The organism is Pseudomonas sp. MEJ108, assembly GCF_030208985.1.
Classification (GTDB): domain Bacteria; phylum Pseudomonadota; class Gammaproteobacteria; order Pseudomonadales; family Pseudomonadaceae; genus Aquipseudomonas; species Aquipseudomonas fragariae.
This window is the reverse complement of record NZ_JARVSW010000010.1, coordinates 1-57671: the sequence shown is the minus strand read 5'-3', so window position 1 is coordinate 57671 and position 57671 is coordinate 1. Positions and strand designations below refer to the sequence as shown.

Sequence of the window (57671 nt, the reverse complement as noted above, 5' to 3'; positions counted from 1 at the left end):
AGCCAGGCAGCTGCTCAAGGAAGCAGGTGTAGCGCCGGGTACCAAAATCGACCTGTGGGCCATGACTGTGCAGCGCGCGTCGAACCCCAATGCACGCATGTCGGCACAGATGATCCAGTCCGACTGGGAGAAAATCGGTATCAAGGCCAACATCGTCAGCTATGAATGGGGCGAATACATCAAGCGCGCCAAGGCCGGCGAGCATGACGCGATGATTTACGGCTGGACCGGTGATAACGGTGACCCCGACAACTGGCTCGGCGTGCTTTACAGCTGCGCAGCCGTCAAAGGCAGCAACTACGCCAAATGGTGCGACCCGGCCTATGACAAGCTGGTGCAGCAGGCCAAGCTGACCAGCAACCGCGATGAACGCATCAAGCTCTATCAACAGGCTCAACACATTCTCAAGCAGCAGGTGCCGATCACCCCGATTGCCAACTCCAAGGTGTTTCAGCCGATGCGCCAGGAAGTGCAGGACTTCAAGATCAGTCCCTTCGGTCTGACACCCTTTTATGGTGTCAGCCTGGGAACAGTGAAGTAACAACACAGCGCCAACCGGGTGCATTTTTCTCACCCGGTTGCGCCTTATTGGTGCGCGAAATAATCGAAAAAGCGTCGCGCAAACGATCAACTACCAAGAAAGTTACACTTTCGCGACATTCCTGTACGATCGTGCCACTCTTTGTCGCTTCTTTCGCCTCACTGTCTTGCTTTGGGTATGGCCCCTGCATAAGTATCGGACGGATCGGCTCACGAGGTCGTTCCCTCTAATCAAAAATGACAACAACTGAGGCAACCATGCTCAAACACGCGGTCATTCCGTTTCTGGTCGGCGCCAGCTTGCTCGCCAGCGCACCTTTCGCTCACGCGGCATCGAATCTGGTGTTCTGTTCCGAGGGCAGCCCAGCGGGCTTCGATCCGGGTCAATACACCACTGGTACTGACTTCGACGCCTCGGCAGAGACCATCTTCAACCGCCTGAGTCAGTTTGAGCGCGGCGGCACCGCCGTAGTGCCGGGCCTGGCGACCAAATGGGACATCTCCGAAGATGGTCTGACGTACACCTTCCACCTTCGCGAAGGCGTCAAATTCCACACCACGCCGTACTTCAAGCCGACCCGTGAATTCAATGCCGATGACGTGCTGTTCACGTTCAATCGCATGATCGACAAGGACATGCCTTACCGCAAAGCGTACCCGACCGAATTCCCGTACTTCACCGATATGGCGATGGACACCAACATCAAGAAGATCGAGAAGATCGACGATCACACCGTCAAGTTCGTGCTGGGCATGGTCGACGCCGCGTTCATCCAGAACATGGCGATGAGCTTCGCGTCCATCCAGTCCGCAGAGTACGCCGCCAAGCTGCTCAAGGAAGGCAAGCCGGAGCTGATCAATCAGCAGCCGATCGGCACTGGTCCGTTCGTGTTCAAGAGCTACCAGAAAGACTCCAACATCCGTTACACCGGCAACAAGGATTACTGGAAGCCTGAGGACGTCAAGGTCGACAATCTGATCTTCGCCATCACCACCGATGCTTCGGTGCGCATGCAGAAGCTCAAGAAAAACGAATGCCAGATCACGGCTTATCCGCGTCCTGCCGACGTCAAAATCCTCAAGGAAGACAAAAGCCTGAAGATGCCTGATCAGGCGGGCTTCAACCTGGGTTACATCGCCTACAACGTGATGCCTCAGATCAAGGGCGAAGACCATCCAAACCCGCTGGCTCAGTTGGAAGTGCGTAAGGCGCTGGACATGGCGGTCAACAAGCAGCAGATCATCGACTCGGTTTACCAGAGTGCAGGTCAATTGGCGGTCAACGCCATGCCGCCGACCCAGTGGTCCTATGACACCACCATCAAGGACGCCAAGTACGATCCCGAGAAAGCTCGCCAGTTGCTCAAGGAAGCCGGCATCAAGGAAGGCACCGAAATCACCCTGTGGGCGATGCCGGTTCAGCGTCCTTACAACCCCAACGCCAAACTGATGGCCGAAATGCTCCAGTCCGACTGGAAGAAGATCGGTATCAACGCCAAGATCGTCAGCTATGAATGGGGCGAGTACATCAAGCGCGCCAAGAATGGCGAGAACGGTGCCATGCTGATCGGCTGGAGCGGTGACAATGGTGACCCGGACAACTGGCTCGGCACCCTGTTCGGCTGCGACGCCCTGAATGGCAACAACTTTGCCAAATGGTGCGACAAGCCGTTCGACACGCTGATCCATCAGGCCAAGCAAACGTCCGATCAGACCGAGCGCACCAAACTGTACAAGCAGGCGCAACACCTCCTGAAAGACGCCGTGCCAATGACGCCTATTGCGCACTCGACGGTCTATCAACCCATGAGCTCCAAAGTACAGGACTTCAAGATCAGCCCGTTTGGCTTGAACTCCTTTTACGGTGTGAGCGTGAGCGGCAAGTAAAAGCGACTGTTTGCTGCGCCGCTCACCCGGCGCAGCAAACCGCTCTACTTGAATATAAGCCCCGAGTGATGGGTTGAAACGTGCCGATAACGGCATTCTTCTACTATCACTAAGATATTTCCTACGAGCTTTGCAGCCTTCGAGCCTATATACCGCGTGCCTCTGACGACTTACCGTCGAAGGGCAGCGGCAATGGCGGGAAGCACGCCGCTTCGTGTCCAGGTGTACCGGGCATGTCGTGCAAAATTGCGTGGGGCGAGGCCTTTAGGCCAGTTAGATATTAGAGCCTCGGCTCATCCTTCGAGGATAGGGATCATCATGCGTAAAACTCTTGCGATGACGTCGTGCCTGGGACTGTTGGCACTGGCCCCGTTTGCCCAGGCGGCAAGCAATCTGGTGTTTTGCTCCGAAGCGAGCCCGGCTGGCTTCGACGGTGCGCAATACACTTCCTCCACCGATAACGATGCATCCGAGCCGATCTACAATCGACTCACCGAATTCAAGCAAGGCGATACCACCGTGGTTCCAGCGCTGGCGACTTCCTGGGACACCTCGGAAGACGGCCTGGTCTACACGTTTCATCTGCGCGAGGGCGTGAAGTTCCACAGCAACAAGAACTTCAAGCCCAGCCGTGACTTCAACGCCGACGACGTGCTGTTCACCTTCAATCGCATGCTCAAGCCCGATCATCCGTTCCGTGTCGCTTACCCGACCGAGTTCCCCTACTTCACCGGCATGGGCCTGAACAAGAAGATCAAGTCCGTCGAGAAGACCGACCCGCTGACCGTCGTCTTCACCCTCAATACGGTCGATGCGGCATTCATCCAGAACATCGCGATGAACTTCGCCGGCATTCTCTCCGCCGAGTACGCCGAACAGCTGATGGCCAAGGGCGACGTGCGCGACATCAATCAGCAGCCTATCGGTACAGGGCCGTTCGTGTTTCAGCGCTATCAGAAGGATTCGCAGATTCGCTACAAGGGCAACAAGGAATTCTGGGACCCGAGCCGGGTGAAAATCGACCAGTTGATCTTCGCCATCGTGACCGACGCCTCCGCGCGCATGCAAAAGCTCAAGGCCAACGAATGCCAGGTCTCGGTCAACCCGCGTCCGGCGGACCTCGCCAGCCTCAAGGCAGACAAAAGCCTGCAGGTCATCGAGAAGCCAGGCTTCAACCTCGGCTACATCTCTTACAACGTGCGCCACGAACCGCTGGGCAAGCTGCAAGTCCGTCAGGCGCTGGACATGGCCGTCAACAAAAAGGCGATCATCAACGCGGTTTATCAGGGCGCGGGGCAACTGGCAGTCAACGCCATGCCACCGACCCAGTGGTCCTATGACGACAGCATCAAGGACGCCCCCTACGACCCGGAAAAAGCCAGGACCCTGTTGCGTGCCGCTGGCGTCAAGGAAGGCACGGAACTAACCCTGTGGGCCATGCCGGTTCAGCGTCCGTACAACCCCAACGCCAAACTGATGGCTGAAATGCTTCAGGCCGACTGGGCCAAGGTCGGTATCAAGGTCAAGATCGTCAGTTACGAATGGGGTGAATACCTCAAACGCACCAAAAACGGCGAGCACGATATCTCGCTGATCGGCTGGACCGGCGACAACGGTGACCCGGACAACTGGCTGGGCACGCTTTACAGCTGCGACGCGATTGGCGGCAACAACTATTCGATGTGGTGCGACAAGAAATACGACGACCTGATCAAGGACGCGGTTGCGACCACTGACCGCGTGAAGCGTACCGAACTGTACCAACGGGCGCAGCGCTACCTGAAGGAGCAGGTGCCGATCACACCGATTGCCCACTCGACCGTCAATCAGCCATTGCGCGCCGAGGTCAGGGACTTCCACGTCAGCCCGTTCGGTCGCAACAACTTTTCAGGCGTCAGCATCGTCGATTGATCGAAAACTCCGTACGCCCTCGCCGTCTTGTGTCACGGCGAGAGCGGGTACTTGCGCGTCGATACCTATAACAACGCAGGACCCAAAGTCCTGCACCACCAAAAGCCAGGCTCAAAGAACTGGCATATAAAAAAGTGATAAAGGGAGCTGCACATCGTGAAAACAACTAGCACTGCGTTATTGGCATTGTCTCTCTCGTCGTTTGGCGCACTGGTTCAGGCTGAACCGGCAAGCCAGACGTTCGTACCGACCGAGCTGAGTTCAAAGAATGCACAGGCCGACGCCAACGGTTTTATCGAAGATCAACACCTGACCGGCACGACCCGTAACTGGTACGCCAATGAACTCAAACGTCGCGGCGAAGTGTTCCGCTACAACGACAACGGCATTGCCGAGCAGACCTCGCGCCGTATCAACTGGCAGCAGGGCACGATCGTCAACTACACCTCCGGTTATACGCAGGGCGTTGTAGGTTTCTCCACCGAACTGGCGCTGTACAACGCCATTGCGCTGGACCGTGACACCGACGACTTTGCCGGCAACTCCAACCGTACCCTGGCACACAGCGACGGCGATGCAGTCGGTCAGTGGAGCAAGATGGGCCTGGGCAACGTCAAGGCGCGGGTTTCCAACACCGTACTGACCATGGGTCGCCAATCGGTGAACACCCCGGTCATCGCCTTCATCGGCAACCGCGCACTGCCCTCCAGCTTCCAGGGTGTTGCCGTACAGAGCGACGAGCTGAATAACCTGTCCTTTCAAGCCGGTAGTTTCGACCGCGTATCGCCACGTATGGAGCAGAGCCTGGACAAGTTCCGCTCCGAGTACGGTGATCGCAGCCAGACCGCCGACCGTCTGGACATGTTCGGCGCTGACTACAAGCCGACCGACAGCCTGACAACCAGCTTTTACGCATCGAATCTGGAAGATTTCTGGCACCAGTACTACTTCGGTTTCACCCACGAACTGGGTGACAGCAAGGCGCTGGCGCTCAGCACCAACCTGAACTACTACAAGACCAAGGACTCCGGTCAAAGCAAACAGGGCCCTATCGACAACGATACCTACAGCCTGTCCTTCACCGGTACACACAATGCTCACAGCATCAGCCTTGCCTATCAGCAAGTATCTGGCGATGAGTACTTCGACTATGCGCACGACACCAACGCGATCTTCCTGGCCAACTCCCTGCTCTCGGACTTCAACGGCCCGAACGAGAAATCCCTGCAGATCGCCTACGTACTGAACATGGCCGAATACGGCGTGCCGGGTCTGAAATTCAACATCTACCAGGCTCGTGGCTGGGACATCGACGGCACCAAATACAAAGGCAACGTCTACGGCGACGTCCAGACCATCAATGGCGTTCGTACACCGAGCGGCGTAAACGCAATGGACGGCGAGACTCACTACGAATACGGTATCGGTACGTCGTACTCCGTGCAGTCCGGCCCGCTCAAGGCCACCGCCATCCGCGCCACTTACACCACCCACCGCGCCAGCGAGAATCAGGCTGATGGCAACATCAACGAATTCCGTCTGGTGACCACCGTTCCGTTCAACATTCTTTAAGCGGTCCCGTAGCCGTGGCTGACACAGGGTCAGTCACGGCTTCTTCGATCAACAAGGAGGCTTCTATTGAAACTGCTATCGCTCCGCGCGTCGATTGCCATTGCGCTGCTTAGCGCCGCCGCAACCGTTTCGGCCAAACCGCTGGTGGTCTGCACCGAAGCGAGCCCTGAAGGTTTCGATATCGTGCAGTACACGACCGCCGTCACGGCAGATGCCTCGGCCGAAACCATTCTTGAACGTCTGGTAGCGTTCACCCCAGGCACCACTGATACCGTACCGGGCCTGGCTGAAAGCTGGGACATCAGCCCCGACGGTCTGACGTACACTTTCAAACTGCGAAAGGGCGTCAAATTCCAGACCACCGACTACTTCAAGCCCACCCGCGAAATGAATGCCGATGACGTGGTCTGGAGCTTCAAGCGCCAGTTGGACCCCAAGCATCCGTGGCACGCACTTTCGCTGGTCGGCTACCCCTATTTTGAAAGCATGGGCTTCCAGAACTTGCTCAAGGACGTCGAAAAAGTTGACGACTCCACCGTCAAGTTCACCCTTGCGCATCCCGAGTCGCCATTCCTGCGTGATCTGGCGATGCCGTTCACCTCGATCTATTCCGCCGAATACGCCGACCAGTTGCTCAAGAGCAACAAGACCGCCGAACTCAACAGCAAACCGATTGGCACCGGCCCGTTCATCCTGACTCGCTATGCCAAGGATGCCCAAGTCCGCTATAAAGCCAACCCAAATTACTGGAAAGGCAAAGTGCCGAGTGAAGCACTGATCTTTGCCATCACTCTGGACAACAACACACGCCTGCAAAAGCTCAAGGCGAATGAATGTCAGGTTGCGCTTTACCCAAAACCTGACGATATTGCCAACATCAAGGCTGACCCCAATCTCAAGATCGACGAGATGGAGTCCATGATGACCAGCTACCTGGCCATGAACACCTCGCACAAATACCTGAGCGATGTGCGCGTGCGGCAGGCGATCAATCTGGCCTTCGACAAGAAATCGTACATCAGGGCACTGTTTGGCGAAGGCAAGGCCACTGAGGGTGTAGGCCCGTATCCACCGACCATGATGGGTTACGACACCGCTAGCAAGAGCCCCGCATACGATCCTGACAAGGCCCGTGCGCTGCTCAAGGAAGCCGGCGTACCTGAGGGTCAGGTATTCACCCTGTTTGCTCGAAATGGCGGCGCGGTGACCAACCCGAACCCGATGGTAGGCGCACAGATGCTTCAGTCGGACATGGCCAAGGTCGGGATCAAGATAGACATTCGCATCATGGAATGGGGCGAAATGCTCAAGCGCGCCAAAAATGGCGAACACGACATGGTTTTTGCCGGATGGGCTGGCGACAATGGCGACCCGGATAACTTCCTCACGCCCAACCTGAGCTGTGACGCGGCCAAAAATGGCGAGAACTATGCCCGCTGGTGCAACAACGCGTTCGAGGACGCAATCACTCAAGCACGAAAAATAACCGAACCGGCGGAACGTGCCGCCCTCTATAAGCAGGCTCAACAAGTGTTCAATCAAGAACAGCCCTGGATCAGCCTGGCTTACCCGAAACTTTTCGTTGCAATGCGCAAAGATGTCGAAGGCTTTAAAATAAGCCCTTTGACCAATAACAACTTCGCCACTACCCAGGTGAAGTAGAAAAATAATCCGGCGAGCTCATAACCCGAGACTCGCCGGAGCACGCCTAACCGGCTGATGAGGTACACACCAAGATGTTTAGTTTTATCGCCCGCCGAGTGGGGTTGCTGATACCCACTTTCTTCGGCATCACCTTATTGACCTTCGCCCTGATTCGTCTGATTCCGGGCGATCCGGTCGAAGTCATGATGGGTGAGCGCCGTGTCGATCCGGAAATGCACGCTCAGGCCATGGAGCGTCTGGGTCTGAACAAACCCCTCTACGCCCAGTACATCGATTACATCGGCAAGCTCGCCCAGGGCGACCTCGGTGAATCGCTGCGTACGCGCACCAGTGTCTGGTCCGAATTCACTTCGCTGTTCCCGGCAACCCTGGAGTTGTCGCTGGCGGCGCTGATTTTCGCGGGTATTCTCGGCCTGCTGGCCGGGGTGATCGCCGCACTCAAGCGAGGGTCCCTGTTCGACCATGGGGTCATGGGGATTTCCCTCGCCGGTTATTCCATGCCGATCTTCTGGTGGGGCCTGATCCTCATCATGTTCTTCTCGGTAACGCTGGGCTGGACCCCGGTTTCCGGGCGCATCGACCTGCTGTACGACATTCCGCCGGTCACCGGCTTCATGCTGATCGACACGCTGCTCAGTGACGAACAGGGTTCGTTCCTCGATGCCCTGCACCACATGATTCTGCCGGCCATCGTACTGGGCACCATCCCGCTCGCGGTGATCGCCCGGATGACTCGCTCGTCGATGCTCGAAGTGCTGCGTGAAGACTACGTGCGTACCGCCAGAGCCAAAGGCCTGTCGCCTGCCCGTGTGGTATTCGTTCATGGCCTGCGCAATGCGCTGATTCCGGTACTGACCGTGTTCGGTCTGCAAATCGGTACCTTGCTGGCCGGTGCGGTACTGACCGAAACGATCTTCTCCTGGCCGGGTATCGGCAAGTGGTTGATCGAAGCCATTGGCGCCCGGGACTACCCGGTCGTGCAAAACGGCATTCTGCTGATCGCCTGTCTGGTGATCCTGGTCAATTTCGTGGTGGATATCCTCTACGGCTTTGCCAACCCACGCATTCGTCACCAGCGCTGAGATCATCGATATGAGCACCCCTACTCCTGCGGTAGCAGTCGATCAAAGCCTGCTTTACCCATCCCCGTACAAAGAATTCTGGCAAGCCTTCTCGAAAAACAAAGGCGCGGTTGCCGGCCTGCTGTTCATGATCCTGATCGTGTTCTGCGCCCTGTTCGCGCCCTGGGTTGCACCCCATGACCCGAGCGAGCAATACCGCGACTTCCTGCTGACGCCTCCGGTGTGGCTCGAAGGCGGCCAATGGCAATTCATCCTCGGTACCGACGAACTGGGCCGCGATCTGCTGTCACGTCTGATCCAGGGCTCGCGCCTGTCGCTGCTGATCGGTCTGGCATCGGTGGTCATGTCGCTGATCCCCGGCATTCTGCTGGGCTTGCTGGCGGGCTTCTTCCCTCGCGTGCTCGGCCCTTCGGTGATGCGCCTGATGGACATCATGCTCGCCCTGCCTTCGCTGCTGCTGGCTGTGGCCATCGTGGCGATCCTCGGCCCAGGCCTGATCAATACCGTAATCGCCATCGCCATCGTGTCGCTGCCTTCCTATGTTCGTCTGACCCGCGCTGCGGTGATGGGCGAGCTGAACCGCGACTACGTGACGGCTGCCCGTCTGGCTGGCGCCACACTGCCACGCCTGATGTTCATCACCGTGCTGCCCAACTGCATGGCACCGCTGATCGTTCAGGCGACCCTGAGCTTCTCGTCGGCGATTCTCGATGCCGCAGCGCTGGGCTTCCTGGGTCTGGGCGTACAGCCACCGACGCCTGAGTGGGGCACCATGCTCGCCTCGGCGCGCGACTACATCGAACGTGCCTGGTGGGTCGTGAGCCTGCCCGGTCTGACCATTTTGCTCAGCGTGCTGGCAATCAACCTGATGGGCGACGGTCTGCGCGATGCGCTGGACCCGAAACTCAAGAACGCCGCCTGAGGAGATTCGCATGTCACTTCTTGAAATCAAGAATCTCAACGTCCGCTTCGGCGACGCCAAGGCCGTACCTGTTGTGGACGGCCTGTCCCTGAGCGTCGAAAAGGGAGAAGTACTGGCCATCGTCGGCGAATCGGGTTCCGGTAAATCGGTGACCATGATGGCGCTGATGGGGCTGATCGACTCCCCCGGCATCATCACCGCCGACGCGCTCAATTTCGACGGCAACGACCTGCTCAAGCTCAACTCGCGGCAGCGTCGACGCATCATCGGCAAAGACCTGGCGATGGTCTTTCAGGACCCGATGACCGCTCTGAACCCCAGCTATACCGTGGGTTTCCAGATCGAGGAAGTGCTGCGCCAGCACCTGAACATGTCGGGCAAGGCCGCACGCCAGCGTGCACTGGAACTGCTGGAAAAGGTCGAGATCCCTGGCGCCGCTGCGCGCCTGAATGCCTACCCGCACCAACTGTCCGGTGGCATGAGCCAGCGTGTGGCGATTGCCATGGCGATTGCCGGCGAACCGAAACTGCTGATCGCCGACGAACCGACTACCGCGCTGGACGTGACCATCCAGGCGCAGATCATGGAGCTGCTGCTGAGCCTGCAAAAAGAGCAGGACATGGCACTGGTGCTGATCACTCACGACCTGGCTGTCGTGGCCGAAACCGCCCAGCGAGTCTGCGTGATGTACGCCGGTCAGGCCGTCGAAGTCGGTCAGGTGCCTGGGCTGTTCGATGTCCCTGCCCACCCGTACAGCGAAGCCTTGCTGGCCGCCATTCCCGAGCACAGCATGGGCGCCGAGCGCCTCGCCACGCTGCCGGGCATGGTCCCGGGCCGCTATGACCGTCCACAGGGTTGCCTGCTGTCTCCGCGCTGCCCGTACGTACGCGACAACTGCCGTACCGAACGCCCTGCCCTTGATCCCAAGGCGCACAGCCTGGCGCGCTGCTTCTATCCCTTGAATCAGGAGGTGGCGTAATGAGCGTCGTACTGACCGCCCGCGACCTTACCCGTCACTACGAAGTTTCCCGCGGCCTGTTCAAGGGCTCGGCGCTGGTGCGTGCGCTTAACGGGGTGTCCTTTGAACTGGAAGCCGGCAAGACTCTGGCTGTGGTCGGCGAGTCCGGCTGTGGCAAATCGACACTGGCGCGCGCGCTGACACTGATTGAAGAGCCTTCATCCGGCTCGCTCAAAATCGCCGGTCAGGAAGTTGCCGGGGCCAGCAAGGCCGAGCGCAAGCAGTTGCGCAAGGACGTGCAGATGGTCTTCCAGAGCCCTTATGCCTCGCTCAACCCAAGGCAGAAAGTCGGGGATCAGCTCGGCGAGCCGCTGCTGATCAACACCAATCTGTCGGCCGCCGAACGCCGCGAGAAAGTGCAGGCGATGATGGCCCAGGTCGGTTTGCGCCCTGAGCACTATCAGCGCTACCCGCACATGTTCTCCGGCGGTCAGCGTCAGCGTATCGCGCTGGCCAGGGCAATGATGCTGCAGCCCAAAGTGCTGGTAGCGGACGAGCCGACTTCAGCGCTGGACGTATCGATTCAGGCCCAGGTACTGAACCTGTTCATGGACCTGCAGCAGGAATTCAACACCGCCTATGTGTTCATCTCCCACAACCTGTCGGTGGTGCGTCATGTCGCCGATACGGTATTGGTGATGTACCTGGGCCGGCCTGCGGAAATGGGTCCCAAGGAAGAGATCTACAACCGTCCGCTGCACCCGTACACGCAGGCGCTGCTGTCGGCGACCCCGACCATCCACCCGGACCCGCTCAAGCCGAAGATCAAGATCGTCGGCGAGCTGCCCAATCCGCTCAACCCGCCAAGCGGCTGCGCCTTCCACAAGCGCTGCCCCTATGCGACCGAGCGTTGTGCCGCCGAAGTGCCGGAGCTGCGTCTGGTGGATAACCGCCAGGTGGCGTGCCATTACGCCGAGCAATTCGTAGCGGCGTAGCTGGAAGCTACAAGCTACAAGCTACAAGCTACAAGCTACAAGCTACAAGCTACAAGCTACAAGACTATCGTGCCCACGCTCCAGCGTGGGCACGCAGTTCTGGACGCTCTGCGTCCGATCTTCGCTAGTCAATACACGTCCCGCCGATAACGCCCTTCCTCGATCAGTTCCCTGACTGCCTGCTCGCCCAGCACCTCGTTCAGCACCTGATCCACGCCCGCCGCCATACCCAGCAAGCTTCCACAGATGTAAATCGCTGCACCGTTGTCGAGCCATAGACGCAGTTCATCGGCCGCCTCGCGCAAGCGATCCTGCACGTAGATCTTTTCTGCCTGATCCCGGGAAAAAGCCAGGTCCAGACGCGTCAGATGGCCAGCCTGCAACCAGCTCTGCAGTTCAGCACCGCAATGGAAGTCATGCGCGCGGTTACGTTCGCCGAACAACAACCAGTTGCGCACTCGCCCTTGAGCGATACGCGTCTTGAGCAGGCTACGCAAACCGGCCAGCCCCGTGCCATTGCCCAGCAGGATCAATGGCAGCGGCTCGGCAGGCAGATGAAAGCTGCTGTTGCGGCGTAAACGCAGGCTGACGGCACCGCCCAGGGCACAGTGTTCGGTAAGCCATCCCGAGCCCAGCCCCAGGCTGCCGTCGGCATGCACTTCCTGGCGCACGATGAGCTGCAGACAGCCGTCCTCTGGAATCGAGGCAATCGAGTATTCGCGTAAGGAGACCGGCACCAGCGCATCGATCAACGCCTGCGCATGCAGCCCCACCAGATGCGCACGGTTCTGCGGTAGCTGGCGGCTTGCCAGCGCCTGCGCGAGCGGCTCCTGCAAACCATCCACGCTGACCAATGCATCCGGATCGACACCCAGCCCGGCGAGAAACGGCTCGATGACCCGCAGCGTGTGACGCGGCATCACCTCGACCAGATCCCCCGCCTGCCAGTGCGCCGAGGTAGGTGGCGTCAAGTCCAGCAGATAGACCTTCGAACCACTGCTGCCAGCGTTCAATAGCGCGCGCCGAGTCAGCGTCCAGTTCTCGAAAACCGGTGCCTGCCAGTGCGCTGCAGGCGCGCAACCGGTCACCTGCCCCAATTGCTGCTGCCAGTGTTGCAGGGCTGCAGGATCGGCGCTGTCGACTTCAACGGGCGGGAACAGGCTGCGTCCGCCCAGCTCGGTCAACCAGCCGTGCAAACGATGGGCAAAGCCGCAAAAATGCGGGTACTGCCGGTCGCCCAGCGCCAGAACGGCATAATCGAGCTGGTTCAGTGAAAGCGGACTACCCAGCAGCTTGCGCTCGAAACGTCGGGCACTGTCCGGCGCCTCCCCGTCACCAAAGGTACTGACAACGAACAGGGCATTACGGCTTCGGCATAGTTCTTCTTCGCTCAGATCGCCCAGCCGCTTCACGCGTACCGACAATCCCGAAGCCTGCAACTGGCCGGCGGTCTGCCAGGCCAATTGCTCGGCGAAACCGCTTTGACTGGCGAAACAGACGAGCCAGGACGCTTCATCGTCGTGATCACCACCCTGAACATCGCCGCGTGCACGCTCGATACCGCGCTTCTTGCGACGTCGATCCAGGTACAGCAACCAGCCAGTAATAAAGAACAGCGGCATCAGCAACGATGCGCCGGTCATGATGATTCGACCGACGAGCCCGAAGTAACTGCCGACGTGCAGCGCGTAATTGCTGGCCAGTAATTGCGCACCGAAACTGCGTTCGGCATAGCGTACGACCGAGCTGACCTGACCATTGGCCGGATCAAGGGTGATGGTGTTCAGCGCACGCGGGTGCGGAGAATCCTTGAGCAGGTAAAACACGGTGGCAGGCTGACCGCCTGCAGCAGGCAGGCGCAGGTTATAAGCCCGCAAGTCCGGCCCTGCGGTCTTCCGGATACTGTCCCAGACCGCCACGTAATCGACCACCAGCGGCAATCTTCCGGCAGCCTTGGCTGGGGCAGCGATGCCCTCCTCGAGCGGCGGATCCCCGATCAGTTTATTCAGGCCGTTGCTCACCCAGTCATATGACCAGGTGAGCCCCGTGATGGCGAACAACAGGTAGAACAACAAGCACCAGGTGCCGAAGATCGAATGCAGATCCCAGTTGAAACTGCGCCCCTTCTTCGCCCAGTCAACCGTCAGCCAGACCCGCCAGTTCCGCACTGCGCGAGGCCAGCGCAGGTACAGTCCGGACAGGCAAAAAAACACCAGAATCAGCGTACACGCCGCAGTGACCTGCTTGCCCGCCTCGCCCATGGCCAGATAACGGTGCAGCTTCAGGACAAAGTCGAAAAACCCTTCCCCCACCGCATTGCCTTTCAGCTCGCCGGTGTAGGGATCGAAATTGCGCTTGGGGCCTCGACGCTCGCCCGCTTTGGGCGTGAAGAAGACCTGAGCGACACGATTGCCGGTGGTTTCGACACGCAGAATAGCGACCGTCAGGCCGGTCGCAGCTTCCAGCCTGCGCACCAGTTCGACGGGCGGCAGCGTGGTACCGCGCGACTCGACCAACAGCACATTCGGATTCAGCGCATCGAGAATTTCGTCCTCGAACGAATACAGCGCACCGGTCAGCCCCATGAGGGTCAACACCAGACCTGCCGTGATCCCGAAGAACCAGTGCAGTTGAAACAGGACTTTCTTCAACGCCGACGCTCCCCCCTCTGCGGGCTGCGGCGCGCATTATGCTCCAACCGCGACACATTCTCATCTTTAAATCGAGGCAACGCGGGTTTCCCTGTCCAGTCGCGCCGCTGACGAGTAAAAACATCCTTATAAAGAACATTAAATCTACCCCTATACCACCTCCATTTAAAAAGGCAGTTGCCCACGACAGCTGACTGCAAATAGTCAGGTGTCTTACATCTTTAAACCATGTTTCTGCTTTGACGCCCTCCGCCCTGAAACTCTAATCTTTTTCAGCACGAGAACATTAACTCGTGGAGGGGATCAATTTCTGTTCTCCCAGTGGAAATAAGGACATATCCATGCACCCAATGTTTTATGACGTCGTGAAGGCAGAACCTTTATCCGGTGACCTCAAGGCGGATGAGGCGATAAAAACGGCCGAACTGTTCGGTACGATGTCGTCTGCCACTAACAAGCAGGTCACCCGTGCACCTGGTCTGATTCTGACCAAAGAGCAGATTATCAACCTCAAGAAATATGAATTGGCGGGCCTCGCTCTGCCCATTGAACTGGACGATGTCATTGTTTATCTCGGCTATTCAAAAGGTGCCGGTGTCGGGCTTGAACCTGAAGACTTTCTGAAAAGTTTCAACCTTATCCACCGGCATGCACGTCGCTGGAGTCCTCTGCGCACCGACCTTCTGGGCATAGGCAGCAAACTGAAAGTCTTCGCAGGCAAGATGCTCGTGTACGGCCAAAGCATGGAGGAGATCAACGACGACATCCGGACCGGGAAAATCGTTGACCATTATCAGATCAAGACACTGGAGGATGTTAAACGCTTGACCCTTGAACTGGGCAAGGACTTCCCGGGCATCGCGCTGGATGAAAACGATAAGGAGATCACCAAGGAAATAGGCTACCACCTCACCGATATACTGGACCTGATCACCGCCAATCTGGCCGATGCCCAAACCATCAAGAAGGAGCTGGATCAGTTCGGCCTGGACCTGTCGCTGCATGTCGGGCCCGAGATACAACGCAAGATGGTTGCCATCGACAACAGCTCACTGCCAGCCGACGTGGCGAAGCTGACCCTGGATATCGAGCAGCGCGCAAAGGACATCGATGAAAAGAACAAGGAATACAAGGCGACGGTACAACAATCGTTGAATTCGGTCAGTAGCTTGAACATTGCGGGTCTGGCACTGGGCATTTACTTTGGCGTCGAGGCTGAGAATGCCAGGTACGCACGCAATGAATTAATCGCACAACAAGCCGCCGACATAGACACCTTGCAAGACAAGAACAATATTCTGGGCTCATTGAGCAGGGTAAAGTTTAATTTGCAGAACCTGGCGACGATTGTGGTCGATGCCGACGTGGCCACTAAAAACCTGATTACCGTATGGAACAAGCTTTTTCTGTTCATTGAGGCGTCTGTGGGATCGGCGTCCGAGATAAACGACGCCTTGTCCTTAAGGCAATTTATGAATCACTTCAGACAAGTCGTTCAACCCTGGAAGACCATCGAAGATGACTCGGACGCCTTGCTTAATGTGTTCAAGGAAGCCGATGAAGAATATAAACGGATTTATGGATAACTCGACAATGAAAAATACGCTCACGCTCAATGACACCGCCTTCTCGGCTCAAGCACCTGACCGCGCCGCCATGACTCGCAGCCTGCAACTCATGCGTAACAATCTGGTAAAGGCAGACCTGCTGTTTGCCAAGACCCAGTACCTGCCCAACCTTTATGAAAAGCTCACGCGCCTGAACATCCTGGCCGTCACTGAACAGCAGCGCCTCGGAGAACACGCTGAACGGCTGATCATTGATATCGAGTCGAAGACCACCCTGCTGAGGCAGTACGCTCAACCCTCCGCTATTCCCATAGATGCCGAGGATCTGGAAGATATTGACGCTCAGTGTCAGCGCCTTGTGAACAATGTCACTGCAACGGCCGATCAACTGGCCAATGCTGTGAGTGGACTGACGCAAGGTATCGATCGACAGCAGACCGCTGAGTTTGTACAGAGTCTGGAAGGTGACATGGCAAAAGTCGGCATCGAACTCGATGTTTCACACACCCGCCTGGCGAAGTTGAAAGACGAGCGTCAAGTGCTGAGCAGCGCTATCGACGCCCTGGAAAGCAAGGGGCTGGCGAGTATTGCCAAGGACACCTTGATCACTGCGGAGAAGGTGCTCGGCCTGGGAATGCAGCCCCCGCAACTCGCCGTGATCATGCTGGCGCTCGAGCAAATGAAGGCGACCCTGGAAAAGGGTGCAGCGGGAATCAACCTCATCGCGATGATCAAACGCCGTGATGGTTTTCGCGAGCGCATCAATGCCCTGTCCCAGCAATTGGCAAGCCTGGACAAGGACAAAATGGGGTTCGCACAGCGCATTGAACTGCTTGAATGCTTCAACGCTTTTGACGAGCAACGGGCCGCTTATGTCGAGCAATACCAGAAAATCAAAAACGCGCTGGACAGCTTTCTGGACGTCAACACCACGGGTACATCCGATGACAGCCAACGCAGCATGCGCCTGATCGAGTCGGGCCGACAGTTGATCGGCTACTTGAGCCGCATTCGCTGATAGCAGCGTAGCTCGGGTTGCAAGGGGAATGGCCTGTACGCCCGTTGCAACCCGCGTTTATACACCTGCCGTTCGACAGCAGCCAAAAAGTCATCAACTCTCGAGGGGCCAGCATGACAGAACAACTCTTGTACCAAAGCGACTTCAAGGACCTCACCACTTACCTGCAGGTCTTGCAGAGGCTTCCGGAATTGACCCGCTCTTTCAAGGTCCATCTTGATCAGGTGCCGCTGGCCGGACGCAGCGCCGACCCCATTCCCGAACTACGCAATGTGCTTGACAGGGCCTACAAGGACTTATCTGTCTGGTCAACGCTTATGCCCAAGTTGATGGCGATGCACAGACGACTTGACGCCCTGACGGCAGAACTCACGCAGTTTTCCGGAAATGCAACGCAGCACCAGAAGCTGGCCGTGCAACTGAGGGGCTCCGCAGGCGATCGGCTGATAGCGTTCGAGAACGAGTTCGATAACGAGGAACAGACCGTACAGAAACTGACCCAGGGTATCTGCACCATTCTGCCGCGACTTATTGACTTCCTGAACGACGCTATCTCTCGCTATAGCCGCAAGTTCGGACTGAAGCCGGGCAACCCTCTCCGGGAAAATCTGGCAAACGCCCTGCCGCTGTCATTCGGTGCACCGGATGCGATCGACGCGCAAGAACGACTGTTTCGTGCACAAGGTTATGCGTACCGAGCGTCAGGGTGGTACACCCGCGCTTACACGGCCGCCAGTAATCTGGGTGCCTACCTGTCGCGAATGTGGGAACTGCTCTGGGCCTGTGTGGGCAGCATTATCGGCGTACGTAAAGCCGACACACCTTCGCGTGACCGCCTGGCATCAGGGCTGCTACTGGTCAACGTGCGGGAAATCCAGCGTCTTTCCAAAGGGTTCGACACTGGGCAGGAGCTGACTGCCTGACCCCGGATGAAACGCAAAAAAAACCCGCGATCACTCGCGGGTTTTTATATCAGGACAGCGCTTACAGGTAGAACGACTTCAGCGGCGGGAAGCCATTGAATTCCACTGCGCTGTAACTGGTGGTGTAGGCACCGGTGGACAACCAGTACATGCGGTCACCGATGGCCAGGTTGAGGGGCAGACCGTACTTGTAGTTTTCGTACATGATGTCGGCGCTGTCGCAGGTAGGACCGGCGATGACCACTTCTTCCATTTCGCCTTTCTTTTCGGTCCAGATCGGAAACTTGATGGCTTCGTCCATGGTTTCGATCAGGCCGGAGAACTTGCCCACATCGGTGTATACCCAACGCTCGACCGCGGTACGCGACTTGCGGGCAACCAGTACCACTTCGCTGACCAGAATACCGGCGTTGGAGATCAACGAACGGCCTGGCTCGAGAATGATTTCCGGCAGGTCATCACCGAAGTCTTCCTTCAGGAAGCGAATGATCTCTTCAGCGTAGGTTTCCAGGCTGTTGGTGCGGGTGATGTAGTTGGCCGGGAAGCCGCCACCCATGTTGATCAGCTTGAGAACGATGCCGTCTTCTTCTTTCAGACGCTCGAAGATCACTTTGACCTTGGCGATGGCAGCATCCCAGACGCTGATGTCGCGCTGCTGCGAGCCGACGTGGAACGAGATGCCGTAAGGCACCAGACCCAGATCGCGGGCAAGAATCAGCAGGTCCATGGCCATGTCGGTCTGGCAGCCGAATTTGCGCGACAGAGGCCAGTCGGCGGTGGTCGACCCTTCGGTCAGGATGCGCACATAGACTTTCGCGCCCGGTGCAGCCTTGGCAATGTTGCGCAGGTCGGCTTCGGAGTCGGTGGCGAACAGACGCACGCCCTTCTCGTAGAAGTAACGAATGTCCTTGGATTTCTTGATGGTGTTGCCGTAGCTCATGCGCTCCGGACCAACGCCGCAGCTCAGGACCTTGTCCAGCTCGTAGATCGAGGCGATGTCGAAGCTCGAACCCTTTTCCTTGAGCAGATTGATGACTTCAACGGCAGGGTTGGCCTTGACCGCGTAGTAAACCTTGGCGAATTCGAAGCCCGCACGCAGGTCGTCATATGCCTTGCTGATGATGTCAGTATCAATGACCACGAACGGGGTTTCTTGCTTGTCAGCGAACGCCTTCATTTTCTTGAAGGTTTCGGCTGAGTAGTAGTCTTCGACATTGATCGGCATGCTGCTGGAACTCCTATTGGCAAACGGTATTGGTCAATGGGTACAAATGAACGCCCTCCGTATCCCCACTTTGGTTCGCCTACTTCCCAAGGCATGTCGCCGAAAGCAAAAAGGCCCTGAAGGGCTGCCTTCCTGGCCTTGCTGTCTCGTCGTCAGTACTTGAGCCGGATGGATCGTTTCCAGCATGGACGTTCGGCGCGAACTTTAGGACCTGAGGGGCCGGATATCAACAAAAAATGTCGCGTTTTTGCACAGGGCTCTCGAGTTGCCTTCCCAAGGACCTGTTTAACCGACCTGCATGACAGGCAGATGTTCCCTTGGGCCTGGAACGACGATGAAGCAAAGGGCTGCCCCGCCTGTCAGTTCTGACAGTGGACGGATTGGCTGTCCGCGCGCCCAATAACCCCCAAGCCACCTCATCTGGAAACGATCATGGACGATAGACACGATAAAACCGCAGGCTCGGAGCCTTCCAGCCTCACGCCACGTCAAACAAGTTTTACCGTCACAGGGAGGACTTCTGCCTACCTGAACAAGATTCGGCAGATGCGCCCCAGAGGGCACAGTGACTATCAGCCGACCAGCGTCTATGTCACGAAAGGCGAGCGCCTGGAACTCAGCTACTATGAAGAATCGACAGAAAAGATTTCGGCCGTTATCGGCGTTCCCGAACTTAATACACCCATCGTTATTGATCTGAATTTCGGTTTTAACGCCATCGATGTGCCTGAGTCCGGCCTGTTGAGCTTTATCTATCAAGAAGCGGGCAAGTCTGTCCTTATGATGATAAAGGGCTCCTACAGCCATGTACCTTCGTTCATCTTGAACGAGACGACCCATGCGCAGTGGCAGTCTGAGCTGGATCAACTGACCAGTGCACCGGTCGTGATGCTTACCAGCGAGCGAGCCATTATCGTCGTCCGCTACGAAAGCGCCCGGCTCTACATCACTGACCCCGAAAAGCTGATGGCCTACTACGATGACGTTATTCGCGCTCAGGACGGCATCTCCGGGGTGATCGAATACGGAGATAATGAATGGTCCATTGATCCTAACAAGCATCTGTATATAGAGGCCGACCGGCTTTATATGTTTGCTTCGGATGGTCATATGGGATTCAACGGCGCGACTCCGCTTGCCAGCCTGCTTTCAACTAATCCTGCCACTGGTTGGGGACCGTGGCATGAAAGCGGCCATCAGCGGCAGATGGACCCCATGACATGGGGAAGGGGGTCGGGAATGACTGAAGTAACGACCAACCTGTACAGCATGGCGACCCAGGAATTCCTGTTAGGGCGTGCGACCGGGGCGGATGACGGCTACCCCGTCATGAAAGCATATCGGGCCCTTAAGGTAAGGGACTACGACAAGATTCAGAATGTCGGACATAAAATGTTAATGATCTGGCAACTGCGCCTTACGTTTGGTAACTCGTTCTACCCTCAGTTGCATCAACGCTACCGACTCATGAAAAACCCGCCGGCACTGAACAGCGACAAAACGCAACGTTTTATCGTGGAAACCTCACTGATTAGCGGACGAGACCTGTCAGAATTTTTTGACCGCTGGGGAATGTATCCAACACCAGAGACGCTGCGGCAAACCTCAGACTTGCGAGCGCTTGAAGAGCCTATCTGGGACACTGATGATAAAAAGACGTATCCGCTATTACCGCCTGTTGGGACGTACTTTCCTGAGCTGGCCCATATCCTGTCGGACCTACGGGCGGATTTCAACCAGACCACCCGCTTCTCTATCAATGAGAAATGGTTCGGGAAATTCCGCTACAACATGACCAGAAACGGACTGGTTATGGCAACGGTCAATCATGCAGTCTGTATAAATTGCAGAGTCGTCTTTGACGGCGACCGTTGCTACATCGACACCCCCATTCAGATTTTGCCGGGTGAGAAATGGGTTGTAAACGTCGTCACTAACGACCTCAGCTCAGTGGAGTACGAGGCCGCCAGCACTCAATCCTACCCTTTGCTCTTGGTCACGATAAAAAATCTGTTTACCGATGACCGTTGTGCCGAACTCAGGCCGGGGCTTACGCAGTTCGCTTTGGATGCGTATTTCTCTGAAGTCAACAGCCTTCAAACGAACGAAATCCATACTCGCTTGCTGCGTCGGGCACAGCGCATTTATTTACAGAAAATGATTGGCAGCGTCCAGATTAGCGCAGGCACTGTCAGTGTCACGTTTGCCACCGCAGGCTTCAAGAACTACACCTATGTGCTCCAAGGCACTTCGTTCGTCTACGCGACGCTTGATAAGGGCAACCCCAGCCAGTCGGTTTTACTCGATAACACCTGGGTCAAGTATGCAGGTGTAGACCCCCATGACATATATTCCATCACCGTCAGTATGGATCACTCAAACACACCCTATGTGCTTTTTTCAGGCACGTTGGCGGAAGGCAGAATAGCACTGCCGATAAGAGCGCTTTTCACGGACTACACGATGACCCGGTTAACGCCTCTGGCCGACCAGGAAACCGTTAACGCACTGTACCAGACAGTCAATGGCGATCCGATAATCAGTTTGGCCAATCGGGCGGATTACCGAGCCTTCCTGGGTGCTGCGCAGCGCTTGCTGCTGGCGCCCAGTATCGCCCGTGTGGTGCGCACAACGAACAGCCTGTCGGTTCATTTTGCGGGGGAGGCGTTTAAGAAACTTGACTATAAGCTGTATGTAAACGGTGCTTACGTGTCCGAGATTACTCAGGGTTACGCCTATTATTCCAGCGTGAACAATGGCGTGTGGACGAGTTCCGGAAAATCTGACAGTGATGACCTGTGCCAGGTCATGTGCGAATACGACGGTATGGCCTACACCCTGTACGAAAGCAGTACCCCACACGGACGTAGTGAAACCGGGCCTCAAGACCCGAACGTCACTCATTGCGAGTTGGGCGGGCTGTAGCTGCCTCTATTGCCGCCAGTCACAACGACTGGCGGCAACACGGCAAATCAGAAAGCCACTTGCTCCGCAGGCGAAACAATACGGGTCTTCATGTCGCGCGAACGGCCCGACTTCGAAAAGACCGCATGTCCCCTCTGACCTCATCACCCACAAAAAAGATCGACGAAAAAAGCCCTGACTCAACTCGGGCAGGGCTTAAAGTATAACGTCCAGACGTAAAACAGCCTATCGAACGTCGTCATTCTGCATCGATGACGCTGCCACACTAACCCAGGTCGTTCTCATAATCCTTCAGGAACTCTTCCCAGCTTATTTCGTCATTGCCATCCGAATTTATCTTGGCAAGCAAGACGTCAAAATCTTCCGGAGTCAGATACTTTTCCATCGTTAAACGAAACTCTGCGACGGTTACTTTTTTATCGCCATTCGTATCGTAGCGGTAGAAGTCTTCGCGCACTCGCGCCAACTGCTTATCCGTAAGCGTGGCCATCACTCACTCCCTCACTTGAATAAAACAGCACGTAAAGCCACGAAAGTAAACGGTGCTGCGTGAAGCCACGTTAGACTCGCGACCCTCGCAACGCTACTGACAGATCTGAGAGTTGACTTACATTGTGAGGTGTGAAAGGGCAAACGCTATCTGATCAGCTTAGCCCAGGCCTTTGCAGCACCGGGCTATGCTTTTTTACATCAAGCCTGCGCGTCTGCCGCCGCTTCCGCTGGCGAGACGATACTGGTCTTCATGCCACGCGAACGGCCCGAGCTCAGATACGCCGCAATGGACTCTTGCGTCACTTCACCCAGGAACACGTTCTCGGCGTCCAGCACCGGCAGCCAGGCGCGGTTGAACTCGTACATGCGCGACAGCAGGATGCGCAAGTGCTCGTCGTAAGCGGCAGTGGCGTTGAATTCACGCAGGAACTGCGCGCACGTGCCCTGCTGGCGATGCAGGTCACGACGACGCACATAGCCCATCGCCTTGTTCTCGCTGTCGGTGACAACGATATAGCGACGGTCGTTTTCGTCCATCACTTCCAGAGCGTCGGCAACCGGGGTTTCCGGGCTGACCGACGGCGCGTTGTCGGCGGCGTCTTCGGCCTTGACCAGCAGCAGGCGCTTGAGGGTGCTGTCCTGACCGACGAAGCTGCTGACGAAGTCGTCAGCCGGATGCGCGAGCAGGGTGTCCGGGTGATCGATCTGCAGCAGTTTGCCGCCACGGAAAATCGCGATCTTGTCACCCAGTTTGATGGCTTCGTCAATGTCGTGGCTGACCATGATCACGGTCTTGTTCAGCGCGCGCTGCATCTCGAAGAACTCGTTCTGGATCATCTCGCGGTTGATCGGGTCGACCGCGCCGAACGGTTCATCCATCAACAGCAAGGGAGCGTCGGCGGCCAGCGCACGGATCACGCCGATGCGCTGCTGCTGACCACCGGACAGTTCACGCGGGTAGCGATGCAGGTACTGCTTGGGCTCCAGCTTGATCATGCTCATCAGCTCACGAGCACGATCATGGCAACGCTGCTTGTCCCAGCCGAGCAGCTTGGGCACGACCACGATGTTTTCTTCGATGGTCATGTTCGGGAACAGACCGATCTGCTGAATCACGTAGCCGATGTTGCGACGCAGGGTCACTTCGTCCAGGCCCGTGGTGTCTTCGCCATTGATCAGCACTTTGCCGGAGGTCGGCATGATCAGGCGGTTGATCATTTTCAGCGTGGTGCTCTTGCCGCAGCCCGACGGGCCGAGGAAGACGCAGATTTCGCCTTCGTTGACCGTGAGGCTGACCGAATCGACAGCCTTCACTTCTTTGCCGTTGCTCTGGAAAGTCTTGGAGAGGTTCTGGAGTTCGATCATTTCAGTAATCCTTTTGGAGTCAGCGTGCGTTGCAGCCATTGCAGGAGCAGGTCGGCGATGATGGCCAGAATGCTGACCAGGACCGCGCCGACGATCAGCATCGACATATCGCTGCGGCTGATTGAAGCGAGAATGAGTACACCCAGGCCACCGGCGCCGATGGTCGCGGCGATGGTCATGACACCGATATTCATCACCACGGCAGTGCGCACACCGGCGAGGATCACAGGCACGGCGATGGGCAGTTCGACCATGCGCAGACGCTGGCCGAAGGTCATGCCGATGCCTTTGGCGGCTTCGCGAATACCCGGTTCTACCCCGGTCAGCGCCAGATAGGTGTTACGCATGATCGGCAGCAGCGAGTAGAGGAACACCGCGGTAATCGCCGGCATCGGGCCAAGGCCCTGGCCGAATTTGGAATAGAACGGCAGCAGCAGGCCGAACAGGGCAATCGACGGCACGGTCAGCAGCACCGTGGCGCTGGCCTGCAAGGGGCCCGCCAGCGCTGGAAAACGCGTCATCAACACGCCCAGCGGCACACCGACGACAATCGCCAGGGTCACGGCGATGCCGACCAGCGTGATGTGCTGCCAGGTCAGTTGCAGGACCTGTGCCCAGTCCAGATGGGAGAAGGCGCTCAAGAAACTCATATCGTCTCCTTCCTTAGTTCAATGGATGCTGGCGCAGAAAATCTGCGGCAACAACGGATGGGCTTTCATGGCCGACGTCGACGCGAGCGTTGAGGTCGATCATGGTCTGGTTGTCCAGCAGGTCAGCCAGCGGCTTGAGCAGCGTGGCGATGTCCGGATGCTTATCCAGATATTCCTGACGGATCACCGGCGCCGCGGTGTAGTCCGGGAAGTAGTGCTTGTCGTCTTCCAGCACTTTCAGTTTGAAAGCATTCAGACGACCGTCGGTGGTGTACACCAGACCGGCAAAAACCTGACCGTTGCGCAACGCGGTGTAGACCAGCCCGGCGTCCATCTGCCGGGTGTTTTCACGACCGAGATTCATGTCGTAGTGCTTGACCATGCCGATCAGCCCGTCGGAACGGTTGGCAAACTCGGTGTCCAGCGCTACGACATGACCCTCTTTGGCTTCGTCCTTGAGCACTTTGGTCAGGTCGGTCATGGTGTTGACCTGCGGGTACTTGTCAGCCACTTTTTGCGGCAGTGCCAGCGCGTAGGTGTTGTTGAACTTCGACGGAGAAAGCCAGACCAGGCCTTTCTTCGCATCCACTTCTTTCACCCGCGCATAGGTCTGGGCGCTGTCGAGTTTTTCATCGATATGGTTGTAGGCCACCAGCGACACACCGGTGTATTCCCACAGCAGATCCAGCTGACCGCTTTCCTGAGCGCTGCGCGCCAGGTTGCTGCCAAGACCGCCGGTAATCTGCACGTCGTAGTTCTTGGTCCGCAGGTATTGCGCAGTCAGTTCGGCAAGCATGGTCTGTTCGGTGAACACCCGTGCGCCGACACGTAACAGCGGCTTTTCCGCAGCCTGGGCCAATGCCGGAAACAGCAAGGCAAAGCCTAAAAACAAGCATATTCTTTTCATGAGGATTCCTTCGCTCAGCGAGCCAGTCCGCGTTCCAGCCAAAGACGACTGGCCAGTGTCACCAGACCATCGAGCAGCAGCGCCAGCAGAGCGGTACACGCCGCACCCAGCACCAGTTGCGGCTGGTTGTTCAAGGCAATGCCCGGGAAAATCAGGCTGCCAAGGCTGTTGGCACCGATGAGAAACGCCAGCGGCGCGGTCCCGACATTGATCGCCAGCGCGACACGCACACCGCCGATAATGATCGGTACGGCATTGGGCAACTCGACACGCCACAGCACCTGGCGCGGGGTCATGCCGATACCGACGGCAGCTTCCTTGAGTGAACCCTGGACGTTTTTCAGGCCCTCGTAGGTGTTACGCACGATAGGCAACAGAGAGGCGAGGAACAGCGCGAAGATCGCCGGCCCGCTGCCGATCCCGAGAATCCCGAGGGCAATGGCCAGAACGGCGAGAGGAGGAACGGTGTTGCCAATGTTGAATATCTGCATGAAGCGTTCGGCGCGGCCAACCATGCTTGGTCGGCTGAGGGCAATGCCTGCAGGGATGCCGACCACCAGGGCCGCCAACATCGAAACCAGAACCAGAATCAGGTGAGCCTGAAGGTAGAACAGCAGGTCATCCTGGTATTGCTTGATAGTACTGATGCCGATCCAGTGGATCAGCAGGGCCAGGAGTGCGATCGTAACCGCACCTCCCAATAGCCCCTTGCCATAGCGATTTGCCACAGGCGGACTCCTTATTTCAGTCGGCGAACGCGTTGACCTGGACGTCCGGAAAGGACGCCGGCAATAACGTTCGCGAAGAGCAGCGGGTGGGTCGCCGGTAAGGGTTTAACCTCGGCGAAAACACAAGCCATAAGCGCAGCTTCGTCAAACCAACATGCTGATGAATCAGCCCCTTGCGTTGGCTTCGTTGCGAGCCTTGACGGGGGAGTGGACGTCTCCACGACCTGAAAGGTTCCCACACGAGACATTATCTGGCCATCGTTTATTGTCTGAACGGTTCGGTTATTGCCGCGAGTTGAGCTATAATCTGCGCCCTTTTTCAATCCCATCCCAGGCGATTTCCCATGACCCAACAGGCCGCCGAAGTCGCGAAACGCCGCACTTTCGCCATTATTTCCCACCCGGATGCGGGTAAAACCACCATCACGGAAAAACTCCTGCTGATGGGCAAGGCCATTTCCGTCGCCGGTACGGTCAAGTCGCGTAAATCCGACCGTCACGCCACCTCCGACTGGATGGAAATGGAGAAACAGCGTGGTATCTCCATTACCACGTCCGTGATGCAGTTTCCGTATCGCGACCACATGATCAACCTGCTCGACACCCCGGGCCACGAAGACTTCTCCGAAGACACCTACCGCACCCTGACGGCGGTCGACTCGGCCTTGATGGTCCTCGACGGCGGTAAAGGCGTCGAGCCACGCACCATCGCGCTGATGGATGTCTGCCGTCTGCGCGACACGCCTATCGTCAGCTTCATCAACAAGCTCGACCGCGATATCCGCGACCCGATCGAGCTGCTCGATGAAATCGAAGCGGTCCTCAAGATCAAGGCGGCGCCGATCACCTGGCCGATCGGTTGCTACCGGGACTTCAAGGGTGTCTATCACCTGGCCGACGACTACATCATTGTCTACACCGCAGGCCACGGCCACGAGCGTACCGAAACCAAAATCATCGAGAAGCTCGATTCTGACGAAGCCCGCGCCCACCTGGGCGATGAATACGAGCGCTTCGTCGAGCAACTGGAGCTGGTACAGGGCGCCTGCCACGAATTCAACCAGCAGGAATTTATCGACGGTCAGCTGACCCCGGTGTTCTTCGGTACCGCGCTGGGCAACTTTGGTGTCGATCATGTACTCGATGCCGTGGTGAACTGGGCGCCCAAGCCGTTGGCACGTGTGGCCAACGAACGCACCGTCGAGCCGGCGGAGGAGAAATTCAGCGGTTTCGTGTTCAAGATCCAGGCGAACATGGACCCCAAGCACCGCGACCGCATCGCCTTCATGCGTATCTGCTCGGGCCGTTACGACAAGGGCATGAAAATGCGCCATGTGCGCCTGGGCAAGGACGTACGGATCGGCGACGCGCTGACGTTCTTCTCGTCGGAGCGCGAGCAGCTGGAAGAAGCCTACGCCGGCGACATCATCGGCTTGCACAACCACGGCACCATCCAGATCGGCGATACCTTTACCGAAGGCGAAGCGCTGGGCTTCACCGGTATTCCGCACTTCGCCCCGGAGCTGTTTCGTCGCGTCCGCCTGAAGGACCCGCTCAAATCCAAGCAACTGCGTCAGGGTCTGCAACAGCTGGCCGAAGAAGGCGCCACACAGGTGTTCTTCCCGCAGCGTAGCAACGACATCATCCTCGGCGCCGTCGGTGTGCTGCAGTTCGATGTGGTCGCCAGCCGCCTCAAGGAAGAATACAAGGTCGAATGCGCCTACGAGCCTATCACTGTGTGGTCAGCGCGCTGGATCGACTGCGACGACAAGAAGAAGCTCGAAGAGTTTGAGAACAAGGCGGTGGAAAACCTGGCAGTGGACGGCGGTGGTCACCTGACCTACCTCGCCCCTACCCGCGTGAACCTGGCGCTGATGGAAGAACGCTGGCCCGACGTGAAATTCCGCGCCACCCGCGAGCACCACTGACCGGCCGATGGCGTCGCTGGGTGACGCGGAGCGTCACGAACGGCATTCCCACGCGGGAGCGTGAGGAACGATAGGTCTGTAACTATCGTGCCGATGCTCCGCGTCGAGCGTGAGGAATGATAAGCGTCCGAGAGAACATCTATCGTGCCGACGCTCCGCGTCGAGCGTGAGGAATGATAAGCGTCCGAGAGAACACCTATCGTGCCGACGCTCCGCGTCGGCATGCAGTTCTGGACGCTCTGCGTCCTGCCCCGAACTTGCGGCGCGGCGCAGATCTGTGACGCAGAGCGTCACAAACGGCATTCCCACGCTGGAGCGTGAGGAACGATGGGTGTCTGAGAGAACACCTATCGTGCCGACGCTCCGCGTCGGCATGCAGTTCTGGACGCTCTGCGTCCTGCCCAGAACTTGCGGCGCGGCGCAGATCTGTGACGCGGAGCGTCACCCACGGCATTCCCACGCTGGACCGTAAGGAACGGTGGGCGTGTCCGAAAGTACGCTCCGTATCCTCTTCTGGCTGGCATTCGCTGATCTGGATCAACCATTCAGCGCAAAATGAGAATTAATCTCAATAGAGCCTTGCTATTATCCCGATAAGAATTATTCTCATCTGACTTGCACAGGAGATGAGACATGACCTATTTGATCGATGCATGGCTGGACAGACCCCACCCTTACCTGAGAATTCTCCATCGCGAGACAGGGGAAGTGTGTGCCGTACTGGAAGAGGAAGCGCTGGAGGAGTTACGCGATCAGGGCGATCTGGATGTGTGCAGCTTGAGTTCCAGCGAGCCATTGGTGCTCAAGGAGCTGGTGAGAAACCTGTTTCTGTTCTGCTACGCGCGGGCGTTGCGCCCCATGGGTGAGTTGCACTGAGCATGAAGCATCAGCACAACTGCGTCGCTGAACGAATCGGCGCGATTCGCTCAGCGACCATCTGCATCGACCGCGTCGCTTACAGAACGTCCAGCAGTTCCACGTCAAACACCAGCACGCTGTGCGGTGCGATGCTGCCTACGCCCTGAGCGCCGTAAGCCAGTTCGCTCGGCACGTGCAGACGCCATTTGCTGCCGGCGTTCATCAGTTGCAGCGCCTCGGTCCAGCCGGCAATCACGCCGCTGACCGGAAATTCGGCCGGCTCGCCACGATCGTAGGAGCTGTCGAAGACGTTACCGTCGATCAACGTGCCGTGGTAGTGAACGCGTACCTGGTCTTCACGGGTTGGCTTGGCGCCAGTACCAGCGGTCACGACTTCGAATTGCAGACCCGAAGCCAGCGTGGTCACGCCTTCGCGCTTGGCGTTTTCAGCCAGGTAGGCCTTGCCGGCGCCCGCAGCCTGCTCAGCCTTGGCGGCTGCTTCAGCCTGCATGATTTCGCGGATGACCTTGAAGCTGGCGGACATTTCTTCCTGACCGACACGGCTTGGCTGACCGCCAAACGCATCGCGCAGGCCTGCCACGATGGCTTCCAGATCGACGCCCGGTGGCGGGTTGTCGCGCAACTGATCGCCCAACTGACGGCCAATGCCGTAGCTGACGCGGGTTTCGTCGGTGGACAGATTGACTTCGGACATGACACTGCTCCGCATGGGGGCATACAGTCAGTGAGCGGTTGAGGCCTGATGGCCATCACTTCGACACTCGCTGATACACCCCGGACAAAAGGCCGAGCAGCCTAGCACAACAGACCGGAAACGTCCTACAGCAGCGGTGGCTAACTTCTGACGATCAGGACCATGAAGAATGAAACGAGATCGGCAGGCGCATTTCGGAACGGTCATTGACCGGCATGCCGCACAGCTCATCATGGACCACGCAATGGACCAGGTAAAAAGGCACCACCGGTATGTCCTTGAGCAACTCCCGGGCATGCTCTACCGAGCGAAGGTGCAGCGTTTTACCCGCCGGGTCCTTGAGCATCACCGAAGTGCCATTCATGCGCACATCCAGCAGATAGATGCCGCCTTCGATGGAGATCAGGTTCAGCTCATCGACCCGCCCGGCCTGGGCGTGGTCGGTAAATTCCTGATAATTCATGATCGAACCTCCTGCGCAAATGCCTGATGCATCGGAACGGACGTTTTACAACACACAGCGCCGACATGCCAGAAACGATAACGCCCGCCCCTGTCATTTCGTGTCGCTTCAGTGCTTGGTGACCTTGTCCAGATAGCCCATCGCAAACGCCGATATCACGAACGTCATGTGGATAATCACGTACCACATCAGGTATTCGGGCTTGATGTTGGTGGCGTCCATGAACACCCGCAACAGGTGGATGGAAGAAATCGCGACAATCGATGCTGCAACTTTCATCTTCAGCGAAGACGAATCCATAGTGCCCAGCCAGTTGAGCTTTTCCTTGTCCTCGTCGATGTCCAACTGCGACACGAAGTTCTCGTAGCCGGAGATCATCACCATCACCAGCAAGCCACCGACCAGCGCCATGTCGATCAGCGACAACAACACCAGAATCAGGTCAGCTTCGGCCAGCGAGAAGATGTTGGGAATGACGTGAAAGATTTCCTGGAAAAACTTCAGACACAACGCCAACAGACCAAGGGAGAGGCCGAAATAGATCGGCGCCAGCAGCCAGCGCGATGCGTACATGGCATTTTCAAAAAAACGTTCCATTGATACTCGCAAGGTGTTTTAAAGGAGCGGGCGAGTATATCAGCGGTAATGCGCCGCTCTGAGCGTGCGACAAAATATCGCACAGCGGCAGTTAGCGCACTTGAGGAAACGGGTTAAGGGTTAAAGGCTAGAACAGCGACGAACTCTGACAGACAGTCCTGTCGCTATCGATACGGCGCAATTCAGCCTGAATGTGCAGCGTCCAGATAGGCACGTCATCGGCGCATTGATAACCATGCAACGACAGGCTTTCAATAACGCTGGTGAGCACCGTTTGCGCTGCGGGCAGGCCTTTGAAAGGCCCCTGGGACTTGATTGCGGAAGGCTGTTCTTCGGCCATACCGGCGGCGAAGAACACCATCCACTGTCCGTTGTCATGAGGAAGAGGCCGGATGACACACTCGATGCGGGTCATCAGCCCCATACATTCTCGGGTAAGGCAAAGGCTACGCGGCATGATGCGCTCCTGTTCAGCAACAGTATTCATCCGTCCCATGAAGCAGAATGCACGCCAATCTCTTTGGCCACTGCGATCACCTCAAGACTAGAAGAAAACCACCCGGCGAGAAACCATCTCTGATGAACGGAGCACCGGACGGTTTGGCACCGCCCGGTTCCTGCGCAGTCAGACCTTGAGTTCAGGCTGCAACTGCGCAGGCTCCTTTTCCAGCTCTTCCTTGAGGTCTTCGTCGCTGAGCATCTCTGCGATATCGCGCAGACGCTCCACGACACGCGCATTGACGCTGCCCTCAGGGAATTCGCCATGCTCGTCGGGCGCACCGGCAGGTTCGCCCACCAGCAGGCTCAGCGCCTCATCGGCCTGACGTACTGCGTAGATGTGGAATTGCCCGGCACGAACAGCCTGTACCACACGCTCATCCAGCATCAGCGTGGTGACGTTGGCGTGCGGAATGATCGCCCCCTGCTCACCGGTCAGCCCACGTGCTTCGCAGAGGCGGAAGAAGCCCTCGATCTTTTCATTGACCCCGCCCACCGCCTGAACTTCGCCAAACTGGTTGATCGAGCCGGTAATCGCGAAGCACTGCTTGAGTGGCGTGCGTGACAGCGCCGAGATCAGCGTGCAGACCTCGCCCAGCGACGCACTGTCGCCATCTACGTAACCGTAGGACTGCTCAAGGGCGATACTCGCGGAAATCGCCAGCGGGAATTCCTGGGCATAACGGCTGCCGAGGTAGCCGGTAAGGATCATCACGCCTTTGGAGTGGATCGGCTGGCCAAGGTTGACCTCGCGCTCGATGTCGACGATCCCGCTGCCGCCCGGGTAAACCGTGGCGGAAATCCGCGCGGGCACGCCGAAGGCCGAGTCACCAACCTCCAGAACCGTCAGGCCGTTGCACTTGCCGACTGCCGCGCCGTCAGTGTCGATCAGGATCACGCCAGCCATCATGTCATCGAGAATCCGCGCCGAAACGCGCCCGGTACGGGTGGCCTTGGCCTTGAGCGCACGCTCGATATGCCCGGCGTCGGTCTTGTCGTCGTTGGCCAGCTGGCGGATGAAATCGGCCTCGCTGACCAGCTGGAACAGGTCACCGATACGCGCCGACAAACGCCCCTGATGCTCGGCCAAGCGGGCGCTGTAAGTCGCCAGCCGTGCCACTGCGTCAGCGGTCAGAGGTGCCATGCCCTCCTCCGAGGTCCGGGTCTTGAGCAACTGAGCGAACTGCTCGAGCGTTTCATCGACCATCGGAATCTCTTCATCGAAGTCGACCAGCACCCGGAACATCTCCTGGAAGTCAGGATCGAGGTCTTGCAGGGTGTAGTACAGCGAACGCGAACCGATGATGATGATTTTTACGTTCCACGGAATCACTTGCGGCGTCAGGCTCACGGTGGCAACACGGCCGAGCTCGCCCAGCGGCGACTCCATCTTCAGCTTGCGCGATTGCAGGGTACGCTTGAGCGCATCCCAGACGAACGGCTCGCCGAGCATCTTCTCGGCTTCCAGGATCAGGAAACCGCCGTTGGCGCGATGCAGCGCGCCAGGGCGCAGTTGCCGGTAGGTGGTGTACAGCGCGCCCTGATCGGTGCTGTATTCGATGCGCCCGAATAGGTTGTCATAGGTCGGGTGTTGTTCGAAAACCACCGGCGCACCGCCATCACGGGTATTCCCGACCACCAGACTCGGGCTGTACTGCTCTTCCAGCAGCTTGCGCGCCTGGGCATCGGTCTTGGCATCATCGACCAACTGCTCGACCAGCGTCTTGAGCAGGTACACCTGCATGGCCTGCAGGTAGGCGCAGACCGCAGCGTTCTCGGCGTATTTTTCCGAGAGCGGTGCCAGCAAGGGTTGCAGGGTCAGGGTGATGGTTTCTTCATTCAACTGACGCAGCTGATTGTTGGACTCGCGCTTCCACTGCGGCAGGCTGGCCAGCTCTTCGTTGAGACGCTCCTCGAGCGCGGAGATATCTTCGTGAAAACGCTCGCGATCCGCTTCGGGCAGCTGCGAAAACTCGGCCTCGTCCAGCGCCTTGCCGTCGGCCATCGGCGTGAACGCGATGTTGGAGCTGTCGCGATACAGCGCGATGTCTTTCTCCAGCGACAGGCGCTCGATGACATCAAGAGCACGGTCGTAGCGCTGATTGAACGCACGGTCGATCGAGCTTTTCTTCTGCTGATACGAGGGGTGCTCGAAAACCGCCGGGAAGGTCACCAGCAGGTTGTCGATCAGACCGCCGATGTCGGCGGTGAACTCATGAGCAGTACCTGGTGGCAGCTCCAGCGCCTTGGGTTCGCGGGGCTCGTCGAAGTTGTTGACGTAGACCCAGTCCGACGGCGTCTGCATCCGCTTGCCTTCGGCCTTGAGGTAGCGTTTGACGAACGAAAAGCGCCCGGTGCCGGGCTCGCCCATGACAAACACGTTGTAACCGGGGCGCGGCATGGCAACGCCGAACTGCAGGGCCTCTACGGCTCTCTCCTGGCCAAGGACACCGCGAAAGGGTTCGAGCTCGTGGGTGGTCGCAAAGCTGAACTGCTCAGCGGAAAACGGACGGGTCAGCGCGTTGGGCGCCAGGCGTAGGTTGGCTGCGACAGAATCGGGCATCAGTAATCCTTACATCAGGCGGGGCAGATGTCGGCATTCTGGCGCTCGCTGTACACGACTTGCAAGGCAGGAAAGAGTCGAAAAGCATTTGCGTGTCTGCCGCCAGGAGCCGCGTCCTGAAAAAAGCCGTTTTCAGGTAATAATCTGTAATCACTCACGGAACCCTTGGAACGTGCCTAAACTCCAAACTGAACAGGTGGTTGCTGGCTGGCCATCTGTCTTGATGTAACGACTCAAGAAACTCGACCCTTGGCTGAACTAAAAAGAGAAAAAGCTATGAAACGGATTCTTCTTGGAACGCTCTTCGCCGCTGTATCGATCAACGCTATGGCTCAAGCACCAGGCGGCCCTGACTGCGGTTGGGGCAACATGCTGTTTGAAGGTCAACGCGGTACTCCAGCTCACTTCCTGGCTTCGACCACCAACGGTACTTCGGGTAACGCCACCTTCGGCATGACCTCCGGCACCAACGGCTGCTCCACCAACGGCGCACTGACCTATGGCGGTAAATCCTGGCTTGCCATGAACGGCATGATGGATGAACTCTCCAAGGACATGGCCATGGGTCAGGGCGAAGCACTGACGACCTACGCTGTGGTACTGGGCGTTGCACCGGAAGACCGCGAGCACTTCGCCGCCGTCACCCACGAGCACTTCTCGCAAATCTTCAGCAAGGCCGACGCCACTGCCGAAGACGTCCACACCAACACTGTGAATGTTCTGAAAAACGATCCGACTCTGGCCAAGTACGCTACCCAGGCTTAAAGTCGCTCGCCCGCCCTTTCTTCGCAAAGGGCGGGATCCCCTTTTCTGATTAGTTGCCCTCTATGCTCAAACGTCTTGTATCGCTGGCGCTGTTCGTCTGTGCCCCTTTATCTGCGGCACCTCATGCCAGCGCTGACCGTTTGCAGCAACTGGCCAATGAGCCGTTCTGGATTTCCCTGGGTCACTACGAGGCCGGCAAGCTCGGTGGCTGGCGCAGCTACGTCACAGACCCGAAATTCTTTCTCGCCGCCGACGGTGCGCATGACCCGAAGGCAGAGCTGAGCGCCACGCTGGAGGCGATTTACGCCCCCGTGACCAACGAGCAGACCCACGCCCAGTGCGTATACCCGGCACGTACCCGCTGGTTGCGCGACCAGTTGCACCTGACTGACCTGCCAACCCCGGACTGCAAGGAATTCAAAGCCTGGTACAAGGATGTGGCGCCGGACAGCACGGTGCTGATTTTCCCGGCCGCCTACCTCAACAGTCCCTCGTCGATGTTTGGCCATACGTTGCTGCGCATCGACCCGGCCAGCGCGAAAACCAACAACACCACACTCTTGAGCTATGCGATCAACTTCGGTGCCTACATCGAAGGCATGGACAACAGCATTCTGTACGCGTGGAAAGGTCTGGCAGGCGGCTACCCGGGGTTGTTTGCGCTGGTGCCGTATCAGGAAAAACTGTCGGAATACCGCAGCCTGGAAAACCGCGACCTGTGGGAATACCGGCTGAACCTGACTGCGGAAGAAACCGGGCGCATGGTCGAGCACGTCTGGGAGCTGAAACAGATCCGCTTCAGTTATTTCTTCTTCGACGAAAACTGCTCCTACCGGCTGCTGGAATTGCTGCAGGTCGCCCGCCCGGGCCTGAAGCTTACCGATCAGTTCGGCCTGACCGCGATCCCGACCGATACGGTCAAGGCGATCAAGGCCGCCGGGCTGGTGGAGAAGATAGATTATCGCCCGTCACGCGAACGCGAGTTGCTGAGCCGCGCCGAACCGCTCGATGCAGACGAGCAACAGTGGGTATTGAAGGTCAGCGCCGATCAGAAACAGCTGCACAACAGCGAGTACCTCGCGCAGCCCAAAGAACGCCGCGCGTTGATTCAGGACGCCGCCTACCGTCTGGAACGCTACCGCGCCAACGGTCTTGAGCGCGACACGCAGCGCTCGCAACGCAGCTTCGAGCTGTTGCAGGCGATCAATCAGAACCCGCCGCCACAACTGGACATCCCGCGCCCCGGCCTGCCGGAAGAAGGCCATGAATCACGTACCTGGCAGCTGGGAGCGGGCACCCGCGGTGACAAGGCGTTTGCCGAATATGGCCTGCGCATGGCCTACCACGACCTGAACGACAACGCCTATGGCTTCCCGCTGGGTGCGCAGATCGAGATCCTTCAGCTCAAGGTGCGCCAATATGAAGGCAACGACTGGCAGGTGCAGCAACTGGACCTGGCGACCATTCGCTCGCTGACTCCGCGTACCGAGCTGCTGAAACCCTGGTCATGGCAAGTTACCGGCGGCCTGGAGCGGGTTCTCGGCAAGCATGGCGACGAGAACCTCGTCAGCCATGTCAACGGTGGTGGCGGCGGCACCTGGAAACTGACCGACGACATGCTCGGCTTTGCACTGGGCACGGTGCGGGTCGAGCACAACAACGATTTCGCCGAATTCATCTCCCCCGCTGCGGGCTTTAACACTGGCCTGCTGTGGCGCAACCCGCTGGGCAACCTGAGCCTGGAAGCCAAGGGCGACTATTTCACCAATGGCGAAGTGCGCCGCAGCGTCAGCCTCAACCAGCAATGGGAGCTGTCCCGCAACCTCGGCCTGCGCCTGAGCGCCCAGCGCGAATTCAGCCAGATGAGCTCGCCGCAGAATGAAGTGATGCTTGAGGTGAAGTGGTATCACTACTGACCGGGTCGGTGGAAACGGCCGGCAGTGTGTCGCGCAAATAAAAGCACACTGCCATTACACGTTCCCTACATCGCTTTTACGAATAACTCACAAATTACCTTCTAGACTCCTCTCATAAGCAGAGGGAATCACCATGAAGCGGTATTGGCTGTTGTTGTCGCTGGCCATCGTGCTGGCGGGTTGTCAGTCCACCCGTGACCAGATGCTGGCCGAGGGTTATCCGCCGGGCTTTGCAGACGGCTATCAGGATGGTTGCAGCAGCGGCAGGGACGCAGCAGGCGCCACGACCGGCCAATTCCGCAAAAACGTACCCCGTTACTTGAAAGACAAGCTCTACGCCCAGGGCTGGACCGATGGCTTTCGTCAGTGCGAGACCTCGCAGGACAATCGCGACCGGCTTGATCCTGGCCAGGTCTTCAATGAGCGTGATCGCGCCTGGGAGCAGGAAAAGACCCGCAGTGCCGCCAAGGCCTATCGTCCGAACTGACCCGCAAAGCGTGGAAAATCGACGAAACCAATGATGTCCTGCTGTGGCCCAAAGCCTATTAGGGAGGACTTTTCATGAGCCGCGCATTCGTAAACGAAGACAACGCTGCCGCCGAGGCCGAGCAACCGGTAGAGCGGCTGGTCAGCACACAGATCAACTACGTCACTGCCGAAGGCCTGACCCTGTTGAAGAAACACGTCGGCAGCCTGCAGGCGCAGCACAGTATGCAAACTGCGTTGGGCGAAGCGGCGGACAAGCAACGACTGGCCGACCTGGAACGCGACCTGCGTTACTTCAACCAGCGCCTGCAAAGCGCGCAGGTCGTTGCACCGGCCGTGTCGACCGAAAAAGTGCAGATCGGCAGTTGGGTGACGTTCGCGGATGAACAGGACAACCGCCAGCGCGTGCATCTGGTCGGAGAGGATCAGGCCGATGCAGCCAACGGGCTGATCAATTGGGGGTCGCCACTGGGCCGCGCCCTGATCGGCGCGCAGAAAGGCGATGAAGTGTTGTGGCAGCGCCCGGCGGGCGATCAGTCGATTGAAGTGCTGCTGATCGAACCTGACGCGTGAGCCAGGCCAGCCAACGGCAGCGCCGCTCCTTGCAAGGAGCGGCGCGTGCCTGAACGCTGATCAGGCCAGCTTTTTGTGACGCACACGATGCGGCTGGGCAGCCGCTTCGCCCAGACGCTTCTTGCGATCGGCTTCATACTCGGTGTAGTTGCCTTCGAAGAAGATCGCTTGCGAATCGTCTTCGTACGCCAGGATGTGCGTGGCTACACGGTCAAGGAACCACCGATCGTGAGAGATCACAATGGCAGCGCCCGGGAAGTCCAGCAGCGCTTCCTCCAGTGAACGCAGGGTTTCCACGTCGAGGTCGTTGGACGGTTCGTCGAGCAGCAGCACGTTGCCGCCCTCTTTCAGGGTCAGCGCCAGGTGCAGACGACCCCGCTCACCACCGGACAGGTCCTTGACGAACTTCTGCTGATCGCCGCCCTTGAAGTTGAAGCGACCGACGTAGGTACGCGACGGAATCTCATAGTTACCGATACGGATCACATCGGAGCCGTCGGACACAGCCTGGAACACCGACTTGCTGCCGTCCAGGTCATCACGGCTCTGGTCCACACAGGCCAGCTGCACGGTTTCACCGACTTCGATGCTGCCCGAATCCGGCTGCTCCTTGCCCATCAGCATGCGGAACAATGTCGACTTACCGGCACCGTTACCGCCGATCACGCCAACGATGGCGCCTTTGGGCATGGAGAACGACAGGTTGTCGATCAGCACGCGGTCGCCATAGCCCTTGGTGACGTTCTTGAACTCGATAACCTTGTCGCCCAGACGCGGACCGGCAGGGATGTAAATCTCGTTGGTCTCGCTGCGCTTCTGGAATTCCTGCGACTGCATTTCTTCGAAGCGTTGCAGACGCGCCTTGGATTTGGACTGACGCGCCTTGGCACCCTTGCGGACCCATTCCAGCTCGTCTTTCATGGCTTTTTCGTGCGCGGTCTGCTGCTTGGATTCCTGCGCCAGACGGTCGGACTTGGCTTCAAGCCAGCCGGAATAGTTGCCCTCGTAAGGAATACCGGCGCCGCGGTCGAGTTCCAGAATCCAGCCAGCCACGTTGTCCAGGAAGTAACGGTCGTGCGTGATCGCAACCACAGTCCCGGGGAAGTCGTGGAGGAAATGCTCCAGCCAGGCGACCGAATCGGCATCCAGGTGGTTGGTCGGTTCGTCGAGGAGCAGCATGTCCGGTGCGGAGAGCAGCAGGCGGCACAGCGCGACACGGCGCTTTTCGCCACCGGAAAGGACCGAAACCTTCGCATCCCAGGCCGGCAGGCGCAGCGCGTCGGCGGCGACTTCCAGCTGACGCTCCAGGTTATGGCCATCGCTGGCCTGCAGGATGGATTCGAGCTTGGCCTGCTCGGCCGCCAGCTTGTCGAAATCAGCGTCCGGCTCGGCGTATTCGGCGTAGACCTGATCGAGACGCGCCTGGGCGTCCTTGATCACGCTGACCGCCTCTTCCACGACCTCACGGACCGTCTTGTTCGGATCAAGTTGTGGCTCCTGCGGCAGATAACCCACATTGAGCTCCGGCATCGGACGTGCTTCGCCATCGAACTCGGTGTCGACACCCGCCATAATTTTCAACAGCGTGGATTTACCCGAACCGTTGAGGCCCAGCACACCGATCTTGGCACCGGGGAAGAAAGACAGAGAGATGTTTTTCAGGATTTCACGCTTCGGCGGCACAACTTTGCTCAGCCGATGCATGGTGTAGACGTATTGAGCCATGAAATGAAAACCTAGCGTCTGTAATGAGGACCGATTTGGGTAACGAGCTTAAAGCTCCGGCCGGAAAAAAGCTTTTATTTGTCCTTGAGACTTGCCGCGGGACCGTTCCGAGCCTTGAATAAACTCAGTTGGAAACCTGTCGGGCAGTGCTGGCAAATATAAAGCCTGATCGATATTGCAAAAAGTGGAGTCACTCATGCAGGAGTCGGTGGAGACCACGCGTTGCGCAAAGCTACCCGAATGCTGCGTGCAGGGCAAACGATACGGCCCAACGGGACTGGCACTTTGCCACAACTAAAGGCATGCTAGCCGCCCTCTTTGGGCGACCCGCCTATTTTACATAAAGCATCACTGCTTCAGTCCAGCAGTCAGGAACAGCGATTTGCCCACTTCAACGCCTCTGTCGTCATCCAGTGTCGCTACAGACAGTGCGACCAGGCCTCTGCGTGGGTCAGTGAAAGGCATGCTGGCGGGCCTGGTTCTGGTGGTGCTTGCCCTGTTGCTCTGGCAACTGATCGAGCAGTTTCACCAGACTCAGGAGCGTCAGCGTCAGCGCAGTCTGGAGTACAGCGTGCAGCTGTCCGACCGGATGAGTCTGAACATGGCGCTCAAGGCGCAGATCGCCATGAACCTGCTGGACGAGGCGCTCTCCTCCGGGGAGCAGCTGGAGCAGCCGACGACGCTGGTGAACCTGCGCACTGCCCTGCCCGCGCTGCGCAGCGTCGCCCGCCTGAACCCGGCGGGTGAGATTGTCAGTGACAGCGCCGAGGCCTCGCGCGACGCTGAGTTTCTCGGACGGGCCATGAAACAGGCGCGAGGTCGCCCCTACTTCTATACCAACTCCGAAGACGGCAACCAGATTTATATACTGATTCGCCTGGGCAACGGCGTGAGCGGCGATTACTGGGCATTGCGCGTGGCGCCCGACGCTTTGAAGGAACTTGCCAGCCAGCCGGCTCAGGACTTTCAGTACCTGTGGCGTCTCGAACAGCGCAAGACGCAGCGGGTCATTCTCCATGAACCGGTGGCCGCCAACGACGCGGACAGTGGCCTGTCCGACACCATTCTGCTTCAGCCGCTGAGCAACAGTGACTGGCAACTGCGGGGGCTGTTCGACACCTACAAGGCCCGCAGCGAACTGCTTGCGCCGCTGATCGGCAAGTGCCTGATCGGCGTGCTGCTGTCGATCCTGCCGTTGATCGCGCTGATGAGCCTGCGCAGACGCCAGCGCCAGATGCTGCAAAGCCGACGCCGCTACCGGGATATCTTCGAGGGCGCGGGCGTCGCAATCTGTGTCATGGACATGTCCGGCCTGCAGGAACAACTGGAAGCACTCGAGGTCAGGAACGGCGAGGACTTCGAGCGTCTGCTCAAAAGCCAGCCCGCCTCCCTGAAACGCCTGTTGCAGCAATTGCGCATCAGCGAACTCAACGAAGTCGCTCTGAGCCTGCTGGACATCGAGCACCGCGAACAGGCATGGCAACCGTTGATCGAGGGTGAATCGCGCTCGCGTCCGGGGGTCGGCATTCCGATCATTCAGGCGGTTCTCGCCGGACAGCCGCGACTGGAACTGGAAATCTGCCTGACCCGTGCAGGCGGTCAGGATCAGCACCTGTGGCTGGTCATGCGCCTGCCCGAGACACGCGGCGACTTCGATGCCGTCATTCTCAGCATTGGTGATATCACCAGCCGTAAACAGGTCGAGCTGTCGTTGCTGGACCGCGAGAGCTTCTGGTCCGACGTGGTCCAGACCGTTCCCGACCATCTGTACGTTCAGGACGTGCTCAGCCAGCGGGTGATCTACAGCAACCACCACTTCGGCTACACGCTGGGTTACAGCAAGTCAGAACTGCACGCCATGGGCGAGTTCTTCTGGGAAGTCCTGCTGCACCCCGACGACGCCCGACACTATCAGGACATGCGCCTGCGCCAGCGTCACCATGGGCACAATGAATTACTGCAAAGCGTGTTGCGCTTTCGGGACCGCGAGAGCAACTGGCGGAGCTTCGACATTCGCGAACAGGCACTGGCCTGGGACGCAGAAGACCGGGTCACCCGCATCATCGGCATTGCCAAGGATATTACCGAGCAGGTCGCGTCCAGCCAGTCGCTGCGTGACAGCGAACAGCGTTACCGCATGCTCGCCGAAAGCATCAGTGACGTGATTTTCTCCACCGACGGCCGGCTGGCAGTCAACTACGTCAGCCCTTCGGTAGAACGTGCGCTGGGCTACAGCGCCGAGTGGATCATACAGAACGGCTGGTCCGCCGCGATTGCCAACCCCCAGCAAATAGTCGGTTTTGATGCGCTCATGAGCCGCATCGACAAGGTCCTCGACAAACCTCAGGAACTCGCCAGGCTGCGCGAAGAAGTCACCACCCGAATGTTCCTGTTCGACTGCCTGCGTGCCGACGGTCGCAAGATCCCGGTGGAACTGCGCGTGGTGCTGGTGTGGGGCGAACACGGCAATTTCGAGGGCATCTTCGGCGTGGGCCGGGACATCAGTCAGCAGCGTCGGGCCGAGAAAGACCTGCGCATGGCTGCCACTGTATTCGAGCATTCGACATCCGCCATCCTGATTACCGACCCCGCCGGCTATATCGTGCAGGCCAACGAGGCCTTTACCCGTGTCAGTGGCTATGAAGTGGCTCAGGTGCTCGATCAGTTGCCGGGCATGCTCACCGTGGAATCAGAACAGGAAACCCGCCTGCGCCACATTCTCAGGCAGTTGAACGGACAAGGCACGTGGGAAGGTGAAATCCGGCTCAAGCGCCGTAACGGCGAACACTACCCGGCCTGGGTCGGCATTACCGCAGTCCTCGACGACGAAGGCGATCTGGCCAGCTACGTGTGCTTCTTCAGCGATATCAGCGAACGCAAGGCCAGCGAGGACCGTATCCACCGTCTGGCCTACTACGACGCGCTGACTCACCTGCCCAACCGCACCCTGTTCCAGGATCGCCTGCATTCGGCGCTGCAGCACGCCGAGCGCCAACAGGCCTGGGTCGTGCTGATGTTCCTCGACCTCGACCGCTTCAAACCGATCAACGACTCCCTGGGGCATGCCGCGGGCGACCGGATGCTGCAGGAAATGGCCACGCGGCTGCTCGCCTGTGTGTCGGTGGATGACACCGTGGCCCGCATGGGCGGTGATGAGTTCACCCTGCTGCTGGAACCGGATGAAAGCCGTGAAGCGGCGCTGAATCGCGCCATTCACGTCGCCGAACGCATTCTGACCAGCCTGATCACGCCGTTCGTGCTGGAAGGCCGCGAGTTCTTTGTGACCGCCAGTATCGGCATCGCACTCAGCCCGCAGGACGGCAAGGAACTGAGTCAGTTGATGAAGAACGCCGACACGGCGATGTATCACGCCAAAGAGCGCGGCAAGAACAACTTCCAGTTCTATCAGGCCGACATGAACGCGACCGCGCTGGAGCGTCTGGAGCTGGAAAGCGACTTGCGCCACGCCCTGGAGCAGAAGGAGTTCACCCTCTTCTACCAACCGCAGTTCAGCGGCGACGGCAAACGCCTGACGGGCGCGGAAGCCCTGTTGCGCTGGCGCCATCCGCGCCGCGGGCTGGTGCCGCCCAACGACTTCATCCCGGTGCTCGAAGAGCTCGGGCTGGTCGTGGAAGTCGGCGACTGGGTCCTGGCCGAAGCCTGCCGTCAACTCAAGCACTGGCATCAGGCCAGGGTTCGCGTGCCCAAGGTGTCGGTCAACATCTCGGCACGGCAGTTCTCGGACGGTCAGCTCGGTAAACGCATCGCCCACATACTCGAACAGGCCGGCCTGTCACCCGCCTGTCTGGAACTGGAGCTGACCGAAAGCATCCTGATGCGCGAAGTCAACGAGGCCATGCAGATACTCGATGGCCTCAAGAACCTCGGCCTGAGTATCGCCGTCGATGACTTCGGCACCGGCTACTCGTCGCTGAACTACCTCAAACAGTTCCCGATCGACGTGCTGAAGATCGACCGCACCTTCGTCGATGGCCTGCCGTCCGGAGAGCAGGACGCCCAGATCGCCCGCGCCATCATCGCCATGGCCCACAGCCTGAACCTCTCGGTGATCGCCGAAGGCGTAGAGACCCACGAGCAACTTGAGTTTCTCCGCGAACACGACTGCGACGAAGTCCAGGGCTACCTGTTCGGCCGCCCGATGCCACCTGCCCAGTTCGAAGCGCAATTCAGCAACGACGCGTTGTTCATGCTGGATTGAGGGCCAGTTCTCGCAACGTCGCCATCGTCCATTTGAACGATAGCCGAACCCTTGAATATGAGTAGACTTGAGCCACTGCCTCGCACAGCGTCGACGACAGCGAGCGCTCTACCCATAACAAAGAACACAAGGGGGTAGCATGATCAGCGATACAACGTCCCTGGACAGTGTTTCCTGGCAGGTCGTGGAAGCCTTGAACAAGGTGATTCTCGCGCTTCAGACCGAGGTCAGCAGTGCGTCTATCTCCACGTTTCATCAACAGGCACTTGAGCGGGTGCGCGCGCTGGTGCAGTTCGACAAGGCCTGGTGGGGCAGATCCACCTGGCGTGACAACTGGCCCGTCGAGCACAGTTCCTTTTTGCTCGGCCTGCCCTCCGGTTACGCCGCCGAGTGGGAGCAACTCAAGACCTCGGATGCCAGCGTCGGCAGAATGCATCAGACCCAGGGCGTCTGTCAGGTCATTCACTGCACGGCAGCGGATGCCCCTCCCGCGCTTGCCGACCTCGGACGCCAGTACGACCTTTGCTTCGCGCTGGGCATAGTCCTGACCGACCCGCACACCCAGCAGGGCGTGCATTTGACGCTGTTTCGCTCGGCCGACCACACGCCCTTTTCGCCCTTGGACAAACGCCTGATCGAGTGGCTGATGCCGCATCTGATCGCCGCTGAACAGGCCAGTTATCTGCGCACGCTCACGACCCTGCGGGAAACGCAGGGGGCCTACGATGAGACCGCCATGGCGGTGAGTGATCGTTACGGCGTGCTGCTTTCCATGGAGCCTGCGTTCGCGTCGATGCTGGCCTCGGAATGGCCCGACAGGCCGTCCAATCGTCTGCCCCGACAGTGCAACCCTCAAGCGGGCTATTCGAGCCATAACCTGCACATCACGTCGCAGCCGGTGGGCGACCTCGTTCTATTGACGGCGCGCCGACGCAGCAGCCTGGAACTGTTGAGCACGCGCGAACTTCAGGTCGCCCGAGGCTTTGCGGTCGGACAGACGTACAAGGAAGTTGCACGCAACATCGGTATGTCGCCCTGCACCGTCCGGCACCACTTGAGAAAGATCTACAACAAGCTCGGTGTCACCCGTAAAGCGCAGATCGCCCAGTTACTGCATTTGACTGACGGCTGACGCCAACGCGCTCTATCCCCATTTCCGGTTTTTCCAATAACTGCCACCCCGCAAGGGAGGGCTGTGCTCGCCCATAAAAATAACAAGGCACTTACCGATGTCATTAAAAAACCACTTTCTCAGCGCTTCAGGGCTCGCCATGGCGATCCTGTGGTTATCGTCCACAGCGTGCGCCACCGAGAATGCGGCGCCCACGACAGCCGCTGGCGTTTTCGACTTTGGCGCAGGCTTCATGCCGCCCAACACCCCTAATGGCACCGTCGGCATGCGCATCAGCAACTACCACGCGGATGTCATCAAGGACAGCCACGGCAATGACAGCCCCAACGACTTCCAGATCAACGTCCTGGCGATCGGCCTCGCCTACTTGCGAATGACCGATCAGGCGTTTTTGGGGGCCCGCTATGGTTTCGCGGTGGTGCCGATCTTTTTCAAGATGGATGCAGACCTGGGCGTGAACGTCGGGGGGCAACGGGTAGTCAGCGACAGCGCAGCGCTGTTTCGCCAGGCGGACCTGCAAGTGGTGCCGATCATCCTGGACTGGAAGCTCGGGCCGGGGCTGGGCATCAATACCCAACTGATGATTCAGGCGCCCACCGGGGACTATGACAAAAACCGCCTGGTCAGCCCTGGCACCCATCACTGGACGGTCTCTCCGCTGTTGAATGCGACCTACGTGTCACCCGGCGGCTTCGAGGTTTCCTCGAGTTTCCAGATCGATATAAACGCGCGTAACCCCGACACCGATTACCGCAGTGGCGTTGAGTACCGGCATGAGTTTGCAGTGGGCCAGCATGTCGGCGACTGGACCGTCGGCATCGGCGGCTACTACTACCGGCAGCTGTCGGACGACGACGCGCCGGGGCTGACCCGCGGCAATCGCGCGCGGGTACTCGCCGCAGGCCCTGCAGTGAGTTACTTCAAACCCGGCTCAGGTCTGCCGCCCATCTGGTTGCACGCCTACAAGGAGTTCGACGCCCGCAACCGTGCCGAGGGCTACACCGTGGCGCTGCGTACCGGCATCAGCTTTTAAGTGGCGTGCGCACCGCGACGACACGCTTTCAATCCTGGAGACGATCGATGAACGACCTGCACGAATTATTCAATACGCTGGACGGCCGTGGCCTGGCAACACTGGTACGCAATGGCGAGGTGAGCCCCGGCGAGCTGCTGGAAACCGCTATCACGCGGGTCGAGCAGGTCGAGCCCGGCCTGAACGCCGTCAGCGAAAGGCTTTACGAGCAGGCGCGCAGCCAGGCGAGCGGAAGCAGCGTCAGACAGGGCGTCATGGCAGGCGTACCGACCCTGGTGAAAGACATGTTCACCCCGATGACCGGAGCACGGATGACCAGTGGCTCGCATGCGCTGGGCGAGTTTCGCTCAGACATCGACTGCGAAATCGTCAGCCGGCTGCGCCAGGCCGGCTGCCAACTGATCGGAACGACCACCGCCCCTGAATTCGGCGTGTCCTACAGCACCGAATCGCAACGCTTCGGCGCGACCTGCAATCCATGGAATCTGCAGCACAGCGCGGGCGGTTCCAGCGGGGGTGCCGCCGCTCTGGTTGCGGCGCGCGCCATCCCCTTCGCTCATGGCAACGACGGCGGCGGCTCGCTTCGCGTACCGGCCTCCTGCTGCGGCGTATTCGGCTTCAAGCCCTCGCGCGGCCTGCTGCCGTCCGGCCCGATGGTCGGCGAGGGCTGGGCAGGCCTGAGCACCGCTCATGCGATTACCCTGTCGGTAGGCGACAGCGCCGCCCTGCTTGATGCCACTGCCGGGAGTGACCTGGGGGCTCCCTATGCGGCGCCCATGCCAGCGACGCCCTTTGCACACGCTGCAGGACGCGATCCCAGGCGCCTGAAAATCGCCTTGATCTCGGCAATATCACCCTGGCCGGCCGAACCGGAAGCCCTGGCTGCGCTGCAACACACTGCGGCCTTGCTGGAGGCGCTCGGGCATTACGTGGTCCCGGCGACGTTGCCGGTTCAGTTACCTGAATTCCTCGATGCGACGTTCGACATCATCGGCTCACACACCCAGGGCTACCTCGATCTGTTGGGCAAAATGCGCGGTTTCCCGGTGGCCATGGACGAAGTGGAGCCGCGCACCCGCGTGATTCTGCGCGAACGCGGGCAACTGCCTGCAACACGCTACATTTCCGCGGTCGAATCGATGCATGCACTGGGCCGGGCGATGGCCGGTTTCTTCGAAGAGTACGACATTGTTCTCACCCCGACGCTCAACCGCGCGCCGCCCCGCCTGGGGGAGCTGGCCTTCGACGACGACAGCCGCTCCCTGCAGGACTTCATCGCGCTTTCGCACCGCTACTCGCCCTACACGGCGATCTTCAACGCGACAGGCCAGCCGGCCATGTCCGTGCCCCTCTACTGGACAGCCGATTCGCTGCCGCTGGGCTCTCACTTCGCCGCGCGGTTTGGCGACGAACTGACCTTGCTGAGCCTCGCCGGGCAACTGGAACGCGCCCAGCCGTGGGCCGCACGCAGGCCGCCGCTAAACGCTTGTGCGGGTTGATGCGAAGGGATTATTGGCGGTGGCGAGACCACCGCCTGCGTTGCAGGCGGCGGTCTGCCGGCTACAGGCTTATGGCTCGCCAGCCGCTTGCTGTGCCGGCGTCGGGTGCGACCCGGTCAGGTACCGGAAGCGGTCGTAGAGACCCGCCACTACCTGCCCGCCTGCGATCCTGCCCGGAATTGCCGTTTGCAGGGTGCCGACCGCGCTCCCCAGACGCGAGGTGCCGACGTAATTCCCGGCCCAGGACGCAGCCGCCCTGCCAGCCTGATGCGCCGCCTTGCCTTTGTCAGTCAGGTAGCTCAAGCCTTTGCCGGCTGCTGCGCCAGCCACTTCTCCAACCATACCGGGAAGCGTGAGGTTGGCTGCGGTCAGGACCGCAGCACCGGAGGCATAGCCTTTGATCCCCTTGTCGAGAAAATTCCAGACTTTGTTGACGCCCAGAAACCCTGTCATCACCAGATTCAGGCCGACGATTTCCTTGAAGACCTGAACCGCCTTTTGCATGTCGACTTCAGGGTTCATGGCCAGCTTGAGCATCTCCGATACGCACCAGACGCCGTCCGCCGCGTAATCGGCTTTGCCGACCATGCTTTTCATCAACATCACCAGCGCCGCACCGATACTCGCCGTCAGGGCCACCAGGCCCAGTTTGGTGTAGAAGTCAGGGTCCGCCTTGCGCTCCCCCTCGGCCAGTGGCAGACCTGCGCGCAGGGCATCGGCGCTTTCGAACCTGGCCTGGAACTCGCTGCTCTTGGTGCCCAGGTACGTCAGGCTCGAGTTCATGATGTCGGTGATGCTTTTGTCTTGCTTGTACAATTCGGTCGCCACTTTCATCTGCTGGGCAAAATGCTCGCTGACGTCGAAATGCCTGACCACGGCAAGATGGTCTTCCTCCGGGATGCTGGCGTTCCCGGTGTCTTGCCTGGAAAGCTTGCTCTTGGCGAGCTTGAAGGCGGCGACGATCGATTCGCGGTTGAATACGCCCAGCGTGGCTGCGCCCGATGCCACGGCCGTTGCGATACCGAAGCCGACCTGCTCCAGCAGGTGTTCGTTCCTGGAAAAGGTGGGCTGCGCCACGATGGCGTTGGCCAGCACGGTGACGAAGTAGCGGTTCAGGCCGTGATCGACATTGGTCCGCGCGTTGGTCAGCTCGTTCATCATCAGGCCAGCCATGAACACTGCGTTCTTGGTGAAGTGGGCAACCAGCGATGAGCTGTAGGAGTTGTCCTTGCTGACGAACGCCACGGCCAGTGGCAAGGGTGCCAGCGCGAGCAGCATCGCCGGACTTGCAAGGATGCGACTCTTGAACGAGGCACCGTTCTTGAGCGTGCCCAGTTCGGCATTCATGCTTTGGTTAAGGCTGAGCAACTCGTCTTTCACATCAGAGGGTAGCCCCGAGCGGCTCAACACTGCAGGCAACTGTTCGTTGTGAGCGCGCCAGGCGTCGAGTTGACCCTGGCCGTTGGCCTGAACGATTGCGCCCAACATGTCACGCTCGGCTTCGCTCAGCGCCGACGATGGTTTTTCCAGCAGCGTCTTCACAACGTCGGACGTCGTGGTAGCAGCACTGGGCAAATGACCAATACGGGCCAGTTGCTCCTCGCTCAATACCAGCGAACCGTTGGCCAGCGCCAACCGCAGTTTTTCATCGAACCCCATGCCGCACCGGGCCTCGATGTCTCCTTCAGGGGCGAAGGGCAACGGGGTATTGCTGACGATATCGCGTTGTTCCTGCGTGAGATGCAGCACATGCTTGTTCAGGAAGGCATGCATCTGATCGGGCGACAGGTGTGGCGCCGGGGTGCGCATCAAGGCCAGCAACCCCTTGTCGTCCATTGGCGCGAGCGCCCCATAGGCATCAAACTTGCGCACCAGATTGCCGCCGGCCTTGAGCAATGCCTGGCTTCTCGTCAGCCGGGGCTCGGCAGCCTCATGGCCAGGTGCAGGTGCTTCGCCTGGCTCGATGGAGATTGCTTCCAGCCTTTGCAAAATGTCGTGTTCGCGCAATATCTGCAACAGCGCCCCCGCCACTTCCGCCAGCTCGCGCAATTCATTGCAGGCCGGCGCGTCCTGGCAATTTTCGGTCAATGCCTGCAATGTGCCGGGCAACGTCTCCAGGTCATTGAGCGTGTCGGCATGTGAGCGCAGCAGACTGACGACCGCTTCGGGTTGACGCTGGAGGCTGTCATTCAACTCCGCAGTACGCTGCTTGGCCGTGTGAACGAAATGGCTGAAGAGCGTGTAAGACGAAACAACGGGGGGCTCTGCGCCCAGCGTCTCGGGATCCAGATGAGTCAACGCCAGCAGATCCGGAATCGCCCGGGCCAGAGCGGGCGGGCGGGCAGTCAAACGAGCGACGGATTGGTGCAGCCGCGCCGTCCTGAGCCCCTCGCAGGCCAGCGACAGTGAGTCGTGAGATGCATGAGAAGCAGGCATATCGGCCAGCCGGCCAATACAGCGGTCAAGCAGGTCTTTCAGCGCCGGCGCCTGATCCTCGCCGGCAAGTTGGTGCCAACCCTGCTCGGTCGTGGCGACCTCGGCCAGGCTTTGGCAGAGCTGGGCAACTGTGGGCCAGGACGGCTGCTGTTTGTCCAGCTCACGCTGAAGAGCAGACAACAGACGTACAGAGTCCTGCGCTGGCGCGGTCGAGGTGCGACCAAATGCCACAGCCAGCTCGCCGGAGGCAAAAAACGCCACGGTACGAGCCTGCTGCGGGGTTCGCTCACAAACGCCGGTGGCATCGGAGGACGCAGGAGCAACGTCCGGCAATGAGGAATGAGAGGAGCGCGTTATCTGGGAGGGCATCATGGGCGTTTTCCCTATTGTCGGTGGGTACGGGCAACAGACCGACTGAGTGTCGTCCGGCCCGGAACGGTTCCGGTAATTAAGGGGAAGTCGGTGCGTGATCGCTGAAATTGCGAGTGGATGTGCCCGGTTCACGCCGCCGATGACTAAATTGATCTTGACCATCTCATGCGGCCGGGCACCACACAGAACAAGCCTTGCGCCTGCAGCACGACCATGATTTTCAGGCCTGGTCGAAACCCGCGTGAACGCGGTCACTGGTCAAGATGACTGCCTTTCATATGCCAGATAAAACCCGATGGGGTAGAATAGCCGCCTTTTCCGCCATGCCCCCTTGAGGACTGCCATGTTCAGCCGTGATTTGACTATCGCCAAGTACGACGCCGATCTGTTTGCCGCCATGGAGCAAGAAGCTCTGCGTCAGGAAGAACACATCGAGCTGATTGCCTCGGAAAACTACACCAGTCCGGCCGTCATGGAAGCTCAGGGCTCGGCCCTGACCAACAAGTACGCCGAAGGCTATCCAGGCAAGCGCTACTACGGTGGTTGCGAGTACGTCGACATTATCGAGCAACTGGCCATCGACCGCGCCAAGGAACTGTTCGGCGCTGATTACGCCAACGTCCAGCCACACGCCGGTTCGCAAGCCAACTCGGCGGTCTACCTGGCCCTGCTGCAAGGCGGCGACACCATTCTGGGCATGAGCCTGGCTCACGGTGGTCACCTGACCCACGGCGCCAGCGTTTCGTCCTCGGGCAAGCTGTACAACGCCGTTCAGTACGGCATCGATGCCAACGGCATGATCGACTACGACGAAGTCGAGCGCCTGGCCGTCGAGCACAAGCCAAAAATGATCGTCGCCGGTTTCTCTGCCTACTCGCAGATCCTCGACTTCCCGCGCTTCCGTGCCATCGCTGACAAGGTCGGTGCCTACCTGTTCGTCGACATGGCGCACGTCGCCGGTCTGGTCGCCGCAGGCGTCTACCCGAACCCGGTGCCATTCGCCGACGTCGTGACCACCACCACGCACAAGACCCTGCGCGGTCCACGTGGCGGCCTGATCCTGGCGCGCGCCAACGCCGAGATCGAGAAGAAGCTGAACTCGGCGGTATTCCCTGGCTCCCAGGGCGGCCCGCTGGAGCACGTCATCGCGGCCAAGGCCGTGTGCTTCAAGGAAGCGCTGCAGCCTGAGTTCAAGACCTACCAGCAGCAAGTGGTGAAGAACGCCAAGGCCATGGCCGGCGTGTTCATCGAGCGTGGCTTCGACGTCGTCTCCGGCGGTACCGAGAACCACCTGTTCCTGCTGTCGCTGATCAAACAGGACATCTCCGGTAAAGACGCCGATGCCGCTCTGGGTCGCGCCTTCATCACCGTCAACAAGAACTCCGTACCGAACGACCCACGCTCCCCGTTCGTCACCTCCGGCCTGCGCTTCGGCACCCCGGCAGTGACCACTCGCGGCTTCAAGGAAGCTGAGTGCAAGGAACTGGCCGGCTGGATCTGCGACATCCTGGCTGACCTGAACAACGAAGCCGTGATCGACGCGGTTCGCGAGAAGGTCAAAGCCATCTGCGCCAAGCTGCCGGTTTACGGCGCTTGATAAGCCTGGCTTAAACGCAGTACCAAAAGCCCCGACTCGTGAGAGCCGGGGCTTTTTGTTGGGCGGTTCATTGTGTGGGCAGGAGCTCAGCCGCTGCCCGACCTCTCAACCGCATACCTTCTCAAACCCCGCCCGTATCTTCTCCTCCGGCAATTCATCGGCAATGAACACAATCACGCTCTCGCGCTTTTCGCCTTCGGCCCACTCGGTGTCCCAGTCGAAGCCGTACAGCTTGAGCACGCCCTGAAACACCATCTTGCGTGGTTCGTCTTCGATGTTGAGCACGCCCTTGTAGCGCAGCAATTGTTTGCCGTGGTCTTCGAGCAGTTCATTCATGAACTCGCTGAGGCGGTCCAGATTCAGTGGTTTGTCGCTGCGCAGGACCAGGCTGCTGATGCGGTCAGCGGAATTGCCGGCCGGGGCCAGCGGGCGCAGGATCATGCCGCCGCCCAGGTCAGCGTTGAGGTTGAAGCCGCGTACGTCGAGCAGTTCGGCGAGGTCGATTTTGCCGTGCTCGACGATACGGATCGGCGCGCGGCGGTTGATGCGGGTCAGGCGCGCACTCAGGGCTTCGAAGGCTGCGTCGTCGACCAGATCACGCTTGCTGACCAGCAACCGGTCGGCAAAGCCGATCTGCGCCTGAGCGATGGTTTGCGCCAGGTGGGTATCGGCGTGCGCGGCGTCGACCAGGGTGATGATGCCGTCGAGGATGTAACGCTCGCGCAATTCTTCATCAATGAAGAAGGTCTGCGCGACCGGCGCCGGGTCAGTCAGGCCGGTGCATTCGATCACCAGTCGGTCGAACGCGATTTCGCCGCTGTCCAGACGCTCCAGCAACAGGTAGAGCGCCTTGGTCAGGTCGGTGTGAATGGTGCAGCACACGCAACCGTTGGACAGGGTCATGATCTGTACAGGGTCGGTGCCGAGCAACTGGCTGTCGATGCCAGCATCGCTGAATTCGTTTTCGATCACGGCGATTTTCAGGCCGTGTTCGGCCTTGAGCAGGTGGCGCAGCAAGGTGGTCTTGCCGGCGCCCAGAAAACCGGTCAGCACGGTCACGGGGATGGGTTGCAACTCAGTCATAAGGCTCCTGGCGTGAGGCATTCAGCTGAAATGAAAACGCGCCACAGGTGATGGCCTGCGGCGCGTCGGATCAAACCATAACGCAGATCAGCGGATCAACAGCACTTCGGACCGGCCTTGCCGCCGTACCGTGCCTCTTGCCGTTCCCGGAAGAACTGCTCGTAGGTCATCATCGGCTTGTCCGGATGAGTGTTCTGCATGTGTTCGACGTAGGTGTCGTAGTCCGGCATGCCCACCATCAGGCGCGCGGCCTGACCGAGGTATTTGCCGAGGCGACTCAGGTCATTGAACATGGGCAATTCCTCTGTGGGTAACCATCGTCACACCTGCGACGCTGGCGGCATGGCCTGGAACGGGGCTTCCTTGTCGGTGCGCTCCTTGGTGCTCCAGGCCGCACGGCCGACTTTAATGGCGTAGAACAGGATGCTGAACACCACGAACAGGAACAGCACGGTCAGCCCGGCGTTGGTGTAAGCGTTGAAGATCACGTGCTGCATCTGGTCCATGGTCTTGGCCGGGGCCAGAATCTGACCGGCATCGGCCGCCGCGCTGTATTTCTTGGCCAGGGCCAGGAAACCTACCGCAGGGTTGGCGTCGAACAGCTTGATCAAGCCAGCGGTCACGGTGCAGATCAGCAGCCAGACGGCAGGCAGCATGGTCACCCAGACGTAGCGCTGACGCTTCATCTTGATCAGCACCACGCTGGCCAGCATCAGGGCGATACCGGCGAGCATCTGGTTGGAGATACCGAACAGCGGCCACAAGGTATTGATGCCGCCCAGCGGGTCGATGACGCCCTGATAGAGCAGATAGCCCCACAGCGCCACGCAACCGCCGGTGCCGATGGCGTTGGCCGTCCACGACTCGGTGCGTTTCAAGGCCGGAACGAAGCTGCCCAGCAGGTCCTGCAGCATGAAGCGTCCGGCACGTGTCCCGGCGTCGACGGCGGTCAGGATGAACAGCGCCTCGAACAGAATCGCAAAGTGGTACCAGAACGCCATGGTGTTTTCACCCGGCAGCACCTGATGGAGGATCTGTGCGATACCGACGGCCAGCGTCGGAGCACCACCAGCCCGCGCCAGCACGGTGTTTTCACCAATGTCTTTCGCCACAGCCGTCAGTTGCTCCGGCGTGATGGCAAAGCCCCAGCTGGACACGGTCTGCGCGACGGTCACCACGTCACTGCCGACCACGGCAGCCGGGCTGTTCATGGCGAAGTACACGCCCGGCTCGATCACCGAAGCGGCAACCATCGCCATGATGGCCACGAAGGACTCCATCAACATGCCGCCGTAACCGATGTAACGGGCGTTCTTCTCGTTATCCAGCAGCTTGGGCGTGGTGCCCGAGGAGATCAGTGCGTGGAAACCCGACACTGCACCGCAGGCAATGGTGATGAACAGGAACGGGAACAATGCGCCCTTCCAGACCGGGCCTGTGCCGTTGGTGAACTGGGTCAGGGCCGGCATTTTCAGCTCGGGCGCCAGGATCAGGATGCCGATCGCGAGTGCCAGAATGGTGCCGATTTTCAGGAAGGTCGACAGGTAGTCACGGGGCGCAAGCAGCAGCCAGACCGGCAGCATGGCGGCTACAAAGCCGTAACCGACCAGCATCCAGGTGATCTGCACACCGGTGAATGTGAACATCGGCCCCCAGGTCGGATCCGCCGCTACCATCCCGCCGACCCAGATCGAACCGAGCAACAGAATGACACCGACGATGGAGATTTCACCAATGCGCCCCGGACGGATGTAGCGCATATAAATGCCCATGAACATCGCGATCGGGATCGTCGCCATGACCGTGAACATGCCCCACGGGCTCTCGGCCAGGGCCTTGACCACGATCAGCGCCAGCACCGCCAGGATGATGATCATGATCAGGAAGCAGCCGAACAGCGCGATGGTGCCGGGAATACGGCCCATTTCCTCGCGGACCATGTCACCCAGCGAGCGTCCGTCACGGCGCGTGGAAAGGAACAGGATCATGAAGTCCTGCACCGCACCGGCCAGCACCACGCCGGCGATCAGCCAGAGCGTGCCGGGCAGATAGCCCATTTGCGCTGCCAGTACCGGGCCGACCAGCGGGCCTGCGCCAGCGATGGCGGCAAAGTGGTGTCCGAAGAGAATGTGTTTGTTGGTCGGCACATAGTCCAGACCGTCGTTGTTGACCACCGCCGGTGTCGCGCGCAGCGGATCGAGCTGCATGACGTGAGTGGCGATGAAAAGACTGTAGTAACGATAGGCAACCAGGTAGATAGCTACCGCAGCGACCACTATCCACAAGGCGTTGATCGCCTCTCCGCGGCGCAAGGCCACGACCCCAAGGGCACATGCCCCGACAATTGCAACGATGAGCCAGGGAACATGGCGCATCAGACTATTATTATTTTTCATTTTTTTATTCCAGCAGAGTTGACTAGAAGGCAAGCCATGCGAGTTTAGCGCCGGATCAGCGAAAGACCACCCCCAACCAAGGTCTAGGTCGAATTTTGATCAATTGCGGCAGATACCCGGCATAGAGGGCTGGAATGGCCACGACAGATGGCGGTCCGATCACAAAACCGTGATACGGAACTGTTCTGTAATTGCTTTCCGGTCTATCGTGCATGGACAACAGAATCGATCAGATAACGACCTGCCGCTGACCTCTCGTGGCGGGTAACAAGAGAGTTCATTCGATGACCGACTCACCTGCAGATCGCCGTCGTTTCAAGCGCATTGCCTTCGACGCCAAAACCGAATTGAAACAGGGCGATCAGACCTGGAAGGTTCAACTGCTCGACCTGTCCCTGAAAGGCCTGCTGATCGAGCGACCCGAGTCATGGACCGCCCATACGGCGCAGCCCTTTGAAGTCGATATTCGCCTGAGCAATGACGTGTACGTGCACATGGATGTCCAAATCACCCACGACCATAACCGGCAACTCGGTTTCGTCTGCCGGCACATCGGGCTGGAGTCGATCAGCCATCTGCGGCGCCTGATCGAGCTGAACCTTGCCGATCAGGACGAACTGGACCGCGAGCTGGCAGCACTGATCGAACTCTAGACCTGCTTACTCGAACAGCGCATCCAGGGCCTGCTCCAAGCGCGTAACGGCAATGATCTGCAAGCCGGGCGGCGCTTCCTTCGGCGCATTGCCCTTGGGCACGATGGCGCGCTTGAAGCCGTGCTTGGCGGCCTCCTTGAGGCGCTCCTGGCCGCTGGGCACCGGCCTGACTTCACCCGACAGCCCAACCTCACCGAACACCAGCAAGTCATGCGGCAACGGACGATTGCGCAGGCTGGACATCACCGCTGCCATCAAGGCCAGGTCGGAGGCGGTTTCCAGCACCTTCACACCACCCACTACGTTGAGAAACACGTCCTGATCGTGAGTGGGAATGCCGCCATGTCGGTGCAGGACCGCCAGCAACATGGCCAGACGATTCTGATCCAGACCCAGCGTTACGCGGCGCGGATTGGACATGTGACTGTCGTCCACCAGCGCCTGCACCTCGACCAGCATCGGCCGCGTGCCCTCCCAGGTGGCCATGACCACACTGCCCGGTACTTCTTCCTGCGCACGGGTGAGAAAGATCGCCGACGGGTTGGAGACTTCTTTCAGGCCCTTGTCGGTCATGCCGAACACGCCCAGCTCGTTGACCGCGCCAAAGCGGTTCTTCACCGCGCGCAGCAAACGCAGGCGGCCGTCCGATTCGCCCTCGAAATACAACACGGTGTCGACCATGTGCTCAAGCACACGCGGGCCGGCCAGTGCACCTTCCTTGGTGACGTGGCCGACCAGGAAGATCGCCGTACCGCTCTGCTTGGCGTAGCGCACCAGCAAGGCGGCGCTTTCGCGAACCTGCGACACGCCGCCAGGGGCCGACTGCAGCTGTTCGGTGAAAATCGTCTGGATCGAATCGATCACCATCACCTTGGGCTTCTCGACCTTGGCGGTGGCAATGATGGTCTCGATGCAGGTTTCGGTCATGACCCGCAGCTTGTCCTGCGGCAGCCCCAGGCGCCGGGCGCGCATGGCGACCTGCTGCTGGGATTCCTCACCGGTGACATACAGCGCGGGCATGCGCTGGGCGATGTTGCACAGCGTCTGCAAGAGGATCGTGGACTTGCCGATGCCGGGGTCGCCGCCAATCAGCACCACCGAACCGTCAACCAGACCGCCGCCGAGCACCCTGTCCAGCTCGGTGGAGTTGGTCGAGAAGCGCGGAATCTCTTCGACGCTGACTTCCGCCAGGGTCCTGATCTGCGCCTGGGAACCGGTCCAGCCGGTACGCCCGGTAGGCGGCGCGGCGGCACCGCTTTCAATCATGGTCTCGACCAGTGTGTTCCAGGCACCGCATTCGCTGCACTGGCCCGCCCACTTGGGAAATGTCGCGCCGCACTCGGTGCAGCCGTACAAGCGTTTGGCCTTGGCCATGACAACCCCAGTCGTTAAAAAACGCCCATGATAACGCAGGTTGCAACCCCTGCCAGTCGCTCGGCGACAACTGCTTTTGAAAACCGGATAAAACTTACGCGAACGACTTCGGTCGATTGAACGTGGCACGGGCGGCAGCAGTACGTCTGGGCTACACTCATCCGGATCAAATTTATCTGCTACAAGGAATTACCCCATGAGCGTGCTTAAGGAATTCAAGGCATTCGCGGTCAAAGGCAACGTAGTTGATATGGCTGTCGGTATTATCATCGGCGCGGCATTCGGCAAGATCGTTTCTTCGTTCGTCGGCGATGTCATCATGCCGCCGCTGGGCCTGTTGATTGGCGGTGTCGACTTCAGCGACCTGGCCGTCACCCTGCGCCCCGCGCAAGGGACTGCCCCGGCAGTGCTGCTGGCGTACGGCAAGTTCATCCAGACCGTCATCGACTTCATCATCGTCGCATTCGCGATCTTCATGGGCGTCAAGGCCATCAACCGCCTGAAACGCGAAGAAGCCAAAGCCCCTACCCTGCCACCAACGCCCTCCAAGCAGGAAATCCTGCTGGGCGAGATTCGCGACCTGCTCAAAGAGCAGAGCAAACCGGCAGCGCCCATTACCGTGGATCCTGCGCGTACGCTTTGATTGAGCAAGGCCTGCACCTGCAGGCCATCGGCCCTAACCACGATGGCACTGACGACGCAAATTGCGACGTAAGTGACAGGACGAAGTCGGGCCGGAAACGGAGCGAAAGGCTTTGGTCACTTTGGCCCCATCAAAGTGACTCGCCGAGGGGCGAAAAGGTGAC

44 protein-coding genes (1 of these 44 running past the window's edge) are annotated in these 57671 nt (G+C 59.1%); 26 read left to right on the top strand and 18 right to left on the bottom strand.

Annotated elements, in window-relative coordinates:
- The 9 genes from QRN50_RS05555 to QRN50_RS05515 all read left to right on the top strand — a co-directional run.
- Positions 1–541, top strand: partial view of an ABC transporter substrate-binding protein gene (locus tag QRN50_RS05555; protein ID WP_024652359.1) — the 3' portion only. 1067 nt of this gene lie to the left of the window's left edge; 541 of the gene's 1608 nt are visible here — the last part of the coding sequence; its start codon lies beyond the left edge, outside the window; the stop codon is at positions 539–541.
- 257 nt (positions 542–798) lie between these two features.
- A complete protein-coding gene (locus tag QRN50_RS05550; RefSeq protein ID WP_024659405.1) occupies positions 799–2427 on the top strand; it encodes an ABC transporter substrate-binding protein in 1629 nt (542 codons plus the stop codon).
- 318 nt (positions 2428–2745) lie between these two features.
- Positions 2746–4338 (top strand): ABC transporter substrate-binding protein, encoded by a 1593-nt coding sequence (locus QRN50_RS05545; protein WP_011268912.1) that lies wholly within the window; start codon positions 2746–2748, stop codon positions 4336–4338.
- Between the two features lie 156 nt (positions 4339–4494).
- Positions 4495–5910: an OprD family porin gene (locus QRN50_RS05540; protein WP_024640036.1), complete on the top strand. Its 1416-nt coding sequence runs from the start codon at positions 4495–4497 to the stop codon at positions 5908–5910.
- Between the two features lie 66 nt (positions 5911–5976).
- Positions 5977–7572, top strand: a complete 1596-nt coding sequence (locus tag QRN50_RS05535; protein ID WP_024642524.1) for an ABC transporter substrate-binding protein — start codon at positions 5977–5979, stop codon at positions 7570–7572.
- A 74-nt stretch (positions 7573–7646) separates the two neighbouring features.
- Entirely contained in the window at positions 7647–8657 is a 1011-nt protein-coding gene (locus QRN50_RS05530; RefSeq protein WP_003400038.1) for an ABC transporter permease subunit, read from the top strand.
- Positions 8658–8667: 10 nt separating this feature from the next.
- A complete protein-coding gene (locus QRN50_RS05525) occupies positions 8668–9579 on the top strand; it encodes an ABC transporter permease subunit (protein WP_002555194.1) in 912 nt (303 codons plus the stop codon).
- Positions 9580–9589: 10 nt separating this feature from the next.
- Entirely contained in the window at positions 9590–10558 is a 969-nt protein-coding gene (locus tag QRN50_RS05520; RefSeq protein WP_010436785.1) for an ABC transporter ATP-binding protein, read from the top strand.
- On the top strand, positions 10558–11532 hold the full coding sequence (locus QRN50_RS05515) for a peptide ABC transporter ATP-binding protein (protein ID WP_003400031.1): 975 nt from the start codon (positions 10558–10560) through the stop codon (positions 11530–11532). The genes QRN50_RS05520 and QRN50_RS05515 overlap by 1 nt, the downstream gene beginning before the upstream one ends.
- A 128-nt stretch (positions 11533–11660) precedes the next feature.
- Here the strand turns inward: QRN50_RS05515 and QRN50_RS05510 are convergent, their stop codons facing one another.
- Positions 11661–14183 carry a PepSY domain-containing protein gene (locus tag QRN50_RS05510; RefSeq protein WP_285427512.1) on the bottom strand — a complete coding sequence of 841 codons (2523 nt, stop codon included), beginning with the start codon at positions 14181–14183 and terminating at the stop codon, positions 11661–11663.
- 341 nt (positions 14184–14524) lie between these two features.
- On the opposite strand from QRN50_RS05510, the gene QRN50_RS05505 reads away from it, so the two are divergent.
- From QRN50_RS05505 to QRN50_RS05495, 3 genes are all read left to right on the top strand, one after another.
- The gene (locus QRN50_RS05505) at positions 14525–15769 is read left to right on the top strand and encodes an alpha-xenorhabdolysin family binary toxin subunit A (RefSeq protein WP_003400026.1); all 1245 of its coding nucleotides are present in this window, start codon (positions 14525–14527) and stop codon (positions 15767–15769) included.
- Between the two features lie 7 nt (positions 15770–15776).
- On the top strand, positions 15777–16769 hold the full coding sequence (locus QRN50_RS05500; RefSeq protein ID WP_024642527.1) for an alpha-xenorhabdolysin family binary toxin subunit B: 993 nt from the start codon (positions 15777–15779) through the stop codon (positions 16767–16769).
- A 113-nt stretch (positions 16770–16882) separates the two neighbouring features.
- Entirely contained in the window at positions 16883–17692 is an 810-nt protein-coding gene (locus QRN50_RS05495; RefSeq protein ID WP_003400020.1) for a hypothetical protein, read from the top strand.
- A 61-nt stretch (positions 17693–17753) separates the two neighbouring features.
- Here QRN50_RS05495 and QRN50_RS05490 read toward each other — a convergent pair whose 3' ends face one another.
- Positions 17754–18917: a type III PLP-dependent enzyme gene (locus QRN50_RS05490; protein WP_003368674.1), complete on the bottom strand. Its 1164-nt coding sequence runs from the start codon at positions 18915–18917 to the stop codon at positions 17754–17756.
- A 432-nt stretch (positions 18918–19349) separates the two neighbouring features.
- Here QRN50_RS05490 and QRN50_RS05485 point away from each other — a divergent pair, with 432 nt between their 5' ends.
- Positions 19350–21842 carry a M60 family metallopeptidase gene (locus tag QRN50_RS05485; RefSeq protein ID WP_285427511.1) on the top strand — a complete coding sequence of 831 codons (2493 nt, stop codon included), beginning with the start codon at positions 19350–19352 and terminating at the stop codon, positions 21840–21842.
- Positions 21843–22107: 265 nt separating this feature from the next.
- Here QRN50_RS05485 and QRN50_RS05480 read toward each other — a convergent pair whose 3' ends face one another.
- The 5 genes from QRN50_RS05480 to QRN50_RS05460 all read right to left on the bottom strand — a co-directional run bounded on the left by QRN50_RS05480 (position 22108) and on the right by QRN50_RS05460 (position 25984).
- Positions 22108–22332, bottom strand: a complete 225-nt coding sequence (locus QRN50_RS05480) for an EF-hand domain-containing protein (protein WP_054092375.1) — start codon at positions 22330–22332, stop codon at positions 22108–22110.
- Positions 22333–22532: 200 nt separating this feature from the next.
- On the bottom strand, positions 22533–23699 hold the full coding sequence (locus QRN50_RS05475) for an osmoprotectant ABC transporter ATP-binding protein OsmV (RefSeq protein ID WP_011268919.1): 1167 nt from the start codon (positions 23697–23699) through the stop codon (positions 22533–22535).
- Positions 23696–24349, bottom strand: coding sequence for an ABC transporter permease (locus tag QRN50_RS05470; RefSeq protein WP_003400010.1), 654 nt, complete (start codon positions 24347–24349; stop codon positions 23696–23698). Before QRN50_RS05470 ends, QRN50_RS05475 begins: the two co-directional genes overlap by 4 nt.
- A gap of 13 nt (positions 24350–24362) precedes the next feature.
- Positions 24363–25256, bottom strand: a complete 894-nt coding sequence (locus tag QRN50_RS05465; protein ID WP_011268920.1) for a glycine betaine ABC transporter substrate-binding protein — start codon at positions 25254–25256, stop codon at positions 24363–24365.
- Positions 25257–25270: 14 nt separating this feature from the next.
- Positions 25271–25984, bottom strand: coding sequence for an ABC transporter permease (locus QRN50_RS05460; RefSeq protein ID WP_003400006.1), 714 nt, complete (start codon positions 25982–25984; stop codon positions 25271–25273).
- A 344-nt stretch (positions 25985–26328) separates the two neighbouring features.
- Between QRN50_RS05460 and QRN50_RS05455 the strand changes: the two genes are divergently transcribed.
- Both QRN50_RS05455 and QRN50_RS05450 read left to right on the top strand, forming a co-directional pair.
- Entirely contained in the window at positions 26329–27912 is a 1584-nt protein-coding gene (locus QRN50_RS05455) for a peptide chain release factor 3 (protein WP_003396266.1), read from the top strand.
- A 633-nt stretch (positions 27913–28545) separates the two neighbouring features.
- A complete protein-coding gene (locus QRN50_RS05450) occupies positions 28546–28788 on the top strand; it encodes a PA4570 family protein (RefSeq protein WP_002555214.1) in 243 nt (80 codons plus the stop codon).
- A gap of 79 nt (positions 28789–28867) precedes the next feature.
- On the opposite strand, the gene bamJ is transcribed toward QRN50_RS05450, so the two are convergent.
- The 5 genes from bamJ to QRN50_RS05425 form a co-directional block, all read right to left on the bottom strand.
- Positions 28868–29485: a BamJ family beta-barrel-assembly machinery protein gene (gene bamJ, locus QRN50_RS05445; protein ID WP_003419060.1), complete on the bottom strand. Its 618-nt coding sequence runs from the start codon at positions 29483–29485 to the stop codon at positions 28868–28870.
- Between the two features lie 154 nt (positions 29486–29639).
- Positions 29640–29948, bottom strand: coding sequence for a DUF6482 family protein (locus QRN50_RS05440; protein WP_003400001.1), 309 nt, complete (start codon positions 29946–29948; stop codon positions 29640–29642).
- Positions 29949–30056: 108 nt separating this feature from the next.
- Positions 30057–30545, bottom strand: coding sequence for a TIGR00645 family protein (locus QRN50_RS05435; protein WP_003313787.1), 489 nt, complete (start codon positions 30543–30545; stop codon positions 30057–30059).
- A 127-nt stretch (positions 30546–30672) separates the two neighbouring features.
- A complete protein-coding gene (locus QRN50_RS05430) occupies positions 30673–31002 on the bottom strand; it encodes a PA4575 family protein (protein ID WP_032607618.1) in 330 nt (109 codons plus the stop codon).
- A 168-nt stretch (positions 31003–31170) separates the two neighbouring features.
- On the bottom strand, positions 31171–33606 hold the full coding sequence (locus QRN50_RS05425) for a Lon protease family protein (RefSeq protein WP_011268923.1): 2436 nt from the start codon (positions 33604–33606) through the stop codon (positions 31171–31173).
- A 276-nt stretch (positions 33607–33882) separates the two neighbouring features.
- Between QRN50_RS05425 and QRN50_RS05420 the strand changes: the two genes are divergently transcribed.
- The 4 genes from QRN50_RS05420 (at position 33883) to QRN50_RS05405 (ending at position 37346) form a co-directional block, all read left to right on the top strand.
- Positions 33883–34371 carry a DUF3015 domain-containing protein gene (locus QRN50_RS05420; protein ID WP_002555221.1) on the top strand — a complete coding sequence of 163 codons (489 nt, stop codon included), beginning with the start codon at positions 33883–33885 and terminating at the stop codon, positions 34369–34371.
- A gap of 62 nt (positions 34372–34433) precedes the next feature.
- The gene (locus QRN50_RS05415) at positions 34434–36287 is read left to right on the top strand and encodes an Lnb N-terminal periplasmic domain-containing protein (RefSeq protein ID WP_003399991.1); all 1854 of its coding nucleotides are present in this window, start codon (positions 34434–34436) and stop codon (positions 36285–36287) included.
- Between the two features lie 133 nt (positions 36288–36420).
- The gene (locus QRN50_RS05410) at positions 36421–36774 is read left to right on the top strand and encodes a lipoprotein (protein WP_003368687.1); all 354 of its coding nucleotides are present in this window, start codon (positions 36421–36423) and stop codon (positions 36772–36774) included.
- Positions 36775–36848: 74 nt separating this feature from the next.
- Positions 36849–37346, top strand: a complete 498-nt coding sequence (locus QRN50_RS05405; RefSeq protein ID WP_011268925.1) for a GreA/GreB family elongation factor — start codon at positions 36849–36851, stop codon at positions 37344–37346.
- A gap of 60 nt (positions 37347–37406) precedes the next feature.
- On the opposite strand, the gene ettA is transcribed toward QRN50_RS05405, so the two are convergent.
- Entirely contained in the window at positions 37407–39071 is a 1665-nt protein-coding gene (gene ettA, locus QRN50_RS05400) for an energy-dependent translational throttle protein EttA (protein WP_003399986.1), read from the bottom strand.
- A gap of 382 nt (positions 39072–39453) precedes the next feature.
- Between ettA and QRN50_RS05395 the strand changes: the two genes are divergently transcribed.
- The 4 genes from QRN50_RS05395 to QRN50_RS05380 all read left to right on the top strand — a co-directional run bounded on the left by QRN50_RS05395 (position 39454) and on the right by QRN50_RS05380 (position 46954).
- The gene (locus QRN50_RS05395; RefSeq protein WP_060406340.1) at positions 39454–43290 is read left to right on the top strand and encodes a sensor domain-containing protein; all 3837 of its coding nucleotides are present in this window, start codon (positions 39454–39456) and stop codon (positions 43288–43290) included.
- Positions 43291–43429: 139 nt separating this feature from the next.
- Positions 43430–44422, top strand: a complete 993-nt coding sequence (locus QRN50_RS05390; RefSeq protein WP_011268927.1) for a helix-turn-helix transcriptional regulator — start codon at positions 43430–43432, stop codon at positions 44420–44422.
- Between the two features lie 97 nt (positions 44423–44519).
- Positions 44520–45455 carry a SphA family protein gene (locus tag QRN50_RS05385; protein ID WP_032611585.1) on the top strand — a complete coding sequence of 312 codons (936 nt, stop codon included), beginning with the start codon at positions 44520–44522 and terminating at the stop codon, positions 45453–45455.
- Positions 45456–45502: 47 nt separating this feature from the next.
- Positions 45503–46954 carry an amidase gene (locus QRN50_RS05380; RefSeq protein WP_060409566.1) on the top strand — a complete coding sequence of 484 codons (1452 nt, stop codon included), beginning with the start codon at positions 45503–45505 and terminating at the stop codon, positions 46952–46954.
- Positions 46955–47023: 69 nt separating this feature from the next.
- Here the strand turns inward: QRN50_RS05380 and QRN50_RS05375 are convergent, their stop codons facing one another.
- Complete coding sequence (locus QRN50_RS05375; protein WP_096127118.1) at positions 47024–49762, bottom strand: HopW family type III effector protein; 2739 nt, start codon at positions 49760–49762, stop codon at positions 47024–47026.
- A gap of 343 nt (positions 49763–50105) precedes the next feature.
- Here QRN50_RS05375 and glyA point away from each other — a divergent pair, with 343 nt between their 5' ends.
- On the top strand, positions 50106–51359 hold the full coding sequence (glyA, locus tag QRN50_RS05370) for a serine hydroxymethyltransferase (protein WP_003419083.1): 1254 nt from the start codon (positions 50106–50108) through the stop codon (positions 51357–51359).
- A gap of 105 nt (positions 51360–51464) precedes the next feature.
- Here the strand turns inward: glyA and yjiA are convergent, their stop codons facing one another.
- The 3 genes from yjiA to QRN50_RS05355 all read right to left on the bottom strand — a co-directional run bounded on the left by yjiA (position 51465) and on the right by QRN50_RS05355 (position 54838).
- Entirely contained in the window at positions 51465–52442 is a 978-nt protein-coding gene (yjiA, locus tag QRN50_RS05365) for a GTPase (RefSeq protein ID WP_096127117.1), read from the bottom strand.
- 95 nt (positions 52443–52537) lie between these two features.
- The gene (locus QRN50_RS05360) at positions 52538–52735 is read right to left on the bottom strand and encodes a YbdD/YjiX family protein (RefSeq protein ID WP_003399964.1); all 198 of its coding nucleotides are present in this window, start codon (positions 52733–52735) and stop codon (positions 52538–52540) included.
- A 27-nt stretch (positions 52736–52762) separates the two neighbouring features.
- Positions 52763–54838 (bottom strand): carbon starvation CstA family protein, encoded by a 2076-nt coding sequence (locus QRN50_RS05355; protein WP_011268932.1) that lies wholly within the window; start codon positions 54836–54838, stop codon positions 52763–52765.
- A 284-nt stretch (positions 54839–55122) separates the two neighbouring features.
- On the opposite strand from QRN50_RS05355, the gene QRN50_RS05350 reads away from it, so the two are divergent.
- On the top strand, positions 55123–55491 hold the full coding sequence (locus QRN50_RS05350; protein WP_003399961.1) for a PilZ domain-containing protein: 369 nt from the start codon (positions 55123–55125) through the stop codon (positions 55489–55491).
- A gap of 6 nt (positions 55492–55497) precedes the next feature.
- On the opposite strand, the gene radA is transcribed toward QRN50_RS05350, so the two are convergent.
- Positions 55498–56865, bottom strand: coding sequence for a DNA repair protein RadA (gene radA, locus QRN50_RS05345; RefSeq protein ID WP_002555235.1), 1368 nt, complete (start codon positions 56863–56865; stop codon positions 55498–55500).
- A 196-nt stretch (positions 56866–57061) separates the two neighbouring features.
- On the opposite strand from radA, the gene mscL reads away from it, so the two are divergent.
- Positions 57062–57508 carry a large-conductance mechanosensitive channel protein MscL gene (mscL, locus tag QRN50_RS05340; RefSeq protein ID WP_003399960.1) on the top strand — a complete coding sequence of 149 codons (447 nt, stop codon included), beginning with the start codon at positions 57062–57064 and terminating at the stop codon, positions 57506–57508.
- The last annotated feature ends 163 nt before the right edge of the window (positions 57509–57671 follow it).

Coding starts and splice junctions, on each gene's coding strand:
- QRN50_RS05550 (WP_024659405.1), top strand. CDS start 799: ATGCTCAAACACGCGGTCATTCCGTTTCTGGTCGGCGCCAGCTTGCTC.
- QRN50_RS05545 (WP_011268912.1), top strand. CDS start 2,746: ATGCGTAAAACTCTTGCGATGACGTCGTGCCTGGGACTGTTGGCACTG.
- QRN50_RS05530 (WP_003400038.1), top strand. CDS start 7,647: ATGTTTAGTTTTATCGCCCGCCGAGTGGGGTTGCTGATACCCACTTTC.
- QRN50_RS05525 (WP_002555194.1), top strand. CDS start 8,668: ATGAGCACCCCTACTCCTGCGGTAGCAGTCGATCAAAGCCTGCTTTAC.
- QRN50_RS05520 (WP_010436785.1), top strand. CDS start 9,590: ATGTCACTTCTTGAAATCAAGAATCTCAACGTCCGCTTCGGCGACGCC.
- QRN50_RS05515 (WP_003400031.1), top strand. CDS start 10,558: ATGAGCGTCGTACTGACCGCCCGCGACCTTACCCGTCACTACGAAGTT.
- QRN50_RS05505 (WP_003400026.1), top strand. CDS start 14,525: ATGCACCCAATGTTTTATGACGTCGTGAAGGCAGAACCTTTATCCGGT.
- QRN50_RS05500 (WP_024642527.1), top strand. CDS start 15,777: ATGAAAAATACGCTCACGCTCAATGACACCGCCTTCTCGGCTCAAGCA.
- QRN50_RS05495 (WP_003400020.1), top strand. CDS start 16,883: ATGACAGAACAACTCTTGTACCAAAGCGACTTCAAGGACCTCACCACT.
- QRN50_RS05490 (WP_003368674.1), bottom strand. CDS start 18,917: ATGCCGATCAATGTCGAAGACTACTACTCAGCCGAAACCTTCAAGAAA.
- QRN50_RS05485 (WP_285427511.1), top strand. CDS start 19,350: ATGGACGATAGACACGATAAAACCGCAGGCTCGGAGCCTTCCAGCCTC.
- QRN50_RS05480 (WP_054092375.1), bottom strand. CDS start 22,332: ATGGCCACGCTTACGGATAAGCAGTTGGCGCGAGTGCGCGAAGACTTC.
- QRN50_RS05475 (WP_011268919.1), bottom strand. CDS start 23,699: ATGATCGAACTCCAGAACCTCTCCAAGACTTTCCAGAGCAACGGCAAA.
- QRN50_RS05470 (WP_003400010.1), bottom strand. CDS start 24,349: ATGAGTTTCTTGAGCGCCTTCTCCCATCTGGACTGGGCACAGGTCCTG.
- QRN50_RS05465 (WP_011268920.1), bottom strand. CDS start 25,256: ATGAAAAGAATATGCTTGTTTTTAGGCTTTGCCTTGCTGTTTCCGGCA.
- QRN50_RS05455 (WP_003396266.1), top strand. CDS start 26,329: ATGACCCAACAGGCCGCCGAAGTCGCGAAACGCCGCACTTTCGCCATT.
- QRN50_RS05450 (WP_002555214.1), top strand. CDS start 28,546: ATGACCTATTTGATCGATGCATGGCTGGACAGACCCCACCCTTACCTG.
- bamJ (WP_003419060.1), bottom strand. CDS start 29,485: ATGTCCGAAGTCAATCTGTCCACCGACGAAACCCGCGTCAGCTACGGC.
- QRN50_RS05440 (WP_003400001.1), bottom strand. CDS start 29,948: ATGAATTATCAGGAATTTACCGACCACGCCCAGGCCGGGCGGGTCGAT.
- QRN50_RS05435 (WP_003313787.1), bottom strand. CDS start 30,545: ATGGAACGTTTTTTTGAAAATGCCATGTACGCATCGCGCTGGCTGCTG.
- QRN50_RS05430 (WP_032607618.1), bottom strand. CDS start 31,002: ATGCCGCGTAGCCTTTGCCTTACCCGAGAATGTATGGGGCTGATGACC.
- QRN50_RS05425 (WP_011268923.1), bottom strand. CDS start 33,606: ATGCCCGATTCTGTCGCAGCCAACCTACGCCTGGCGCCCAACGCGCTG.
- QRN50_RS05420 (WP_002555221.1), top strand. CDS start 33,883: ATGAAACGGATTCTTCTTGGAACGCTCTTCGCCGCTGTATCGATCAAC.
- QRN50_RS05415 (WP_003399991.1), top strand. CDS start 34,434: ATGCTCAAACGTCTTGTATCGCTGGCGCTGTTCGTCTGTGCCCCTTTA.
- QRN50_RS05410 (WP_003368687.1), top strand. CDS start 36,421: ATGAAGCGGTATTGGCTGTTGTTGTCGCTGGCCATCGTGCTGGCGGGT.
- QRN50_RS05405 (WP_011268925.1), top strand. CDS start 36,849: ATGAGCCGCGCATTCGTAAACGAAGACAACGCTGCCGCCGAGGCCGAG.
- ettA (WP_003399986.1), bottom strand. CDS start 39,071: ATGGCTCAATACGTCTACACCATGCATCGGCTGAGCAAAGTTGTGCCG.
- QRN50_RS05390 (WP_011268927.1), top strand. CDS start 43,430: ATGATCAGCGATACAACGTCCCTGGACAGTGTTTCCTGGCAGGTCGTG.
- QRN50_RS05385 (WP_032611585.1), top strand. CDS start 44,520: ATGTCATTAAAAAACCACTTTCTCAGCGCTTCAGGGCTCGCCATGGCG.
- QRN50_RS05380 (WP_060409566.1), top strand. CDS start 45,503: ATGAACGACCTGCACGAATTATTCAATACGCTGGACGGCCGTGGCCTG.
- QRN50_RS05375 (WP_096127118.1), bottom strand. CDS start 49,762: ATGATGCCCTCCCAGATAACGCGCTCCTCTCATTCCTCATTGCCGGAC.
- glyA (WP_003419083.1), top strand. CDS start 50,106: ATGTTCAGCCGTGATTTGACTATCGCCAAGTACGACGCCGATCTGTTT.
- yjiA (WP_096127117.1), bottom strand. CDS start 52,442: ATGACTGAGTTGCAACCCATCCCCGTGACCGTGCTGACCGGTTTTCTG.
- QRN50_RS05360 (WP_003399964.1), bottom strand. CDS start 52,735: ATGTTCAATGACCTGAGTCGCCTCGGCAAATACCTCGGTCAGGCCGCG.
- QRN50_RS05355 (WP_011268932.1), bottom strand. CDS start 54,838: ATGAAAAATAATAATAGTCTGATGCGCCATGTTCCCTGGCTCATCGTT.
- QRN50_RS05350 (WP_003399961.1), top strand. CDS start 55,123: ATGACCGACTCACCTGCAGATCGCCGTCGTTTCAAGCGCATTGCCTTC.
- radA (WP_002555235.1), bottom strand. CDS start 56,865: ATGGCCAAGGCCAAACGCTTGTACGGCTGCACCGAGTGCGGCGCGACA.
- mscL (WP_003399960.1), top strand. CDS start 57,062: ATGAGCGTGCTTAAGGAATTCAAGGCATTCGCGGTCAAAGGCAACGTA.